General features: G+C 44.8%; 49 protein-coding genes (2 of these 49 running past the window's edge). 25 read left to right on the top strand and 24 right to left on the bottom strand.

The genetic code is table 11. The features are described from left to right. Together uvrA and WKT13_RS08015 are read right to left on the bottom strand one after the other, a co-directional pair. Nucleotides 1-2,172: the 5' portion of an excinuclease ABC subunit UvrA gene (gene uvrA / locus WKT13_RS08020; RefSeq protein WP_340323497.1), read on the bottom strand. The gene continues 651 nt to the left of window position 1, outside the view; only the first 2,172 of its 2,823 coding nucleotides appear in the window; its start codon is at nucleotides 2,170-2,172; its stop codon lies beyond the left edge, outside the window. A gap of 42 nt (nucleotides 2,173-2,214) precedes the next feature. Beyond that, nucleotides 2,215-2,931, bottom strand: a complete 717-nt coding sequence (locus WKT13_RS08015) for a gliding motility-associated C-terminal domain-containing protein (protein WP_340323496.1) — start codon at nucleotides 2,929-2,931, stop codon at nucleotides 2,215-2,217. A gap of 186 nt (nucleotides 2,932-3,117) precedes the next feature. On the opposite strand from WKT13_RS08015, the gene WKT13_RS08010 reads away from it, so the two are divergent. Genes WKT13_RS08010 through WKT13_RS08000 form a run of 3 tightly spaced genes read left to right on the top strand, consistent with a single transcriptional unit; the run spans nucleotide 3,118 to nucleotide 6,742 of the window. Then, nucleotides 3,118-4,476 (top strand): LysM peptidoglycan-binding domain-containing protein, encoded by a 1,359-nt coding sequence (locus tag WKT13_RS08010; RefSeq protein ID WP_340323495.1) that lies wholly within the window; start codon nucleotides 3,118-3,120, stop codon nucleotides 4,474-4,476. Nucleotides 4,477-4,480: 4 nt separating this feature from the next. Further along, entirely contained in the window at nucleotides 4,481-5,224 is a 744-nt protein-coding gene (locus tag WKT13_RS08005; RefSeq protein ID WP_298621484.1) for a porin family protein, read from the top strand. Between the two features lie 6 nt (nucleotides 5,225-5,230). After that, entirely contained in the window at nucleotides 5,231-6,742 is a 1,512-nt protein-coding gene (locus WKT13_RS08000) for a peptide MFS transporter (protein ID WP_298621482.1), read from the top strand. 606 nt (nucleotides 6,743-7,348) lie between these two features. Here WKT13_RS08000 and WKT13_RS07995 read toward each other — a convergent pair. From WKT13_RS07995 to WKT13_RS07965, 7 genes are all read right to left on the bottom strand, one after another. After that, entirely contained in the window at nucleotides 7,349-9,553 is a 2,205-nt protein-coding gene (locus tag WKT13_RS07995) for a sodium-translocating pyrophosphatase (RefSeq protein ID WP_340323494.1), read from the bottom strand. A 38-nt stretch (nucleotides 9,554-9,591) separates the two neighbouring features. Then, entirely contained in the window at nucleotides 9,592-10,731 is a 1,140-nt protein-coding gene (locus WKT13_RS07990; RefSeq protein WP_340323509.1) for a porin, read from the bottom strand. 142 nt (nucleotides 10,732-10,873) lie between these two features. Beyond that, the gene (gene rlmD / locus WKT13_RS07985) at nucleotides 10,874-12,301 is read right to left on the bottom strand and encodes a 23S rRNA (uracil(1939)-C(5))-methyltransferase RlmD (protein ID WP_340323493.1); all 1,428 of its coding nucleotides are present in this window, start codon (nucleotides 12,299-12,301) and stop codon (nucleotides 10,874-10,876) included. Between the two features lie 646 nt (nucleotides 12,302-12,947). Next, a complete protein-coding gene (ccsA, locus tag WKT13_RS07980; protein ID WP_340323492.1) occupies nucleotides 12,948-15,191 on the bottom strand; it encodes a cytochrome c biogenesis protein CcsA in 2,244 nt (747 codons plus the stop codon). 117 nt (nucleotides 15,192-15,308) lie between these two features. Next, nucleotides 15,309-17,057, bottom strand: coding sequence for a di-heme oxidoredictase family protein (locus WKT13_RS07975; RefSeq protein WP_340323491.1), 1,749 nt, complete (start codon nucleotides 17,055-17,057; stop codon nucleotides 15,309-15,311). A gap of 97 nt (nucleotides 17,058-17,154) precedes the next feature. After that, a complete protein-coding gene (locus WKT13_RS07970) occupies nucleotides 17,155-18,447 on the bottom strand; it encodes an imelysin family protein (protein ID WP_340323490.1) in 1,293 nt (430 codons plus the stop codon). A gap of 35 nt (nucleotides 18,448-18,482) precedes the next feature. Continuing rightward, on the bottom strand, nucleotides 18,483-19,820 hold the full coding sequence (locus WKT13_RS07965) for a hypothetical protein (protein ID WP_340323489.1): 1,338 nt from the start codon (nucleotides 19,818-19,820) through the stop codon (nucleotides 18,483-18,485). Nucleotides 19,821-20,055: 235 nt separating this feature from the next. Between WKT13_RS07965 and WKT13_RS07960 the strand changes: the two genes are divergently transcribed. The 4 genes from WKT13_RS07960 to WKT13_RS07945 all read left to right on the top strand — a co-directional run bounded on the left by WKT13_RS07960 (nucleotide 20,056) and on the right by WKT13_RS07945 (nucleotide 24,429). After that, a complete protein-coding gene (locus tag WKT13_RS07960) occupies nucleotides 20,056-21,012 on the top strand; it encodes a LuxR C-terminal-related transcriptional regulator (RefSeq protein WP_340323488.1) in 957 nt (318 codons plus the stop codon). Between the two features lie 197 nt (nucleotides 21,013-21,209). Next, nucleotides 21,210-23,318 carry an anaerobic ribonucleoside-triphosphate reductase gene (gene nrdD, locus WKT13_RS07955; protein WP_298621463.1) on the top strand — a complete coding sequence of 703 codons (2,109 nt, stop codon included), beginning with the start codon at nucleotides 21,210-21,212 and terminating at the stop codon, nucleotides 23,316-23,318. 28 nt (nucleotides 23,319-23,346) lie between these two features. Further along, on the top strand, nucleotides 23,347-23,820 hold the full coding sequence (gene nrdG, locus WKT13_RS07950) for an anaerobic ribonucleoside-triphosphate reductase activating protein (protein ID WP_340323487.1): 474 nt from the start codon (nucleotides 23,347-23,349) through the stop codon (nucleotides 23,818-23,820). 15 nt (nucleotides 23,821-23,835) lie between these two features. After that, a complete protein-coding gene (locus tag WKT13_RS07945) occupies nucleotides 23,836-24,429 on the top strand; it encodes a helix-turn-helix transcriptional regulator (RefSeq protein ID WP_340323486.1) in 594 nt (197 codons plus the stop codon). 8 nt (nucleotides 24,430-24,437) lie between these two features. On the opposite strand, the gene WKT13_RS07940 is transcribed toward WKT13_RS07945, so the two are convergent. Continuing rightward, nucleotides 24,438-25,706, bottom strand: coding sequence for a phospholipase D-like domain-containing protein (locus WKT13_RS07940; protein ID WP_340323485.1), 1,269 nt, complete (start codon nucleotides 25,704-25,706; stop codon nucleotides 24,438-24,440). Between the two features lie 299 nt (nucleotides 25,707-26,005). Further along, on the bottom strand, nucleotides 26,006-27,043 hold the full coding sequence (pheS, locus tag WKT13_RS07935) for a phenylalanine--tRNA ligase subunit alpha (protein ID WP_340323484.1): 1,038 nt from the start codon (nucleotides 27,041-27,043) through the stop codon (nucleotides 26,006-26,008). 198 nt (nucleotides 27,044-27,241) lie between these two features. Between pheS and WKT13_RS07930 the strand changes: the two genes are divergently transcribed. Genes WKT13_RS07930 through WKT13_RS07920 form a run of 3 tightly spaced genes read left to right on the top strand, consistent with a single transcriptional unit; the run spans nucleotide 27,242 to nucleotide 29,925 of the window. Continuing rightward, nucleotides 27,242-28,096 carry a DUF4348 domain-containing protein gene (locus WKT13_RS07930; protein ID WP_340323483.1) on the top strand — a complete coding sequence of 285 codons (855 nt, stop codon included), beginning with the start codon at nucleotides 27,242-27,244 and terminating at the stop codon, nucleotides 28,094-28,096. Beyond that, nucleotides 28,096-29,112 carry a UDP-N-acetylmuramate dehydrogenase gene (murB, locus tag WKT13_RS07925; protein ID WP_340323482.1) on the top strand — a complete coding sequence of 339 codons (1,017 nt, stop codon included), beginning with the start codon at nucleotides 28,096-28,098 and terminating at the stop codon, nucleotides 29,110-29,112. Before WKT13_RS07930 ends, murB begins: the two co-directional genes overlap by 1 nt. A 42-nt stretch (nucleotides 29,113-29,154) precedes the next feature. Continuing rightward, complete coding sequence (locus WKT13_RS07920; protein ID WP_340323481.1) at nucleotides 29,155-29,925, top strand: MBL fold metallo-hydrolase; 771 nt, start codon at nucleotides 29,155-29,157, stop codon at nucleotides 29,923-29,925. On the opposite strand, the gene WKT13_RS07915 is transcribed toward WKT13_RS07920, so the two are convergent. From WKT13_RS07915 to WKT13_RS07905, 3 genes are read right to left on the bottom strand one after another with little or no spacing between them, the layout of a single operon-like run. Then, nucleotides 29,906-30,190: a hypothetical protein gene (locus WKT13_RS07915; protein ID WP_340323480.1), complete on the bottom strand. Its 285-nt coding sequence runs from the start codon at nucleotides 30,188-30,190 to the stop codon at nucleotides 29,906-29,908. The genes WKT13_RS07920 and WKT13_RS07915 overlap by 20 nt on opposite strands. A gap of 7 nt (nucleotides 30,191-30,197) precedes the next feature. Further along, on the bottom strand, nucleotides 30,198-30,548 hold the full coding sequence (locus tag WKT13_RS07910) for a phage holin family protein (RefSeq protein WP_298621444.1): 351 nt from the start codon (nucleotides 30,546-30,548) through the stop codon (nucleotides 30,198-30,200). Nucleotides 30,549-30,557: 9 nt separating this feature from the next. Next, nucleotides 30,558-30,776 carry a YtxH domain-containing protein gene (locus WKT13_RS07905; RefSeq protein WP_068855126.1) on the bottom strand — a complete coding sequence of 73 codons (219 nt, stop codon included), beginning with the start codon at nucleotides 30,774-30,776 and terminating at the stop codon, nucleotides 30,558-30,560. A 222-nt stretch (nucleotides 30,777-30,998) separates the two neighbouring features. On the opposite strand from WKT13_RS07905, the gene WKT13_RS07900 reads away from it, so the two are divergent. From WKT13_RS07900 to WKT13_RS07855, 10 genes are all read left to right on the top strand, one after another. Further along, entirely contained in the window at nucleotides 30,999-31,487 is a 489-nt protein-coding gene (locus tag WKT13_RS07900) for an SPOR domain-containing protein (RefSeq protein WP_298621503.1), read from the top strand. 8 nt (nucleotides 31,488-31,495) lie between these two features. Beyond that, on the top strand, nucleotides 31,496-31,921 hold the full coding sequence (ruvX, locus tag WKT13_RS07895; protein WP_298621441.1) for a Holliday junction resolvase RuvX: 426 nt from the start codon (nucleotides 31,496-31,498) through the stop codon (nucleotides 31,919-31,921). Nucleotides 31,922-31,969: 48 nt separating this feature from the next. Next, nucleotides 31,970-32,533, top strand: a complete 564-nt coding sequence (gene def, locus WKT13_RS07890; RefSeq protein WP_340323479.1) for a peptide deformylase — start codon at nucleotides 31,970-31,972, stop codon at nucleotides 32,531-32,533. Next, nucleotides 32,530-34,509 carry a tetratricopeptide repeat protein gene (locus tag WKT13_RS07885; RefSeq protein WP_340323478.1) on the top strand — a complete coding sequence of 660 codons (1,980 nt, stop codon included), beginning with the start codon at nucleotides 32,530-32,532 and terminating at the stop codon, nucleotides 34,507-34,509. Before def ends, WKT13_RS07885 begins: the two co-directional genes overlap by 4 nt. Nucleotides 34,510-34,589: 80 nt before the next feature. Then, nucleotides 34,590-36,557 (top strand): threonine--tRNA ligase, encoded by a 1,968-nt coding sequence (gene thrS, locus WKT13_RS07880; RefSeq protein WP_340323477.1) that lies wholly within the window; start codon nucleotides 34,590-34,592, stop codon nucleotides 36,555-36,557. A gap of 306 nt (nucleotides 36,558-36,863) precedes the next feature. Next, nucleotides 36,864-37,556, top strand: coding sequence for a translation initiation factor IF-3 (gene infC / locus WKT13_RS07875; RefSeq protein ID WP_298621434.1), 693 nt, complete (start codon nucleotides 36,864-36,866; stop codon nucleotides 37,554-37,556). A gap of 70 nt (nucleotides 37,557-37,626) precedes the next feature. Next, nucleotides 37,627-37,824 carry a 50S ribosomal protein L35 gene (gene rpmI, locus WKT13_RS07870; protein ID WP_298621432.1) on the top strand — a complete coding sequence of 66 codons (198 nt, stop codon included), beginning with the start codon at nucleotides 37,627-37,629 and terminating at the stop codon, nucleotides 37,822-37,824. A gap of 38 nt (nucleotides 37,825-37,862) precedes the next feature. Continuing rightward, a complete protein-coding gene (gene rplT, locus WKT13_RS07865) occupies nucleotides 37,863-38,207 on the top strand; it encodes a 50S ribosomal protein L20 (RefSeq protein ID WP_298621430.1) in 345 nt (114 codons plus the stop codon). Between the two features lie 533 nt (nucleotides 38,208-38,740). Next, nucleotides 38,741-39,490, top strand: a complete 750-nt coding sequence (locus WKT13_RS07860) for a LemA family protein (protein WP_340323476.1) — start codon at nucleotides 38,741-38,743, stop codon at nucleotides 39,488-39,490. Nucleotides 39,491-39,499: 9 nt separating this feature from the next. Further along, nucleotides 39,500-41,230, top strand: coding sequence for an MAG1210 family protein (locus WKT13_RS07855; RefSeq protein WP_340323475.1), 1,731 nt, complete (start codon nucleotides 39,500-39,502; stop codon nucleotides 41,228-41,230). A gap of 168 nt (nucleotides 41,231-41,398) precedes the next feature. Here WKT13_RS07855 and WKT13_RS07850 read toward each other — a convergent pair whose 3' ends face one another. Next, complete coding sequence (locus WKT13_RS07850) at nucleotides 41,399-41,596, bottom strand: transposase (protein WP_445323592.1); 198 nt, start codon at nucleotides 41,594-41,596, stop codon at nucleotides 41,399-41,401. A gap of 562 nt (nucleotides 41,597-42,158) precedes the next feature. After that, complete coding sequence (locus WKT13_RS07845) at nucleotides 42,159-43,337, bottom strand: transglycosylase SLT domain-containing protein (RefSeq protein WP_340323474.1); 1,179 nt, start codon at nucleotides 43,335-43,337, stop codon at nucleotides 42,159-42,161. 88 nt (nucleotides 43,338-43,425) lie between these two features. Here WKT13_RS07845 and hisG point away from each other — a divergent pair, with 88 nt between their 5' ends. Genes hisG through hisC form a run of 3 tightly spaced genes read left to right on the top strand, consistent with a single transcriptional unit; the run spans nucleotide 43,426 to nucleotide 46,597 of the window. Continuing rightward, on the top strand, nucleotides 43,426-44,280 hold the full coding sequence (gene hisG / locus WKT13_RS07840; RefSeq protein WP_298621423.1) for an ATP phosphoribosyltransferase: 855 nt from the start codon (nucleotides 43,426-43,428) through the stop codon (nucleotides 44,278-44,280). Next, nucleotides 44,277-45,566 (top strand): histidinol dehydrogenase, encoded by a 1,290-nt coding sequence (gene hisD, locus WKT13_RS07835; RefSeq protein ID WP_340323473.1) that lies wholly within the window; start codon nucleotides 44,277-44,279, stop codon nucleotides 45,564-45,566. The genes hisG and hisD overlap by 4 nt, the downstream gene beginning before the upstream one ends. Beyond that, nucleotides 45,563-46,597, top strand: coding sequence for a histidinol-phosphate transaminase (gene hisC, locus WKT13_RS07830; protein WP_340323472.1), 1,035 nt, complete (start codon nucleotides 45,563-45,565; stop codon nucleotides 46,595-46,597). The genes hisD and hisC overlap by 4 nt, the downstream gene beginning before the upstream one ends. 74 nt (nucleotides 46,598-46,671) lie before the next feature. Here hisC and rplI read toward each other — a convergent pair whose 3' ends face one another. From rplI to radA, 6 genes are all read right to left on the bottom strand, one after another. Continuing rightward, complete coding sequence (rplI, locus tag WKT13_RS07825; RefSeq protein WP_298621418.1) at nucleotides 46,672-47,199, bottom strand: 50S ribosomal protein L9; 528 nt, start codon at nucleotides 47,197-47,199, stop codon at nucleotides 46,672-46,674. Between the two features lie 18 nt (nucleotides 47,200-47,217). Next, nucleotides 47,218-47,487: a 30S ribosomal protein S18 gene (gene rpsR / locus WKT13_RS07820; RefSeq protein ID WP_021993604.1), complete on the bottom strand. Its 270-nt coding sequence runs from the start codon at nucleotides 47,485-47,487 to the stop codon at nucleotides 47,218-47,220. Between the two features lie 3 nt (nucleotides 47,488-47,490). Continuing rightward, nucleotides 47,491-47,835: a 30S ribosomal protein S6 gene (rpsF, locus tag WKT13_RS07815; protein ID WP_298621416.1), complete on the bottom strand. Its 345-nt coding sequence runs from the start codon at nucleotides 47,833-47,835 to the stop codon at nucleotides 47,491-47,493. 1,522 nt (nucleotides 47,836-49,357) lie between these two features. Then, nucleotides 49,358-50,611, bottom strand: coding sequence for a phosphoglycerate kinase (locus WKT13_RS07810; RefSeq protein ID WP_298618329.1), 1,254 nt, complete (start codon nucleotides 50,609-50,611; stop codon nucleotides 49,358-49,360). Nucleotides 50,612-50,747: 136 nt separating this feature from the next. Continuing rightward, entirely contained in the window at nucleotides 50,748-51,404 is a 657-nt protein-coding gene (queC, locus tag WKT13_RS07805) for a 7-cyano-7-deazaguanine synthase QueC (protein WP_298618330.1), read from the bottom strand. Nucleotides 51,405-51,408: 4 nt separating this feature from the next. Next, nucleotides 51,409-52,818 carry a DNA repair protein RadA gene (gene radA, locus WKT13_RS07800; protein ID WP_340323471.1) on the bottom strand — a complete coding sequence of 470 codons (1,410 nt, stop codon included), beginning with the start codon at nucleotides 52,816-52,818 and terminating at the stop codon, nucleotides 51,409-51,411. A 68-nt stretch (nucleotides 52,819-52,886) separates the two neighbouring features. On the opposite strand from radA, the gene WKT13_RS07795 reads away from it, so the two are divergent. Beyond that, complete coding sequence (locus WKT13_RS07795) at nucleotides 52,887-53,798, top strand: ABC transporter substrate-binding protein (protein WP_340323470.1); 912 nt, start codon at nucleotides 52,887-52,889, stop codon at nucleotides 53,796-53,798. 66 nt (nucleotides 53,799-53,864) lie between these two features. Then, complete coding sequence (locus WKT13_RS07790) at nucleotides 53,865-56,024, top strand: tetratricopeptide repeat protein (RefSeq protein ID WP_340323469.1); 2,160 nt, start codon at nucleotides 53,865-53,867, stop codon at nucleotides 56,022-56,024. Between the two features lie 897 nt (nucleotides 56,025-56,921). On the opposite strand, the gene WKT13_RS07785 is transcribed toward WKT13_RS07790, so the two are convergent. Together WKT13_RS07785 and WKT13_RS07780 are read right to left on the bottom strand one after the other, a co-directional pair. Next, entirely contained in the window at nucleotides 56,922-57,404 is a 483-nt protein-coding gene (locus WKT13_RS07785) for a hypothetical protein (protein WP_340323468.1), read from the bottom strand. Nucleotides 57,405-57,607: 203 nt separating this feature from the next. Beyond that, nucleotides 57,608-57,671 carry the 3' end of a DUF4932 domain-containing protein gene (locus WKT13_RS07780; protein ID WP_340323467.1) on the bottom strand. It continues 1,091 nt past the right edge of the window, so the window shows 64 of its 1,155 coding nt (coding positions 1,092-1,155); its start codon lies off the right edge, out of view; it ends in the stop codon at nucleotides 57,608-57,610.

Here is a 57,671-nt window from a genome sequence, read left to right as displayed (position 1 = left end):
GTATCCGCGTATCTTTGCTTCGGGCAGATTGACGAACAGCGAGCGTATGTCGCTGAACACTCCTGTGTATGTGGCGGGGTTTGAGCGCGGCGTACGTCCGAGTGGCGACTGATCGACGTTCACTACCTTGTCGATGAACTCAATGCCTTCTACAGAGTCGTAGGGCATCGGTTTCTTCAGTGAACGGTAGAAGTGCTGGCTCAGGATGGGTTGCAGTGTCTCGTTGATGAGTGTCGACTTGCCCGAGCCGCTGACTCCAGTGACTACAATCAGCTTGCCGAGCGGAAACTCCACGTCCACGTTTTTCAGGTTGTTGCCGCGTGCGCCTCTTATCCACAGGCTGTGGCCGTTGCCTTCGCGGCGGTGTTCGGGTATTTCTATTTTCAGTGTGTTGTTGAGATAGCCGGCGGTGATGGTGTCGTGCTTGAGCATCTCCTCCGGTGTGCCCTGGAACACCACTTCGCCGCCTTTGCGTCCGGCTTTCGGACCGATGTCCACGATGTAGTCGGCACTTAGCATCATGTCCTTGTCGTGTTCCACCACAATAACGGTGTTACCCAGATCGCGCAGGCTCTTGAGCGAGTTTATCAGACGTTCGTTGTCGCGCTGGTGCAGACCGATGCTCGGCTCGTCGAGGATGTAGAGCACATTGACGAGCTGTGAGCCTATTTGTGTGGCAAGTCTTATGCGCTGGCTCTCTCCTCCGGAGAGCGAGGCCGACTGGCGGTTGAGCGACAGATAGTCGAGGCCTACATCAAGAAGAAAGTTTATTCGTGTGCGTATTTCCTTCACAATCTCTGCCGCTATCTTCTGCTGCTTGCTCTCCATGTGTGTTTCTGCCTCACTTAGCCATTCGCTCAGCTGACTCATGTCCATGGCAGCCAGTTCGGATATGTTCTTGTCCCAGATGCGGTATGACAGCGACTCCTTGTTGAGCCTCTGTCCGTTGCATTCCGGGCATGTGCATGTGGCGAGAAACTGGTCGGCCCACTTCTGTCCGTTGGCCGAGTCGTCGCTTTCCATCACGCTGCGCAGATATTTTATTATTCCGTCGAAGGCCACGAAGTAGTCGCTCGATGTGTGGATGAGCTCTTTGTTTATGCGCACATTCTCAAGTGAGCCGTACAACACCTCGTTCAACGCATCTTCCGGAATGTCCTTTATCGGAGTCTTCAGGTCGCAGTCGTACTTCTGCAGCAGTGCCTCTATCTGCCAGAAAATCATCTGGTTCTTGTATTTTCCGAGTGGAACGATGCTGCCGTTGCGTATCGACAGCGAGTCGTCTGGTATCACCTTTTTTATGTCAATCTCGTTCACATAGCCCAGACCCTTGCATCGAGGGCATGCACCTTCGGGCGAGTTGAACGAGAATATGTTTGGCGCCGGGTCCTTATATGATATGCCCGTAGTGGGGCACATGAGTCTTTTTGAGAAATATTTGGCTTCGTCGGCGTCCTTGTTGTATATCATTATAAGTCCGTCACCCTCCTTCATGGCCGTTGACACGCTCTTCTTGAGCCGCTCCACATAGCCTTCTTCCATCTTCAGTTTGTCTATCACAACCTCGATGTTGTGGTTTTTGTAACGGTCGGTCTTCATGCCTCGCGTTATCTCGCTTATCTCGCCGTCGACGCGCGCATACAGATAGCCTTTGCGGCGCAGGCTCTCGAAAAGCTCTCGATAGTGCCCCTTGCGTTGTCTTACGACCGGTGCGAGGATGTATATGCGCTTGCCGTTGTAGTGGGTTCGGATCATTTCCAGAATCTTCTCTTCGGTGTATTTCACCATTTTTTCGCCAGTCACATAGCTGTAGGCCGTGCCGGCTCGTGCGAAGAGAAGTCGCAGATAGTCGTATATCTCGGTTGTCGTGCCCACAGTGGAGCGCGGATTCTTGTTTGTGGTCTTCTGTTCTATGCTGATGACAGGGCTCAGTCCGGTGATCTTGTCCACATCGGGCCGCTCCATGTTGCCCAGAAAGTTGCGTGCGTATGCAGAGAAAGTCTCGATGTATCGGCGTTGTCCTTCGGCATAAATGGTGTCGAAGGCCAGCGACGACTTGCCCGAACCGCTCAGTCCGGTAATCACCGTGAGACTGTTTCTCGGTATCTCTACATCAATGTTTTTCAGATTATGGACGCGTGCGCCCCATACATTGATTTTTTCGTTTTCCATAAAATAAACCTACCTATTGAATATAGTGTTTTTCTGTTTGTTTCAGTTGCCTGACACCGAACCTCCATCCTCTGTGAATCCTCTCAGAAGGTTGACGTCTTTCTTTATGCTGAATTTTCTGCCGTCGGCACCCTTTGCCTCCACGAGTACGAAGTATACGCCGTCTTTCACGTCGTTGCCCTTGTACTTGCCGTCCCATCCTCCGGCCGGGTCGCTCCATTCGTATAGCTTCTGTCCCCAGCGGTTGAATATGTAGGCGTGAAACTCTATGAGGCTCTGATAGCCGTCCTTGGCTTTGTATATGTCGTTTATGCCGTCGCCGTTTGGCGAGAATGCGTTGGGCATCTCCAGCTTGCTTTCGGATATGGAAACGGTCATTGGACCGGTTTCGTCCCAATATTCCTTTGTATATTCCACCAGTTCGTCACCTTTTGTGAAAGTGGCGTAAACCACGATTTTGTGCAGTCCAGCCTTGGTGAATGTGTATTCAGTGTCCTGTTCGTAGCGGATGAGGTAAGGTTCTTCGGCTTCTTCCAGGGAGAAGCGCCATTCGTAGTGGGCTGTCCATCCGTCGGTGTTCTCTGGGTTGGCCTGAAATTTTACGGTCAGAGGCGCTGCGCCGGAATAGCTTGTGCCTGTCTCCTCGCCGTCGGGAGTCATGAATATGGCTGAAGGATTGATCGTGGGATACTCGTCTGCATATACTTTGGCAAATCCGACCAATAAGGATATGATGAGAAAAAATATTTTGTGGTTCATACAAAAGATCTTGTCTTGTGTGATTATAAATGCAAAAATACACAATAAATTTGTTATCGCCGTTTTTTTTAATTATTTTTGAACAGTTGTTTACACAATGTTGTCGTACGGACAATTTTATGTGATATAATTTCAGCGTACGACATATTTTGCGTATTTTTGCATATAAAAACAAAGGACGATTGTATGAGACGTTTTTTCAGATACTGCCTCTTTTCGTGTTTTTTTCTGTTGCCCGCGCTGTCGTTCGGGCAGACCACAAAGTGGCAGGATATATATAAGGTGAAGAAAAAAGACACCGTTTATGGCATAGCAAAAAAATATAACATCACTCCGGAAGAGCTTATGAAGGCCAATCCGGCGATTCCCCAGGCTGATTATAAACTGAAGAAGGGTGAGGAACTGTTCATACCTTATCCGGTGAAGACAGCAAGTGCTACTGCTGCAAGTACAGCAAAAGACACAAAGAAGGTTGAGGCCAAGAAGTCGTCGGCGCTAAGAGTGGGAATAATGTTGCCTTTGCACGACGAAGATGGCGACGGACGCAGGATGGTGGAGTATTACAGAGGTTTTCTGATGGCATGCGACAGTCTGCGGGCAAAAGGAATTTCTACAGATGTTTATGCATGGAATGTGACTGCCGATGCAGACATAAGAATGACTCTGCTTGACGACAATGCCAAGAAGTGTGACATGATTTTCGGTCCGTTATACACCAGCCAGTTGAAGATGCTGGGTGATTTTTGCAGGGCTAACGATATAAAGCTGATTGTTCCGTTCTCCATAAGTGGAAACGAAGTGGAGGCCAATCCTCACATATATCAGGTATATCAGTCGGCTGAAGTGTTGAACGAACGTGCCATCAAAGCCTTCATGGAGCGTTTCCCGGATTGTCATCCGGTGTTCATCGACTGCAACGACACTACGAGCAACAAGGGATCGTTCACATTCGGATTGCGTAAACAGCTCGAAGCTAAAGGTATTGCTTACAGCATAACCAATCTGAAATCGTCTGAGGCATATTTCGCCAAGGCGTTCAGCACTTCCAAACGCAATGTTGTGATACTCAATACCGGTCGTTCGCCACAGCTTAACGTGGCATTCGCAAAACTCGACGGATTGTGCGCGACTAATCCGGGAATAAGAGTTTCGATGTTCGGATATACCGAATGGCTCATGTACACGAAGGTTTATTTGAACTATTTCTACAAATACGATACTTACATCCCGACGACATTCTATTATAATGCATTGTCTGAACAGACAGAGGCGTTCGAGTCGTCTTACCGTAAATGGTTCAAGTCTGACATGCAGACGGCGCTTCCACGGTTCGCTCTGACGGGATACGATCATGCTTGTTTCTTCATCGGGGGTGAGCATGCGCGTGGCAAGTCATTCCGCGGAACGAAGGGACAAAGCACATATCGTCCGCTTCAGACGCCTTTGAAGTTTGAGTATGCATCACCTAATGGCGGTATGCGCAACAATGCTTTCATGCTTGTTCACTACATGAGCAGCCGCAGAATAGAATCCATAAGTTATTGATGTTATGAGCATTCGCAATACATTTGTTTCTTTGCTGTTACTTTACTCGGCCGGTGCTGCAGCTCAGATAGGTGAGCATCGCAACGATCTTTCCATCGGTTTCAACGGCGGATATGTGTTGAGCAATGTCGGATTCACTCCGAAGGTGACGCAAGGATATCATGGCGGAATGACAGGAGGTCTGTCTGTAAGATACGTATGTGAAAAATATTTCAATACGATATGCTCCATCTATGGCGAGGTGAACTATGCTCAGGCCGGATGGAAAGAGGATATCCGTATGACAGACGGCAGTCCGGTAATTAACAAAGTGACAGGTCTGCCGGAGGAGTACAGCCGTACGCTTAATTATGTCCAGATACCTATCTTTGCCCATCTGGCATGGGGACGTGAGACAAAAGGCTTCCAGTTCTTCTTCCAGGCAGGTCCGCAGTTCGGTTTTCTCATAAGTGAGAAGACCAAGACAAACTTCAATTTCGCAGATCGTAATATGGACGATCGCACCAATAAGGTTTGCGCACAGGATACAATGGCTGTGGAGAATAAGTTTGACTATGGTATTGCTGCCGGTGTGGGTATGGAATATTCAATACCGAAAGTCGGACATTTCTTGCTCGAAGGACGATATTACTACGGCTTAGGCAATATTTACGGCAACTCAAAGCGTGATTATTTTGCCAAATCAAATATAGGAAACATAGTCATAAAACTGACATATCTGTTTGACATAACTAAAACCAAAAAATAAAAAAACATGTTTGAAGGTCAACCAAAAGGACTCTATGCGTTGGCATTGGCCAACACTGGAGAGCGTTTCGGCTATTATACAATGATAGCCGTGTTTGCATTGTTTCTAAAAGCCAACTTCGGACTGGATCCCGGTACGGCAGGTCTGATTTACAGTTCGTTTCTTGGCTTAGTCTATTTCTTGCCGTTCATCGGTGGTATCATGGCTGATAAGTTCGGTTATGGCCGCATGGTGACAATCGGAATTCTCATTATGTTTGCCGGCTATCTGTTCTTGTCGATTCCTTTGGGAGGCGATACGTTAGCTTTGGTTTGTATGCTTGTTGCCCTGATTCTCATCAGTTTCGGAACCGGTTTGTTCAAAGGTAACTTGCAGGTAATGGTGGGTAATCTGTATGATGATCCCAAGTATTCCGACAAGCGCGATTCTGCTTTCTCTATTTTCTACATGGCCATAAACATCGGTGCACTTTTTGCTCCGACTGCAGCTGTAAAGATAAAGGATTGGGCTGAATCTATAGGTTATGCTTCCAACGATGCTTATCATTTCTCGTTTGCGGTAGCCTGCGCTTCACTCATTCTGTCAATAGCTATTTACTATATATTCCGCCCGACGTTCAGACACGTTGAAGGTGGTGTTGCAAAGAGTGGCGAGGCTGTTCAGACCGAGCAACAGCTATCTCAGTCTGAGACAACAGCCCGCATCATCGCTCTTTGCCTCGTATTTGCGGTTGTGATATTCTTCTGGATGGCATTCCATCAGAATGGTCTTACTCTGACTTATTTTGCTGATGAATTCACTGCCAAGAGTTCTTCTGGAGTTGAAAGTATGGCTTTTGATGTGTTCAATCTGGTTGCCATAATATTTATTGTTTATGCACTCTTCTCTCTGTTCCAGAGCAAGAAAGGCCGCACTAAGATGATTTCGGCTCTTGTGATTGTTCTTTCATGTGTTTATCTTTATTACAGATACACCACTCTTGAAGGTGAGGTTGCTGTAAGTGCTCCGATCTTCCAGCATTTCAATCCGTTCTATGTTGTTGCATTGACACCTGTCAGCATGGCTATTTTCGGAAGCCTTGCACGCAAAGGCAAGGAACCTTCTGCACCCCGTAAGATTGCCTACGGTATGCTTGTTGCAGCAATAGGTTTCGGTGTTATGGCTGTCGGTTCACTTTCATTGCCGAGTCCAGATGCTCAGAAAGCTGCTGGTGATGCTGCCGTGTTTGTGTCTCCTAACTGGCTTATAACAACATATCTTGTACTTACATTCGGTGAGTTGTTGCTCAGTCCGATGGGTATATCGTTTGTTTCAAAGGTAGCACCTCCAAAGTATAAGGGAATGATGATGGGTGGATGGTTTGTTGCAACAGCCATCGGTAACATCCTTGTCAGCGTTGGAGGTTATCTCTGGGGCAGTCTTCCGTTGTGGTGTGTATGGAGCGTGTTCATCGTTCTTTGCCTCATCTCGGCTCTGTTCATGTTCTCTATTATGAAGAAACTGGAGAAAGTCTGCTGATAAAAAGAATAATTTTGTAGCGCTGTTATAAATGCGCTTCAATATAAAGAAAAATGCTTTCCGGTGTTATCTATAGCCGGAAAGCATTTTTTATGTTATATGGAGATAGGGAAGAGAAAATATGTAATGTAGTGATATAATTCTATAGGCATTGTATCAGATTCGTTTTGTTATGGCTTGTGCAGTATTAATGGATTGTTTGGAAAACTGTGTTTCTATAATAGATTATAAAGGGATATTTTCGCTTTTGTTTACAAATAAAGGACGCACATTTTATTGAAGTGCGTCCTTTATTTGTACAAGTACTTTTATTGGTATGCCTTATTTAATCTTTTTATCCGGCCATGTAAGCCCATATTGCAAATGCGGTCAAGCATAAAGCTGCAATACACATCACGTAGAATAAAACCGTTGTGATAGTGTGTTGCAGACGTATTTTCTTGAGTCTTTGATTTTTTAACTCTTCGGCGTCACCAATGTGCTTGTGTGAATGATGTAATGTCATAATTTTTTTTGCAGTTGTTTCTTAAAATACGGCATACCGTTTTTATGACGGCATGCCGCGATTCTTTGTTAGTTATTTGCTTCGTTTTCTCTTTCAATTTGTTACATGAAAGCTACTGTCAGTCCGGCCATAACAATACTTACCATAGACATGAGCTTTATAAGTATGTTGAGCGACGGACCGCTTGTGTCCTTGAACGGATCACCGACGGTATCTCCGACGATTGTCGCCTTATGACACGGACTTCCCTTGCCTCCGAAGTTACCTTCTTCAACCATTTTCTTTGCATTATCCCATGCACCGCCGGCGTTGGCCATGAATACGGCTAAGGTAAAACCTGTCGCAAGACTGCCGGCGAGCAGTCCGAGAACTCCTGCTACTCCGAGCACCACACCCACGATGACTGGTATAAGAATGGCAAGAACTGCCGGAAGAACCATCTCGCGCTGTGCTCCGCGTGTACTAATCTCAACACATCGTCCGTAGTCAGGCAGAGCTTCGCCTTGCAATATACCCTTTATCTCGCGGAACTGACGGCGTACTTCCTCGACCATTGAGGCTGCGGCACGGCTTACAGCGCCCATTGTAAGACCGCAGAAAAGGAATGCTGCCATGGCACCGATGAAACAGCCAACAATTACTTCTGGATTGATGAGATTGACACGGAAGAACTCCATGAAGTCGGTTATGCCGGCATTGGCCGGATTGAATACCTCACCAGCTGCGTCGATGAATTGTCGTCCGCCTTCTGCAGCACGTATCATGGCTATCTTTATTTCTTCGACATACGAAGCGAGCAGTGCTAGGGCTGTAAGTGCGGCTGAACCGATGGCAAATCCCTTGCCCGTGGCAGCTGTTGTGTTGCCTAGTGCATCGAGTGCGTCAGTGCGATGTCTGATTTCCTCTCCCAGTCCGCTCATCTCTGCATTACCGCCGGCATTGTCGGCGATAGGGCCGTAGGCATCTGTCGCCAATGTGATGCCGAGTGTGGACAACATGCCGACTGATGCAATGCCGATGCCGTAGAGGCCTTTACTTACAGATGTAGCACTCATAGTCATGTCAAATCCATTTGCACAGAGATAGCTCATTAATATTGCCGCTGAAATGGCAAGCACAGGTATGAGTGTCGATATCATGCCGGTTCCAATACCTTTTATAATTACTGTCGCAGAACCGGTGACCGATGCCTCGGCAATTTTCTGAGTCGGTTTATAGCTGTGCGATGTGTAATATTCAGTGGCCTGTCCTATTACAACTCCGGCTATCAGACCACTCAGGACAGAAAATGACAATCCGAGCCAGTTGTCGATGTTGAGCATGTATAGTATGACGAAAGTGGCTATTGCCGTCAATCCTGCGCTGAGGTTTGTCCCGACACCTAGTGAGTGTAGCAGGTCTTTCATTGTCGCACCTTCCTTTGTTTTAACGGCAAGGATGCCGAGCAGTGAAAGGAATATGCCCACAGTGGCAATAAGCATCGGTGCAATGACAGCCTTAAGCTGCATGTCGCCACTCATGGCGAAAGCCGTTGCGCCGAGTGCAGCGGTAGAAAGAATTGATCCGCAATAGCTTTCATACAGGTCGGCACCCATTCCTGCCACGTCACCTACATTGTCGCCTACGTTGTCGGCAATTGTCGCCGGATTTCGCGGATCGTCTTCCGGTATGTCTGCCTCCACTTTTCCTACAAGGTCGGCACCTACGTCAGCCGCCTTAGTATAGATGCCTCCGCCTACACGTGCGAACAGAGCCTGCGTCGATGCACCCATTCCGAAGGTAAGCATGGTTGTTGTGATAGTGACTAAAGCCATCTGCTCTCCGTCGTACACTGCATTGAGAATAACAAACCAGAGAGCGATGTCGAGCAGTCCCAGACCGACAACCACCAGTCCCATCACGGCGCCGCTGCGGAACGCTATTTTCAAACCACTGTCAAGGCCACGGCGTGCGGCGTTTGCCGTACGTGCCGAAGCATATGTCGCAGTTTTCATTCCGAGAAATCCTGCAAGGCCGGAGAAGAAACCTCCGGTGAGGAATGCAAAGGGCACCCACGGATTCTGTACCTTCATGACATAGGCCATGAACGCGAATACCGCGGCAAGAATGACAAAGACGATGGTCACTATCTTGTATTGTTGTTTCAGATAGGCCATGGCGCCTTTCCTTACATAACCGGCTATTTCACGCATCCTTACAGTTCCTTCGTCTTCCTTCATCATGCTTCTGAAGAAGAACCACGCTGCAGCCAGAGCCGTCAAGCTGGCTACGGGAACGAGCCAAAATACAGATGGAATGTTACTCATATAGTTTCAGTTAAAGGTTTAGGCAAATTAAAACAGGATCAGAAGCGGAAGTCCACCTCTACGTCCACCATGTTGTAGTTGGGCTTTTTCAGTGAACGGTCGTTCACGAAAGCATATTCGGCGCTCACTCTGAAGTTTTTATGGAAATCATAGTGTGCGCCCACTTCGTATTGTGTCTTGGCCGTACTCCATTCCGCTTTCGGACGGTACATGTCGTAGCGTGCCTTCAGATAAAACTTCTTCTTCACTACCGGAGCAATCACGAGTGCATACAGACCGTCGGCCTTATCGCCTGCAGCTGTGTTCACGGTGCAGTCTTTTGCGTCGTCAACGTCCTGATATGTGGTTTTGAAACCGTAGCCCTGGCTGTGTATATATTCCGAACGCAGTGTCCAGTCGTTGGCTGCATATTCCACACTAACGGCATAACGGTTGCGGTCGAGTGTTCTCACACCCTTCTTCTCCACGATGGTTCCTTCCGGAGTTGTTGCCTGCCATGTACCTTTGCGTGAATACGTACCGGTCCATCCGAACGCACCGATCCTGAGTCCGCTCACCGGCATCACCCAAATACCTCCGATGACGTCCTTCTGCTGATCTGCGTCTTTCACGTTTATTCCCTGTCCATTGAATACACCTATCTGATAGTGTAACAGATTTCGGCCGGCTGCATTCTTCAGGAAATCACCTTGAATCTGCAGACCTATGTCGCGTCCGTTGCTGGAATGTTCACCCACACGGTCGGAGAATCCCGCCAGCTTGCTCACGTTCTGCGAGTAGCTCATGAATCCCTGATCTATAGGATTCATCGGGCTCTCAAAGGTGAAAGGTCTTTTGTATTGTCCTATCTTCACTTTGAAGAACGGGAATTTCTGCCATTCGGCAAAGGCGTCCACCACTCGTGGTGAGCTGCCCAGTGTAGATGTGTTGCCGTTGAACTGTATCTGTGTTTTCCAGTAAAAGTCTTTCAGTATGCGTCCTTCGAGCGACAGACGCGCCATTCTTACGTCGAATGAGTTGCTTTCGGCGTCTTCCTGACTGCTGTACTGATACTGTGTCATAATGTATCCGCTGAACTTTATGTCGCTGAAGACGGTCATTTTCTTTTCTTCTTTCTGAGCGTTGATGTTCATTGCTGTGAGTATGAGCATAGCGCTTATCACTGCCTTTTTGTTCATCATTTGAAAATTATGAAGTTGTTAGTAATTGATTTATATTTTTGTTAGGTTGTTGCTCATCACAAATATAAATAAAATAAGTGATGGCAACATACCCCTAACGTTCTTTTTTTATCTTTTTTATAGCTTTTTGGTTCGCGTTTCAATTTCTCTTTCTGAGCAGCACCACGTTCTCCACGTGCGGCGTGTGAGGGAACATGTCTACCGGCTGTACCGCCTCCACGGCATACGCAGTGTCAAGCAGTGACAGGTCGCGTGCCTGTGTGGCAGGGTTGCAGCTCACGTATACTATGCGTTGAGGCTGTGCGCGGAGTATTGTGTCTATAACGTCGCCATGCATGCCGGCGCGTGGCGGGTCGGTGATTATCACGTCCGGACGTCCGTGGCTTGCTATGAATTCGTCGGTAAGGATGTCCTTCATGTCGCCGGCGTAGAACAGAGTATTCTCAATTCCGTTTATGGCTGAGTTTACCTTGGCGTCCTCTATTGCCTCCGGCACATATTCGATGCCTATCACCTTGCGTGCGCTGCGTGCCACGAAGTTGGCTATAGTGCCTGTTCCGGTGTATAGGTCGTACACCAGTTCGTTGCCGGTAAGGCCTGCAAACTCGCGTGCCACTGAATAAAGATGGTATGCCTGTTCGGTGTTGGTCTGGTAGAAACTCTTGGGGCCAACCTTGAACTTCAGACCTTCCATTGTCTCGAAAATATGGTCGTTGCCCTTGAACACGCTCACTTCCAGGTCGCCGAATGTGTCGTTGCACTTTTGGTTGTTCACGTATAGCAGCGATGTTATCTGCGGGAACTTTTCGGCTATGTGTTCAAGCAGACCTTTTGCGCGCAGCTCGTCGCCCTCTTCATCGTAGTGGAACTGTATGATGACCATCCATTCGCCCTTGTTGGAGTTGCGTATAACGATGTCGCGCAATAGTCCGTGCTGTTCGCGCAGGTCGAAGAAAGTCATGCCCGTTGTCAGTGCGTAGTCGCGTATCTCGTTGCGTATGCTGTTGTGCAGATCGTCCATAAGCATACACTTCTCTATGGGCAATATCTTGTCGAAGGCGCCCGTGATGTGGAATCCGATGGCATTCATCTCGGTGTTCTCAAAACCTTCTCCCGACGCTATCTGCTCATTTGTGAGCCACTTCTTGTTGGAACATCCGAACTCGAGCTTGTTTCTGTACTCGCTAGTCTTCACCGATCCCATTATCGGTCTGAACTCCGGCAGTTCAACCTTTCCTATTCTCGTGAGCTGGTCGTGCACCTGTTTCTGCTTGGCCTTCAGTTGTTCTTCGTAGGGAAGCATCTGCCATTTGCATCCGCCGCACACTCCGAAGTGACGGCACATGGGTTCTGTGCGCAGTTCACTGTATTTTATGAATCTTATCACTTCTGCCTCACAGTAGTGGTGTTTCTTGCGTCTCACCTGCAGATCGACAATGTCGCCGGGCACGGCAAAGGGCACAAACACCACCATGTCGTTGATTCTTGCCAACGATTTGCCTTCTGCTGCAACGTCGGTGATCGTGATGTTCTCGAGCACCGGCAGCGGTTTCTTTTTTCTTGTCATTTCTTTATGTTTTGCTTGTTTTGTCCGTTCAGGCTGATACGGATAATGTGCAAAGGTAACACTTTCTGCTGATATGGCGTCATAATGCGCCATATAAACGAATTATTTGCAGAAACATGGATTGTTTTTCGTACGGTTTGGGCTGATGTGTGTCGTATTGCCGGCTGATGTTATGATTTGTTGCAGAATCCCGAATTTTTCTTATGGTTTTTATTAAAATATGTTTATTATGGTTAATTGTCAACTTTTCTGGTGTCTTGAAATTCGTGCAGTTTTCTGTTTGTGCACATTTTCCTGAAAAACAGAGAAAATATGCAATTTTTTATAATTGTCTGACAGTCAATGTATTTCTTAATATTGACTGAAGATGATGGCTTCTGTACACAACTCTTATGCATAGAAAAGTCTGCCAAATGGGCTTTTTCATGCTCCGGAAATGACCGTATTACACCCTGATATGGACTTTCTGGCTGTATGGTATGGGCCATTTCGTGGTGTAATATGGGCTTTGTTGTATGGAGGAAAGTTTGGAGCGACTTTTCCGAAGGCTTTTTTCCGCGGATTCCTTCTCTATTTTATGTCCTCACGAAGTGTTAATTCTGACTCGAGTTTTCTGTAAGTGCCGGTTGTCTGCCGGCTGCCGTTTTCATGCGTAACTGTGCATGCCGCCCAGGACATAGTTCACTCCGAAGTAGGTCATTATGATGCACAGGAACGCGACTGTCATGAACGTATGGTAGTGCATTGGTTTCCGCAGCCACGGCAGACTGTCGCAGTGTACAGCTATTGCATACACCATGAATGTTATGAGGGCCCATACCTCCTTCGGATCCCAGCTCCAGTAGCGTCCCCAGGATATGCCGGCCCACACAGCTCCGGTGAATATGCCGATGGCAAGCGCAGCCAGTGCGGGATAGAGAAGCAGTTGGGAGAGGAGTTGCAGCATGCGTGTCTGCCGTTGTGCATGGCGTCGTGTCATGTGCATGATGATGGCCGTGACGCCGCATACGAATGTCAGTGCAAGCATGGCAAAACCAGTCATGATTACTGAAACGTGTATGCAGAGCAGCGGTGAGTTGAGTACAGGCATGATGTGCGTTATCTGCGGGTCCATGCTGTTGATGTGGCTCACGAGCAGAAAGAAGCCGGACGTGAGCAGTCCGCAGGGCATAAGGAAGTGAACCCGGCGGCAGAACATCAGACTGAGAAGCATCACCAGCCATGCGGCAAGGAGCATTGTCTCGTAGCCATCGGACATGGGAGCTGTGCCGCTTATTATCCAGCGCAGCGTAAGACATGTAGAGAGTGCAAGAAATGACAAAATCATTGCTACGATGGTAAGCTTGTTCAGCATTTTGTCCTTGTGGCTCAGACCGGCATCGTTTGTGTTGCCGCGGCATAGACGGCGTATGGCGAGAACCATTGTTGTGAATCCAACGCTGAGGTTGAAGATGAAAAGTATCGTGGCAAACGGCACTCTGTTGTATATCATCTCTGCCTTTATCCGGACAGGTGAGGGCAGTGAGGCACCGCCGTTCTTCTGTTGAAAACGCGCCATCTTCGTGATGATTTCGTTCATCTGTGTGTGTTCGCTCGCCAAGGCATGAGTGTAGAGCAACGAAAAGACATTCTGTATGTAGAGCTGTTGATTGTGGGGTGTTGTCTCGGGCAGGTCTGATACAGGTGAGTGCCACACCACGGACTTTCCGTCGCGTAATGGAAATATCTTCAGAAGCGTACCGCAACGCAGATCCATTATCAGTTGCAGCTTCTCGTCTATGTCGGCTGCCTGACGGTGGAACTTGTCGTTCTGTCCTCTGTAATACTCCTGCACATAAGGTCCGATGATGTATCCGCCCATATCGCGGTTGAAAAAACGATTAAGCGACATGTGTCCGGGTAGTGCGAGTGCGTCCTTCAACGGTCCGCCCTTTATGTTTATGAACGGTTCGTCACTCCATTCAGTGCCCCAGAATATCCATCCCGTCACTACCTGTTCGGGCGTCAGTCCTTTGTATGATGCCTTGCCGTAAATTTTCTTGGTGAAGTCGGTGGCGAAAGTGTTGAACGGACAGATGCGGTTGTTGTGTAGAATGAGTAATCGCCCGAAGCCTTCTGCCACATCCTTGGGCAATGCGTGTGGTGAGGCGGATGATGGGAGGGCATTACAGAATAAGAGCATTGCTGCTATAAGAGATTTTCTTACAGGCAACATTCTTAAAATCCGTCGATATGGACCTTTCGGGTCTGCTAGCATCCAGAGAAATGAAAGAAACAGCAGTGCATAGCCTGTGTAGCTCACTGCTATGCCGTAAGGATCACGGCTTAAGGACAGGCGGCTACCGCGCATGTCATTGTCGTAGCCCGACTGGCAAAATCTTGTGTGACCATAGTTGAATATTTTGTTCATCGACACTGTGGCTTCGGTTTTGTGCCCCCCGCTCTTGTCGGTGATGGTAAGGTGGGTGAGATAGTCGGCCACGGCCGTTGTGCCTTCATGATATTTTATCTGGAACGAATCGAGTCTCACACTGAATGGCAGTGTGGTTTCCACAGTCTTACCTGGTTGTATCAATCTACTGTAACTGTCGGTTGTAACGCCCTGTCGCAGATGCAACGTACCTTCATCGGCTGAAAGATGTGTGAGCAATGCTCCGACAAGTATCACGACAAACGAGAAGTGCAACATAAGCAGGGCAGGCCGGCGTAACTTACTGCGCACAATCCATGCAATGGCCAGTATCGTCAGCGCGATCCACGAGAGCGAGAACCACCACGAGCCGTAGATATGTCGTGACACGAAGGTGCTGCCATAATAGTGCTCGACGATGGTGGCTGCGGCCATTGTCATTATTATAAATATGTATATTGTTACAGTTGATTTTTTCATTTCATTCGTATTTAGGTGTCACAGGTGCCATTGTTTTCGTTTTTTCTATAGCGGCACTCTTCTTTGCCGGAATGTAAGAAGAGTGCCGCTGAATATGTTAGTGTGTATCTGTTGACGTTAGATAGAACGCAGGAATTTCACCACGGCATCGCGGTCGGCTTTGCTGAGGTTGTAGAACTTCTCAGCCGATGTATATGCGTGGCTCTTCTTGCTGTAGGCGTGCCACATTATGGCCTCTATCTCGTTGCGTGCACGGCAGTCGTGCAGGCGGTCTTCGGCTCCGGTATTGAGCAGAGAGAGCCCTCGGCCCCAAAGCGGAGTTGTGCGGCACCATGAGTTGTGTATGTCGTTCTTCATATAGAGCTTGTGCTGCACGAAGTCGGAGTAAGGATAAATCTTCTGGTTTGGATATTTCGGGAGCGGCCGGTCTTTTATTATGTCGGGAGTCCAATAGTTGTCGTCACCGGTTGTCCATGACGGTCTGTGGCACGACGCACAGCCTATTTCCATGAACACTTCCTTACCACGCTGCACATCCTTGTCGTTCAGATTGCGGGCACGTGGTATGGCAAGTCCGCGATGCCATACCATGAAAGCATAGAAATTGTCGGTGCTCATTTCCGGAGTGAAGTTGTGCCAACGGTTATCAAACTGATCGGTGGTAGGTGACAGCAGGTTTTTCACGGCGTCGGCTATGCCGCTGTCGGTGCCGTCGGCATAATAGGGCGATGTCGGATCTGCCTTGATGGCGTTTATCACATCAGTGTTCATCGACATTGCGTCAGCCCATGCCTGTGTGGTATAGAGCTTCGGACGGTCAGGGCGCGATACGTTCGGAATGTTCCACATGGCGTTAGCGCCGGCGCCGTCCTGAAGGCTCGCACGTGTCAGGGCATAGGTGTAACGCTTTATCATGCCGCTTATGGGTGTGCCGTCGGCCAGTGCCCCGGGGCTTGTCCAGTTGGTGTAGTAGGCAGACGGTGCCCAGTCGTCGGCCGAAAGATCCCACATGGCGCTGTTGATGTATTCATCGGCGTTCATTCCGGTCTGTGCAGACATCATGCGTGCGTACTCGGCCTGCGCGCGGTATTGCTCTTTCAGGGCCGATTCTGGTATGGCGTCGATGAGGCCGGTACCTATTATCCCGATAGTGGATTCCACGCGCACTGCGATGTTCTCCGGTTGTGGATAAGTGTTGAAGGCACTTTGCGGGATTTTTATCTCGGGATAGATAAGCTCGTATTGCTCGCCGTCAGGGAACTGCATCGGCAGTCCGCTTTCCATGGCTGTCACCTGATGCCATTTCATGTCGATCTGGTTCTCGTCTACCGGCGGCAGGAATGGCGATACGGCCTGCGTCTGTGGCATACCTGTCACTTCGCTTATGTAAGGCCCGTCGTTGCTGTTGTCGCTGTCAACGGGATTATATATCACGAGTAGATAGCCGTTGCCATAGTTAGCGGCTTTGTATGTGTCCTGTCGTTTACCGTGGCCGTAGCCGGGGTGGCAGTCGATGCAGGATGTGCGCACGGACGCCGGTCCGAGACCATTGAATGGTGGTGTTGTCAGTGTGACATTACGTTCGAAGAACATCTCGCCGAGGTTGAAGTCGTCTATGAGTCCCTGATTGTTTACGGCTGGAGTCTCATCCTCGTAGCACCCGGCCTGTATGTTCTCCGTGGTGCCAAGTCTTCCACCGGGATACCATTCGTCTTCTGTGAAATTGCCGACGGCTTTTCCTATATAGCTGTAGTCGTCGCTCTGCCACACGTCGCCGAAATCTTTGGTGTCGTCGGTGCAGGATACAGTCGAAAGACATGCACATGCGGCCAAAAGGAAGATGCGTGTTTTCGTAGAATTCTTCATAGTCAGTGTGATTTGAATTTGTATGTTTGCATATTGTCAGAAACCATGCCAGACAGTGTGTACTTGTCGGCATGGATAAACGTAGTGTGTTATTGTATCAGTTTGCTATGATCCAGTCTTTCGCCTCGTTGAGAACGGTGTTCAGACCATTGATTGCATTCATGGCATTTTCAACGTTGTCGAGTTCTTGCTGTGTGCCACTGCTGGCTATGAGTACGAACGGACGGCCCTGCAGACAAACGTCGAGTGCGGCAAATGAGGCTTCAAGGCCGGATTTGATTTCTGTTGCCAGTTCGGGCTTGTATTTGGCAAGATAGGCCATGATGGAATTCTCGTTGTATGTGGAGCCGTCGATGTTGCCGTAAAGAGCATTCTTTATGCTGACAATGTTGTCGTAGAAGTCGGTGAATGACTTGTAGCTGTAGGGTGATTCTATGTAGTTGGGATCATCTGCTTCGGCTCCGGTGTTGGCCTGGCCGGTGGCACAGCGCCATACCTGACCCATCTTCTGGTCGGACACTTCCTGTGCGATGTTCATGCAGCCAGAGTCTATTATGGTGGCTATGACGTTGCGCCATGAAGTATATGGACTGCCACTGCCCGGATTGAGTAGTGCGTGCCCGGTGTATGTCCCTTGTGTGGTGAGAGTGAAACCGCGCTCCTGGCAGCGTGATATACGGTCTGTAGGTGCGCTTTCGCCTTTCCAACCTACTTCGAGCCAGTAGCAGTGGTCGCGCAGGTCGCCTGCCACGGCAAGTGCGAAGTCGAGCTCCAGTTTGCCGTCAACGCCTGAACCGGCAAACTCTGAGGCGGTTTCTTCATTGCTGAAGTCGCTTACCGTACGTGGATTACCGTTGCGGAAGAGAATGAACTCCAAACCGTGGAAACCGAGCCATGAGTCTTCGTTGTTATTGCGGCTCACCTGTTCGATAGCATTGTTGATGTCATATCCAGGAGCAAAGATGGTGTTTCTGTTATTTTTCAAAAATGTGGCGAGACCGTCGCGGCTGAGTGGCCATGTGTCGATGTGTGGATCGATGCCGTGTACGTCGGCCGGACCGTAGAGCCACGCCTCACTTTTCTCCCACCACGCGCGTGCCTCAAGAAATGTGTTGCAGACATCATCTATCTGGCTTTGTGTGAGATTGCCGGCAGACAAGTTTGATTTCATATTCTCGATTTTTCCATATAGCGACTCTGTGGCGTCTGCAAGTTTTCCGTAGGTGTAGTACACCACGTTATTGACATAAGTGGTTGTGAGAGCTTTCATTTCTTCCTGTTTCTTTAGCTCTGCCTCGGCATAGCGTTCGTCGTCATCGCTGTCACTGCACGATGAGAAACCTGTTGTGGTGGCCAGGCATATGGCCACGTAGTAGAAAAGTTTTTTCATTCTGTTGATTGTTTTATTAATATGAGTTTGTTTAATTAAAGAAAAAATCCTTGATATGCTATTCCTATAGATAAGGATGGTTCGTCGTTGTAATGCAGGCCGGCTGTTGTGGTCTTGTTGAAATATCGTTTTGAATATTCGGCCTTAACGGCAATTTCTGGTACTGGATAGTAGTTTAAGCCGACGGCAAAGCGGTTTTTCGCAGTATAGTTGAATGCGTGTGACTGTGATGTGGCCGGAATGTATGAGTCGTAGTATTCGTAGCGTGAAAAGAGATATAGCTTCTGGTCGTCGTTTCTCAGTCGTGGTATTTGTGAGAAAACGTCGTAACCTGCTTCGATTCCGACTGCCAGAGCGTTCTTTCCTACTTCCGATTTGTTGACGGGTGAGCTGCCTCCGCCGCTGTTGGCCTTGATACTGCTAATTTTGGCGGCATCGCGCAGATATCCGTAGTCGGCGCTACCGCGGACAATCCAATTGTATCTGTTGAATGTGAAGTCTATCGCACCGATGAATACTTCGCCTTTCACTTTTTGGTTGACCTGTCCTTCATTTTCCATGTCGTGTGGAAACGTGTTGTGCATGGAACGTCCGTAGTAACCGCTAAAGCCGATACGCAGACCGGGAACGGTGTAGTTGTCAAGGCGAGTGGCGAATCCATATTTGTTGGCAACCTTGAATTCAAATGGTGAACCTGCGCCGCCCTGTATCCAGTTGTCGCGGCTGAACAGCATGGCATCTAGGCCGGCGATGAATTGGATTTCATAACGGAAGTCACCGGCACGTCCCCAAAAACTGATACCGGTATCATGCCATGTGCATGGAAGGATGGTTGACTCGCCTTCGGGACGATAGACCGTGAAGAAGTTTAGTGGTTCGTGGTAGGCATTTGTGAGACCTACCGGTACAACAAAATGTCCTAGACGGATGTTTGCCCATGGGGCAAATGATTTCTGAATCCAGAACTGCTCAAGTTCTACCTCGCCTCCTTTTTCAGTTTCCTGTTCCCATTCACCGCCTTCTTCCCATTCTTTTTCGGATGCACCGCCAGTGCCTCCGTGTTCAAACTCAATTTCACTTGACATTGTCCACCCTTTGCCGAAATCATAGCTTATGTATATGACTGCATGAGGAATGTCGAAACGACCATGACTCGGATCGTTTTTATAGTCTTGTGGACTACGGTAACGATAAATGTTATCGCTGAAAAAATTGCGGGTGAGTGCCACTTCTCCATATCCACCTATACTCAGACGATTGCCGGATACATGTTGTTGGATACTGTCGGATGTGACTGTCTGTGCGTTTGCAAAGAACGGACACCCGGAAACGGCCAGTGCAACGACCTGTGAGAGAATGATTTTTGTTCTCATATTTTATAGATTTATTTGTGTTTTTTTATGATTGCAAAGTTATTTCTGTCAGATATTTTCCGCAATACTTAAATTTTAGTAAAATGACGGTAGCAAGAAGTTGGTATGCGATTGACGAGGAAAGAAGTTTGACAGCGTTCAGATGTGTGTAAAATACCTAAAAATAATTATTGTGTGTGTCGTAAGTTTTTTGTTATTTTGCGGTTGTAATTATATATTATTATAATAATGTGTGATGAGAAGTTTTAAGATGTATGAGGCAAGCGACAAGATGATATCGCTTATAAAGGATAATTATAATCTGTTGCAGTGTCTTGGCAGTTTTGGAATAAGTCTGGGGTTTGGTGACAAGACCGTGAGTGCTGTGTGTGAAGAACAGAATGTGGATACATTCACATTCATGGCTGTGGTGAACTTTACCATCAATGGTTATCTGAATGCCGATGACATAAGCAAACTTTCCGTGCCGACGTTGTTGCAATATCTGAAGGCAAGTCACGAATATTTTCTCGGATTCCAATTGCCGTTTATAAGGCGGGGACTTGTTGGAGCCTTGGATGAAAGTGATAATCTTGCCGGACTGATAATAAAACTTTATGATGAATATGCACATTCCATAACATCGCACATGAGATATGAGGAAAAAAATGTCTTTCCTTATGTGGAAGCATTGCTTGATGGGAAACCGACGGGAAACTATGACATTGATACATATTCTAAACATCATGGACAGGAGAGTGACAGGCTCAGAGAATTGAAAAGCATCATAATAAAGTACTTGCCTGGTGACGGACTACACAACAATCAGCTTTCGGCAACTTTATATGATATATATAATAATGAAGAATGGTTGTCGCTGCATGCAGAGGTCGAGGATAAAATATTCATACCGGCAATAAGGCTTCTTGAGCATAAATCGCGTCAGAGTGGAGTTAGTCAGAATATTTCGAACATGATAGGCAAAAAAAACGATAATGGTGAAATGCTTGGTGAACGTGAGAAGGAGGTTATCGTAAGTCTTGTGCAAGGAATGACAAACAAGGAAATTGCGGATCATCTTTGCATATCGATAAACACAGTGATAACTCATAGGCGGAACATTGCACGAAAGCTTCAGATACACAGTGTAGCCGGGCTTACTATCTATGCTATTGTGAACAATCTGGTGGATATCTCGACTGTAAAACTATAAATGGCAGGATATTTTTATTACAAAAATATTGGGTGGATAATGTAGTTATTCTATATTTTTGGTTATCTTTGCACCGAATTTGAAAACGTAACAAAAGGTGTAACTATCATTACGGATAATTTTTAAAAGTTTTCTGTTTTGGATAACTTTTTGAAAAATGAAAATGAAAAAGTTATCCGTAATGGCAAAGAATTGGAATGGAAATGAAAGACTTTACTATCTTGAAAAGGGACGGTTCGCGTGACCGTTTTTCTCTTGACAAAATTATGAATGCCGTAATAAAAGCGTTCAATTCTGTAAACGAGGAGACTGATTTGTGCTCATTGTCGAAGATTCTCAGCCATTTGGATATGCATGAGGACATAAAGGTGGAGGACATTCAGAATCAGGTGGAGATGGCCTTGATGCAGGAAGGGTATTATAAGGTAGCAAAGTCGTTCATGCTTTACAGACAGAAGCATACAGAAGACCGTGAAACGATGGACAAATTGCGTTTCCTTACTGAATACTGCAATGCATCAAATGCGGCAACTGGTTCAAAGTATGATGCTAATGCAAATGTGGAGCACAAGAATATTGCAACACTTATAGGTGAATTGCCAAAATCTGGATTTATTCGTCTGAACAGAAGACTGCTGACAGACAGAATTAAGAAAATGTATGGCAAGGAGGTTGCTGATGACTATATAGACAAACTGTCACATCATTTCATATATAAGAATGATGAGACAAGTCTTGCAAACTACTGTGCTTCTATAACAATGTATCCTTGGTTGACAGGTGGTACTATGTCTATAGGAGGTAACTCTACGGCGCCGACAAATCTAAAATCGTTCTGTGGTGGTTTTGTAAATATGGTGTTCATGGTGTCAAGTATGCTTAGTGGTGCATGCGCGACTCCGGAATTCCTGATGTATTTGAACTATTTCCTCGGACTGGAATATGGGAAGGATTATTGGAAAGAGCCGGATAAGGTTGTTGACTTGTCGTTGAAGCAGCGCACAATAGACAAGATGATAACCGATTGCTTTGAGCAGATTGTCTATTCAATCAATCAGCCTACCGGTGCCCGTAACTATCAGGCGGTGTTCTGGAATGTAGCTTATTATGACAAACCTTACTTTGAGAGTCTGTTCGGCAATTTCTATTTTCCAGATGGTTCGCAGCCGGATTGGAACGGATTGTCATGGTTGCAGAAGAGATTCATGAAGTGGTTTAACAAAGAGCGTACGAAAACAATTCTTACATTCCCAGTCGAGACAATGGCATTACTGACAAAGGATGGTGATGCAGTTGATAAGGAATGGGCTGATTTCACTGCTGAAATGTATTCGGAGGGACATTCGTTCTTTACATATATGAGTGATAATGCCGATTCTCTCAGTTCTTGTTGTCGTCTGCGCAACGAAATTCAGGACAATGGTTTCAGTTATACACTTGGAGCCGGAGGCGTTTCAACTGGTTCGAAAAGTGTGCTCACGATTAATCTGAACCGTTGTATACAGTATGCCGTAAACAATAAGATAGATTATAAGGAATTTCTTGCAGAGGTTGTTGATTTGTGTCATAAGGTACAGCTTGCATATAATGAAAATCTGAAAGATCTGCAGGAACATAAGATGTTGCCTCTGTTTGATGCGGGATATATCAATATGAGTCGTCAGTATCTTACTATCGGAGTTAACGGACTTGTGGAGGCTGCTGAGTTTATGGGATTGCAGATAAATGATAACCCGGACTATTTGAATTTTGTACAGACTGTATTGGGAATTGTAGAAACCTATAATAAGAAATATCGTACCAAGGACGTGATGTTCAATTGTGAGATGATCCCTGCAGAGAATGTTGGCGTGAAACACGCGAAATGGGATAGGGAGGACGGCTATTTCGTACCACGTGACTGCTATAACAGTTATTTCTATGTGGTTGAGGATGATAGCCTGAATATAATGGATAAGTTCAAACTGCATGGTGCTCCGTATATACAACATCTTACAGGCGGGTCGGCATTGCACATGAACTTGGAAGAACATCTGTCAAAAGCTCAATACAGACATTTGTTGAAGGTTGCTGCAGTTGAGGGATGTAATTATTTCACTTTCAACATACCGAATACCGTATGCAATGATTGTGGGCATATAGACAAGCGTTATCTCAAGGAATGTCCTCATTGTCATAGCAAAAACATCGATTATGTGACACGTATAATTGGTTATCTGAAACGCGTGAGCAACTTCTCGCAGGCACGTCAGCAGGAGGCAGGTCGCAGATATTACGCGGATAAGGAAAAGATGGTTGAAGCATGATTTTTTAGATAAGGAATATTTGAAGAGAATGCTGAAATATACAAATTACGGAATAGTGTTTCAGGAGATCCCGGACGAGGTAACGCTTTCGATAAATATATCGAATTGCCCTTGCCGTTGTCCGGGGTGTCACAGCACTTATTTGTGGCAGGATATAGGTGTGCCGTTGACACCTGTCGTATTGGAAAAGTTCATGCATGAATATGGTAAGGATATCACATGTATCTGTTTTATGGGCGGTGATGCTGAACCTGAATATGTGAATGTTCTGGCTCGTTTCCTACGTCGTGAATATCCACAGTATAAGATTGCATGGTACAGCGGAAGACAACGGATACCGTCTAAAGTAAAGAAATCGGATTTTGATTATATAAAAGTGGGTCCATATATAGAACATCTTGGATGTTTGAAAGATCATACAACAAATCAGCGTCTGTACAAGCGCGTATCGGGAGATGATTTTACTGACATTACTTATCGTTTCTGGAAGAATGGAAATTAATTATAATTGCGGTTTATGGAAAAGCCTTGCGTGGTAATTGTTGATTCGAATACGTTTGTTGGCATTGGTCTGAAAAATATGTTGCAAAATGTGATGCCGATAATGAATGTAGATAACTTCAGATCATTTGCCGAGCTGGAGGCTAACAGACCGGAGCATTATTTTCATTACTTCGTTAATGTGAATATTGTATTGGAACACAAAGATTTTTTTGTTTTGCATAAGAAAAAGACAATAGTATTGTCACATTTTAGTGAGCCTTTCGTATTGACGGAAGGCTTTCATAATATATGTGTGAGTCTCCCGGAACATCATTTGTTGAAGTCGCTTCTGATGCTTGAACATTATGCTCATGCGGAGGGACGTAATTTGCCGTCTGCAGAGAACGGGGAGTTCAAGCAGTGTATATTGTCTGCGCGAGAAATAGAAGTAATGTCGTTGGTTGTGAGGGGATTAATCAATAAAGAAATTGCAGATAAATTGGGAATAGGTGTTTCAACTGTAATAACACATCGTAAGAATGTGATGGCTAAGCTTAATCTGAAAAGTGTTGCTTCTTTAACGGCATATGCTGTTATGCACGGATATGTCGATATAAACAGTATATGATGTGATGATCAAAGGAACGGAGTGAGCAAATGAGCGAACCAGGCAACAAATTTCTGCCAGTCTGTTCTGAATTCATCCCATGTTTCTGGTGTAAGTTTAAAACTATCAGATTTGTCTTTGTCAAACATGTCAGACAACTCTTTGGTTGTGCATCTGTCGATAATGACAGCGTTCTCCTCATAGTCGAAGTTAAGGCTTCGTGCATTAAGGTTGGCACTGCCAACAGTGCAAAATCGTCCGTCAACCATTATTACTTTCGTATGGTGGAATCCTGGCTTGTAGATGTAGATATCAGCACCATGTTTCATTAGATTATGTACATTGTAGAATACACAGTCTGGAGTTAACGGAATATCACTGTGTGCAGATACCATGATTTCAACTTTCACACCGCGTTTTATTGCATTCCGTAGTGATTTTTTCAACTTATGATTGAGTGTCAGATATGGATTGATAATTTTTATACTGTCCTTGGCGTTGTTTATCGCACTTTCGTAGAATGCACGTATTATCTTGTTGCTTATACGGGGTTCGCGGTTTATTATGCCGACCATTTTTTTTCCGGCCGTTTCACAGGTGTCGGGTTTTAAGTCTTTAAAATAAGTTGCAGGGAAACAACCTCTGAAATATTGTGCTCCGTGAACATTTTGTCCTGTTACTTTATTCCAAATCTTTAAGAAGATGGCTTGGAGAGTGTTTACTTCGTCACCATCGATTCTACAGTGCATGTCACGCCAGTCTCCAACCTGTTCTGTGCCGTTTATGTAATAATCAGCAACATTCATTCCTCCTGTGTATGCAATCTTTCCATCGATGACAACAATCTTGCGGTGATCTCTGTGAAAGACGTGGTTGACCCACGGAAAACGAATTGGGTCAAACTCGTAAATTTCAATGCCTTTATTTCGTATCTCTTTCAGATGACGTTTACGAAGAGGTCTATTGTTGGAATCATTTCCGAAACCATCAAACAAAGCCCTTACCTCAACGCCCTCTTGGGCTTTTTGGGCAAGCAGTTTGAAAAGAAGACCTGCGATAGAATCATTGCGGAAGTTGAAGTATTCAAGATGAACGCTGCTCCGTGCCTGACGGATGGCTTTAAACATATCATCGAATTTTTCCTGACCGTTCATTAATAATGTAACGCTGTTGTTTTTGGAGAATTTGATACCGGAAGCACGTAATTCATTGACAACTAAAGAATCGCTTGTCTGTGCATGAACGGAGATGCATATACAATAAGTGAAAAATAGAATTATGATATATTTCAATTTCATCTTAAATCTAGATCATGCAGTTATGATAACTTAATGGTATCATACTGACTTAGTCTTGGTCTGATATTACTTAGTATTATATGATGGCAAATCAGCTAGATATATCAGACTTTTGTATAATTCTAAAATCTATCGTAATATAATGTTTGCATGGAAAAGAACTTGATATGTCCTCTATGTATGAGTATTATGCTGCATATTTTGTCCATGTTCGCATGCAACATTATATTGGATAGTATGGGGTGATATAAATTTTATAAACGTTATAATTTTTATATCAGTTTCAGATCTTTTATCTGTTAGTTTGCGGATTCGAATTCGTTGAGGAATCGTACATCATTTTCTGAGAACATTCTCAAATCCGCAACCTGATATTTCAGATTTGTTATGCGCTCAACTCCCAATCCGAAAGCATATCCACTGTAAACCTTACTGTCAATATTACATGCTTCAAGTACATTTGGATCAACCATTCCACATCCAAGAATTTCAACCCATCCTGTATGTTTGCAGAAACCACAACCTTTGCCTCCACATATATGACATGATATGTCCATTTCTGCACTTGGTTCTGTGAATGGGAAATAGCTTGGACGCAAACGGATACGTGTGTCATTGCCAAACAGTTCTTTCGCAAATGCAAGAAGAACTTGTTTTAAGTCTGTAAATGAAACGTTCTTGTCTATATAAAGGCCCTCAATTTGATGGAAGAAACAATGGGCACGTGCAGAAATTGCTTCATTACGATATACACGGCCTGGACATATCACACGAATAGGTGGTTGCTGATGTTCCATCACGCGGCTTTGGTCGTTGGATGTATGAGAGCGAAGGATGATGTTTTTTGTAACGTCTTCCTGGTTGGTCTCAATAAAGAACGTGTCTTGCATATCGCGTGCTGGATGGTCTGCAGCAAAGTTCAGTTTCGTGAAAACATGCAGGTCGTCGTCAATTTCCGGTCCTTCAGCAATGCTGAATCCCATACGCTGGAATATATCGATAATTTTATTTCTTGTAATTGTCAGAGGATGACGTGCTCCGAGTTGTATCGGGTAAGCAGAACGTGTCAGGTCGATATCATTGAAAATATCATTACCTGTATCTGCATTCTCTTTCAATTCATTGATTTTCTGTATAGCTAGTTGCTTAAGTTCATTTATTTTAATTCCGACAGTCTTTTTTTCTTCTGGTGCAACATTTCTGAAATCAGCCATGAGAGCGGTGATTTCGCCTTTCTTTCCAAGATATTTCAAGCGCAGTGATTCTATTTCTTCGGCACTTTTTGCAGAAAGATTGTTTACCTCGATAATCAGTTGGTCTATTTTGTCCAATATCATAATTATTATATTGATTGTGTTGTTGGTTGTTGCTAACAGGCATGACGGTTCATAAAGGGTGTTTTTGCTCATTATAATGCTATGCCTTATATTTAAACGTTGCAAAGGTAATATTTTTAGCTTAGAATAAGAAAAATATAGAAATAAAGTTGTACTTTTGCCAAAAATTTGAGGAATGACAAGTCCTGCAATATGTATATGAAAAGATGTGCTGTTTTTATTATACTGATAATTGTTATCAGTGTAATAAGTTTTTCTTCAATGGGTTGTTCGGACAAAAAGAACTTCATGGCGGGTTCTGTTTCTATTACTGATTCTCTGTCTGCAGATACGACTGCAACGGATACGATGGAAACAATCATATCTGAAACTCCAATGCCACGGGCGGCAGATGAACTGTTTGACGATTTTTTCTTTAATTTTGCTGCCAACGGTAAATTACAGAGAAAACGTATTAAGTTTCCGTTGCCGGTAATTCGAAAAGATACAACTTTTATAAAAGCTAGTGCTTGGAAAACCGAACATTTCTTTATGCATCAGGATTATTATACACTGATATTTGATAATCTTAGACAGATGAATGTTGTGAAAGATACGACAATTCACCATGTGATTGTTGAAAAGATATATCTTAAGCGTAATACTGTTAAGCAATATCTTTTTGATAGGGTGCAAGGGCTTTGGAAAATGACAGCAATAAAGTATGAAGGAATGCGCAAAAACCGTAATGCTTCATTTTTGAGCTTTTACAGTAAATTTGCAACAGATTCAGCTTTTCAGATAAGTAGTATTAATGATCCTTTGGATTTTTCTGGTCCCAGCTCGGATGATGAGTTTGATACTACGAGTGGTTTTCTTGCACCGGAACAATGGTTGTCTTTCGCACCAGAACTGCCTTCTGGGATGATTTATAATATTCAATATGACAGTGAGAGAAAATCTGGTGGTAATCAGAGGATTTTCGTTATAAGAGGAATATCCAATGGTCTTGAAACAGAACTTACATTCCGTAAAAAAGAAGGAAAGTGGATGCTAATAAAACTGATAGTATAATGAAAGATTTTTGCAACTATAGTTTGTTAAAGCATAATACATTTGGCATGGATGTCAGATGTGCAAGATTTATTGAGTTCAGTACAGTTGAGGAACTTCGTGGAATAGTATTACAAACAGAACGTTTTCAGAAACCTCTGCTATTTTTAGGTGGAGGCAGTAATATGTTGTTTGTCGGAGATTTCTCCGGAACAATACTTCATTCAGGAATAAAAGGAATTGAAACGATTTCGGAGGGAGATGACATCCGTTTGAGATGCGGTTCAGGAGAAGTTTGGGATGATGTTGTTGAATATGCTGTGTCAAACGGTATGTATGGAGCCGAAAATCTTTCAGCAATTCCAGGGGATGTGGGCGCTTCTGCTGTTCAGAATATAGGTGCTTACGGCTCTGAGGTTAAGGATCTGATAGTGAATGTTGAGGCTGTGGATATTCAGACTGGGGATATCTGTAAATTCACGTCGAATGATTGTCATTATGGCTATAGAGACAGCCGGTTTAAGCACGAGTGGAAGAACCGTTATGTGATTACTTATGTGACTTACAGATTTTCCAAAACTTTCGAGCCAAAACTGGACTATGGTAATATAAGATCCTTTCTTCTGGCAAAAGGAATAGATGAACCTACGGCAAGAGATCTACGAGATTCTATTATCTCTATAAGAAATGCTAAATTGCCTGATCCCGCAATAATGGGAAATGCTGGCAGCTTCTTTGTGAATCCGGTGGTAGATGAAAAGAAATATTCTGCTCTTCATGAAGAATACCATGATATGCCACATTATCTTTTATGTGACGGTCGTGTGAAGATACCGGCAGGATGGCTTATTGAACAGTGTGGATGGAAAGGGCGTTCGCTTGGAAATGCTGGTGTTTACGAGAAGCAGTCTCTTGTTCTTGTGAACCATGGTGGTGCTACCGGTGCAGAAGTAGTTGCGCTTTGTGAAAGAATATGTGAGGATGTTTGGAAAAAGTTTGGTATAGAAATTTACCCGGAAGTAAATATTATACGATAATCTTTAGGGTTAGAACAAATATATTTAGTCGATCTATAAATTATGAAAGTCACACTGCTTGGAACAGGTACATCTGGCGGAGTGCCCTCATTGGGGTGTGGTTGTAATGTTTGTCGCAGTAATGATCCTCGTGACAGGCATATGCGCAGTGCCGCCCTGCTTGAAACTATTTCTACTCGAGTGTTGATAGACTGTGGCCCTGATATACGTGAACAGTTGATGCCATTCCCCTTTAGGCCTATTGATGCCGTACTTCTTACACATTGTCATTATGACCATGTGGCAGGCATAGACGATTTGCGTCCCTTTTGTGTGTTTGGCGCAGTTAATATATATGCAGACAATACAACTGCCGGATGTGTTAAACGTGTGATGCCGTATTGTTTCGGTAATGATCTTTATCCAGGTGTACCGTTAATAAAACTGAATGTTATAAAGCCTCATGATGTTTTCAGAATAGGTGACATAGATGTATTCCCCGTAAAGGTTATGCATGGTAAAATGCCGATATTGGGGTATCGGTTTGGTGAGTTTGCATATATTACGGATATGAAAACGATAGAAGATTCAGAATTATCAAAACTATACGGTGTGAAGAAACTTGTTGTCAATGCTTTACGTTTCACTAAAGAACACCACTCACATCAGTTGGTTGATGATGCAATAAACTTTGCTCACAAAATAAAGTCAGAAGAAGTTTATCTTACTCATGTATGCCATCATATAGGGCTTTATTCCGAAGCTTCCGCCAAGCTGCCAGACGGTGTCCATCTGGCATACGACGGTATGACAATCAACGTCTCCTCTTTTTGAATATAGAGCGGCTACCTTTGAATTTTCTGTAGATTTTCCAACCGAGAATGACACCGTCTATTACACCAGCACCCATATTTATCATGTTGGACATACGTTGTACAGGAGTGGCTGGCTCTTGTGTCTCTTTTTTATAAAAGAGTTCACTCCATAGTGAAGCTATTTTTTCCTCGTCGGCATAAATCTCATTTTGCAGTTGCTCCTTGCGGGCACGTATATCAGCCAACGAACAGAACGTCTGTGTATTTTTATCAGTTGTTGTCATAGAAGTATTATTCTTGCATTAAAACGCTGGCCAGAAATTTAACCAACGGACGCTCTATCCACTTCTTTCTGAAAATAATGCATAATATAAGTGCTGTGAGGTATGCGCCGGCCACCACGCAGAATGCAGCAGCTACGCCGATGAGTGGTTGTAAGGCAAATGCTGCGGCAAAGGAAGCGTAAATAAGCATAAGCATCAGTAATACGGTTAGTATGATCATCATCACAAAAGCCGTAAGCAGACGCACAATCTTGTCAATTACATCGAGCTTCGCGTATTTTGTCTGAAGCCCGATGTAATGTCTTATCGCCTCGATAAGCTGTCCTATGGTTTCTATGTTTTTATCACTTGAAAACATATCGGCAGTTTATCCGTTGGCTCTTTCTGTTGCATCCTTAATGTCGTCAACGAGATCTTCAACCTCATTGCGGCTTAATTTGATGTTGTGTTTCTTGCAGAAATCGTCTATTGCATCTCCTATTTTAGTACGAGTTTCGCTACCTTTTTCTGGCGCCATGAGAATTCCTAAAGCAGCTCCGGCAATAGCACCTCCTAAAAATGCGCCGATATAACCCAGTGTTTTCATTTTCGTAAAGTTTTTAATTCAACAATGTTAGTTTAATTATGAGCAAATATAGAAAAAAGATGCGTAAGAAGTGTTGTTTTAAAAGCCATTTTTTGTTAAAAATGCCCGCGTTTTGGTATTTAACAAACTTTATGTGCCTAATTTTCTTATACTTATAATATATTTTGTAATTTCGCACATTATTAAATTTTGACGAATTTATAATTAATAACTAATATGAAAATGAAAAAAAGTGTGGTTTTGTGTGCAGGCGTGTGTGCCGCATTAGCACTTACAGGTTGTAAGTCGAGTGAGAGTGCTTATAAAAAGGCGTATTTGAAAGCACAGGCACAGCAGGAAAGCCAGCAGACAGAAGCTGCTGAAAGCGAGACACCTGTTGTCGCTCCGATTGTGGAAAAACCAGTTACACAGACAACCGTTGTTGACAATACAGACAACGCTCCTGTTCGTTCAGAAAACGTTACTCTTGTAAGCGGTGCCGGATTGAAGGCTTACAGTGTTGTTGTTGGTTCATTCTCCCTGAAGGCAAATGCGGAAGGACTGCAGAGTACTCTGAAAGGTGCAGGATATGATGCTCAGATAGTATATAATCCTTCAAATAACTTCTATCGTGTGGTTTCTGCCACATTCGATCAGAAGTCTGACGCAGTGAGCTCACGCGACCAGTTCCGTGCTAAATATCCGGATGCATGGTTGCTCTTTAAGAAATAATAAACATTGTGGCTCGCATATTATCCATAGATTATGGAAAAAAACGGACGGGGTTAGCAGTTACCGATCCATTGCAGATAATACCAAATGGATTGGCAACTGTTGACACCGTTGAGTTATTTTCGTTTTTGTCGTCTTATGTTGGCCGTGAGGATGTTGAGCGAATTGTAATCGGTGAGCCGAGACAACTGAACGGTGAACCGAGTGAGAACCATTCGCGTGTCCTTCAGTTCGTTGCCAGATGGCGTAAGGCTTTCCCGGCTATCCCGATAGAGCTTTACGATGAGCGTTTTACATCAGTGCTTGCTCATAGGGCTATTATTGACAGTGGCATAGGCAAGAAAGCACGGCGCAATAAAGCATTGGTCGATGAGATTAGTGCCACAATCATTTTACAGAGTTATTTAGACTACAGACAGGATAAAAAGTGGTAAACACATTTTGTTTATAACTGTTATATTAAATTCTATTTCTAAAGTTTGATGATTCTACCTATTTATATTTATGGTAATCCTGTGTTGCGCAAACAGGCACAGGACATTACACCCGATTATCCGGATTTGCAGGCTCTTATTGAAAACATGTTCGAAACCCTTACCGAAAGCGATGGCATAGGACTTGCTGCGCCTCAGATAGGACTTGATATACGCCTGGTTGTTATAGATCTTGATGTTCTTAGTGAGGACTTCCCAGAATACAAGGATTTTAAAAAGGTTTACATAAATCCTCATATTGTGGAGTATGATACTGACGGTCCCAAGGAAACAATGGAAGAAGGCTGTTTGTCACTTCCTGGAATACATGAGAATGTGACCCGTCCCAAACGCATACATGTGACATATCAGGACGCAGACTTCAACATGCACGACGAATGGGTGGATGGTTATCTGGCTCGTGTGATGCAGCATGAGTTCGATCATCTTGATGGAACAATGTTTGTTGACCGCCTCTCTCCGATGCGTAAACAGCTCATCCGCAACAAATTGAAATCTCTGTTGCAGGGCCGTTATCGTTGCGGATATCGTACAAAACCTGCGAAAAGATGAGAAAAGTACTGTCTTTCATAATGCTGATTCTGCCGCTGGGAATATTTGCGCAGTTCAATACCGATCGTCTTATGGTGACCGGCCGCAGTGCTCTCTTTTATGAAGACTATGTACTTTCAATACAGTATTTCAATCAGGTTCTTAACGTTAAGCCTTATCTTTATGATGCCTGGTTTTTCAGAGGTGTCGCGAAATTCTATCTTGACGACTATGTAGGAGCAGAAAGTGATGTGACGGAAGCTATAAAGTTGAATCCGTACATATCCGATATATATGAGCTCAGAGGTCTGTGTCGCATCCATCAGAAAAATTTTGACGGTGCAATAGGTGATTATGACAAGTCGCTTGAGTTCAATCCGTGGAATTACAATGTCTGGTATAACCGCACGTTGTGCCGCATTGAAGATAAGGATTATGAGCGTGCACAGGCAGATCTTGACACTATGATAACAAGATGGAAAACCAATGCCAAGGCTTATTCGCTGAAGGCTGAGGTTTTTCTCATGCAGAAAGACACCACCAAGGCGGATGAGTGGCTTGGCAAAAGCTTGGAGATCGATCCATACAATGCTGACGCATGGTCGGCAAAAGCCATGATAAGTTTGTCACGTTCCAAGTGGAAGGATGCGGCTGCCAGTCTTGACAAGGCTATACATCTGAAGCCTCAGAATGTGGCAAATTATGTCAATCGTGGTCTTGCGCGTTACAATTTGAACAACCTGCGTGGTGCCATGGCTGATTACGACAAGGCTATAGATCTCGATCCCAACAATTTCATGGCACGCTATAACCGTGGATTGCTTGGCATGCAGTTGGGTGACGACAATAGAGCGATAACCGACTTCGACTATGTTATTAAGATGGAGCCGGGCAACGTAATGGCTATTTTCAACAGAGCGTTGCTGCATGATCGTACTGGTGACCTGCAGGCTGCCATAAAAGACTATACGACGGTTATCAATCAATTCCCGAACTTCTGGACAGGCCTTGCGCGGAGAGCCAATTGCTATCGCCGCCTGGGAATGACGGCCAAGGCAGAACTTGATGAGTTCAAGATACTGAAGGCTCAGATGGACAAGCATCAGGGTGTGCAGCCACGCTGGAGCGCATCGAAAACCAAACAGATGCGAAAGAGAAGCGACATTGATCCGGAGAAATACAATCAGATTGTCGTTGCTGATGAGAACAAGGTGGAGCACGAGTATGAGAGCGATTATCGAGGACGCGTGCAGAACCGTTCTGTGGAACAGTCGTTCAGGCCGATGTACTTTCTAGCCATGTCGCCCTACGATAATGGTGTGAAAAGTTATCAGGCATTCTCGACTGTTGTGGAAAGGTTCAACAACACGGGTCGTGTGTTCCGTCATGTTTATGTCAACTGTATGTCGCGCCAGCTCGACAAGACCACTTCGCAGAACTATTTTGCATGTGTGGACAGTCTGTCTGCCAGAATAGATGCATCGCGAAATGTAGCCGATGTTAAGTCTGATGTACTTGTACGTTCGGTTGTATATTCATCTTTACAGAACTATGATGCTGCGATTTCCGACTTGACTACCTATTTGTCCATAGATTCCCTGTCGTCGCTTGGTTATTGGCAGCGTGCCGTATGTCTGTCGAAGATGAATGAGTTCAATGCTTCGGGCGGAACTGATGTGCGTATTGCGGCTGAGAGAGCCAGGGCGGATATGAACCAGGCTATAAAGCTCGATGCCGATAATCAGTATCTGTATTATAATCGTGGCAATATGTATGCGGCCGGAAAACTTTATGATAAGGCCATAGCCGACTATAACGAGGCTATACGACTTGATGCGAAACTCGCAGAGGCTTATTACAACCGAGGACTGGCACGCATAAACAACAAGGACGTCAATGGTGGTATCGCGGATCTGAGCAAAGCAGGAGAACTTGGACTGTATGACGCGTACAGTCTCATAAAAAAATACCAGCAGTCTGACAAGAAATCACGCTGATAAAATTATCAGCAGTAATTGTTTTTTATTGAAAGAATATATTAATTTTGCAACATAAAAAGATTAAATACTAATTTGTTATGGTAAAGATCACTTTTCCGGACGGCGTTGTTCATGAGTACGAGCAGGGCGTGACCGGTTTACAGATTGCAGAGAGCATTTCGCCTGCTCTTGCCCGCGACGTTGTATCTTGCGGCGTAAACGGCGAAACAGTAGAACTGAACCGTCCTATTCTTGAGGATGCGGATTTTGTTCTGTACAAATTTGAAGACGAAGAAGGCAAACACACTTTCTGGCACACATCGGCCCACCTGCTGGCTGAAGCCCTGCAGGAACTCTATCCGGGCATACAGTTCGGCTTTGGTCCGGCTGTTGAGAACGGATTTTTCTACGATGTAATGCCTCCTAAGGGTGTCACTATAAGCGAGAATGATTTTCCTGCCATTGAGGCAAAGATGAAGGAACTGGCCAAGAAAAACGAGCCGGTGGTACGCAAGGACGTGGCAAAAGCTGACGCTCTGGCAGAATTCAATGCTGACGGGCAGACTTATAAGTGCGAGCATATAGACCAGGATCTTGAGGATGGCACCATCTCAACTTACACACAGGGATCGTTTACCGATCTGTGTCGTGGTCCGCACCTCGTGAGCACCGGTTCCATTAAGGCTATTAAGTTGACAAGCGTGGCTGGTGCATTCTGGCGTGGCGATGCAAAGCGCGAGCAGATGACACGTATATACGGTATTACTTTCCCGAAGAAGAAAATGCTCGACGAGTATCTTCTCATGCTTGAGGAGGCTAAGAAGCGCGACCATCGCAAGATAGGACGTGAGATGGAACTCTTCATGTTCTCTGAGCGTGTGGGTAAGGGACTGCCTATATGGCTGCCGAAAGGTACTGAGTTGCGTCTGCGTCTTCAGGACATGCTGCGCAAGATACAGAAGAACTACGGTTACATGGAGGTGATCACTCCGCATATCGGAAGCAAGAACCTCTACGTTACGTCTGGTCATTATGCACACTACGGTAAGGATTCATTCCAACCGATACACACTCCGGAAGAGGATGAGGAGTATATGCTCAAACCGATGAACTGTCCTCACCACTGTGAGGTGTTCGCTTGGAAGCCGCGTTCTTACAAGGACCTGCCTCTGCGTATCGCAGAATTCGGTACAGTATACCGTTATGAGATGAGCGGTGAGCTCCATGGTCTCACTCGTGTACGTTCGTTTACACAGGACGATGCTCATATCTTCTGTCGTCCTGATCAGGTGAAGAACGAGTTCTTGAGAGTGATCGATATTATCCAGACAGTGTTCTCTACCTTCAATTTCACTGATGACAACGTAGAAGCACAGATATCTCTGCGTGATCCTAACGACCATGAGAAGTATATCGGTTCAGATGAAGTGTGGGCTTCTGCCGAGCAGGCCATCATCGAGGCTTGCCATGAAAGAGGTCTTAAGGCTAAGATTGAATACGGTGAGGCTGCATTCTATGGTCCGAAACTCGACTTCATGGTTAAGGATGCCATAGGTCGTCGTTGGCAGCTCGGTACCATACAGGTTGACTATAACCTGCCGCAGCGTTTCAAACTCGAGTACACCGACGAGGACAATACCAAGAAGACTCCTGTCATGATACACCGTGCACCATTCGGTTCTATGGAACGCTTCTGTGCTGTTCTTATCGAACACACTGCCGGTCACTTCCCATTGTGGCTCACACCGGATCAGGTTGCCATCCTTCCTATCTCAGAGAAGTATAATGATTATGCGAAGAAGGTTTGCAGATATCTTGACAATCAGGGCGTTCGTGCTTCTGTTGATAGCCGTAACGAGAAGATTGGACGCAAGATCCGCGATAATGAGATGAAGCGCATTCCTTACATGCTCGTTGTAGGTGAGAAGGAGCAGGCTGACGGAACTGTAGCCGTGCGCAAGCAGGGTGGTGGTGAACAGAGCGTTATGTCAATGGAAGACTTTGCTGCTAAGATCAATGCTGATGTAGCCGAAATGCTCAAGGCCACCGACATCCGTCCGGAATAAGAAGACTACGTTTTAGTTTTGAACATAGCAAAGGCGTTGCAGGATGATGCGCAGATGCGTTTCCTGCAGCGCTTTTTTCTTTTTACAGTTTTTGTAGCCTTTTCATATCACGTAGAAACCAGATTGTTGTGAAACACCGTTTGGAGGCATATATGTGCGGTGTATTCCATTTCGGTCTTTTCTTATTCGTGCCGTCTTGTGGAAAGGCATCCAAAACAAGCATTATGTTAAAAGAAAAACAATGAAATATTTTGCCGATTGGTTGAAATGTGGTAACTTTGCAGTCGCTTATCATAAAATAGTTGAATGAAGAATGACAAAATGAAGAATCAGTACCGCGTGAATGAGCAAATTCGCGTCAGGGAAGTACGAGTTGTAGGAGAAGACGGTTCGACTGTAATGCCGATACGTCAGGCGCTTGACATGGCCCACGATCAAGGTGTTGACCTTGTGGAGATATCTCCAAATGCACAACCTCCGGTTTGTCGTCTCATCGACTATAGCAAATTCCTGTATCAGCAGAAGAAGCATGCCAAGGAGATGAAGGCAAAGCAGGCTAAGGTTGATATAAAGGAGATACGTTTCGGACCTCAGACCGATGAGCACGACTATAACTTCAAACTCAAGCATGCAAAGGAATTCTTGAGTGAGGGAAATAAAGTGCGTGCCTATGTTTTCTTCAGAGGCCGTTCTATTCTTTTTAAGGAACAGGGTGAGGTGCTTCTCCTTCGTTTTGCCAATGATCTGGAGGAGATTGCCAAAGTGGAACAGCTCCCGAAGCTCGATGGAAAGAAGATGTTCCTCTATCTTTCGCCCAAGAAGGCTGGTGTGGCCAAGAAGAGCCAGCAAAAGCTCGACCGTGAGCGCCGTGAGGCTGAACTCAAGATCCAGAATGCTGCAAAGGCTGCTGAGGCCGAGGATGAAGTTCCGGCAAACGGAGGACTTTTCGCAAACGCAAAAATCAGCGAAGAGGCTCTGAAGAAACTCAATATGGAATAAGACGAGAAGTGCGTAACGCCGGGTATATGCGTTGCCACTCATATTAAATAATAATTTAAAACATAAAAAAATGCCAAAACAGAAGACAAAGTCCAGTGCAAAGAAGAGATTCAGCTTCACTGGTACTGGTAAGATCAAAAGACATCATGCTTACCACAGTCACATCTTGACTAAGAAAACAAAGAAGCAGAAGAGAAACCTCGTTCATCAGACAATGGTGGATGGTAGCAACCTGAAAGCGGTGCGTGATATGCTCTGCCTCCGTTAATTTTAATTAGTCAAAACATTTAAAAGGAAAACAAAACTATGCCAAGATCAGTAAATCACGTTGCTTCGAAAGCAAGAAGAACAAGAATTCTTAAACTCACCAAGGGTTACTATGGTGCAAGAAAGAATGTCTGGACGGTTGCTAAAAACACATGGGAGAAGGGTCTCACATACGCATACCGTGACCGTCGTAACAAGAAACGCAACTTCCGCTCATTGTGGATTCAGCGTATCAACGCAGCAGCACGTCTTGAGAACATGAGTTATTCTACACTTATGGGTGCGCTTCACAAAGCAGGTATCGAAATCAACCGTAAGGTTCTTGCCGATCTCGCTGTAAACAATCCTGAAGCATTCAAGGCTATTGTAGAAAAGGTGAAATAAATTAGGACATAACAAGTCTTAATATAACATAGAAAGAGAGCCGCAGTTATCAGTTTACTGCAGCTCTCTTTGTTTATATAGCTACGTGTGGCAATGGATGGCATATTCTTCATTTCTAAAATGCCAGAACAGACAAACAGAGTGTAATTCTATAGTCTGGTGAAATGCATTTACTTTATGGTAATGCTTTTGTTGTCTCTCATATCGACTGAAAACTTTTTCCTGTTTCTTCTGGTATAGTGTATGTGTTGTAATCCATATATCATATATCTGTTGTTTTGGGGATGTTTTCGAAAGAATGTGTAGCGAGTGTTCTATGGGTAATATTCTTCCATATATGAATTAAATATTCTATATTTGCATAAGTAATTATAGATATTATGAAAAAACATAATTTATATTCAAAAGCAGCATTGTTATACAATGAATATCATTGTGTCAAGTAATTTAATATACTGGTGCTTTGGGATGATATCCGATACATTTCTATTTTTCCATGCAATAAGACTTAAAATAATAAACTAAATTTATATATGGCAAATCTATTAGATGAAGTTACAGGGCCTGTTAATGATAATGGCCGTGATGTACATGTTATTGATCGTCAGTTACCTGTTGAAGTAGGGTTCGGATCCACACTTTTCGAAATTGCGTTGTGGGTGACAATACCTTGTCTTGTGTTATTGTACGTTTACTTTATGGGCAGTACATTGGAGAATCCTCTGTTGGTTGCATTTGTCGGATGTCTTGTCGGCATATTGCCGGGCGTGATATTTATCTTTATGAAAATATCTGCCCATAATTATTTCCAGCAGTTGGAGCAGCGCATTCAGGCTGAGGCTTCCAACATAGACAATTATCTCGAACAGCGTGTGCAGATTTTGCAGAATGTGGTTGGTATCGTAGAAAAAGCCATCGATCTTGACAAGGATGTCATGAAAACAGTGGCTGCCATGCGCAGCGGAACTGTAAACGAGAAGAACAGGGAGAGTGTAAGCCAACAGGTAAATATGGCTTTCGGACGCTTGTTTCCGCAGGTAGAGGCTTATCCAGAGCTTAAGGCGCATAATGCAATAGCCGATGCCATGCAGCAGAACAGCTATCTGCAGCGTGAGATAACAGCGGCGCGTACAGTATATAACAGTCGTGTTGCACAGTGGAATACTGATATTTTCAGCTGGCCTACCAAGATGATTGTGGCAGCCCGCCAAGGCTACACAACACGTATCCCGTTCACAGCTTCAGCTGAAACCCGTGAGATGGCTAGGGGAAAATTCTTCTAAAACATTTGTATGGATAACGACATATATGATCCTCTGACAGAATATCAGAAAGTGTTCCGCGACCGTTTCAAACGTGTCGCGGAACAGACTTTTGATGAACTGGCGAAAGAGGCTAATGTGGATGTCAAGGCCAACCGTATCACTTGTAGCAAGATTAGCAGCAATAATACAGAGCTGTCATTGTTGAAATCACAGATATTCCGGTGGAAAGCCTGGGGCGTTTTGCTGATTATTGCTGCTGTCGCAGGAGTCGTGGCTATAATAGCTTTTTGGAATGATCTTACCGACTTGGGTAAATGCCTCTTTTCTCTGATTGTATTTGCTGATGTGGTTTTTCTATTTAAAAAGGTGAGGCCGCAGTTGAGCGAATTGAAGTCGGAGCGTGACGATCTGTGTAATGTGATAGACAAGCTTACAAAAGAGGCGTGGAGCCAGATGGCTCCGCTTAATCGCTTGTATGATTGGGATATATTGGCACGCATGATAAGCAAGACTGTTCCGCGTCTGGAGTTTGATCCGTATTTCACGGCCCAGCGTCTTGCCGACCTGAAGAATGTTTACAAGTGGGATGACTCTTTCAATTCTGACCGCTCTGTGATATATGCCAATTCCGGGCTTATCAATGGAAATCCATTTGTTCTTTGCAGGACAAGGAAGATGATAATGGGTACTAAAATATACACGGGCAGTAAAACTATATATTGGACGACACGTGAGCGCGACTCAGACGGTAAATATCACACCGTCAGACATTCTCAGGTGCTTACGGCAAGTGTCGAGGCCGATTATCCTGAATATTACGAGAAGACACGTCTTATATATGGTAATACGGCTGCTCCGGATCTGATATTCCACAGAAAACATAGTGGATTGGCGGGGAAAGAACATTCTCTTTCGTATAAATGGAAAAAATTTAGGCTTCATAATAAGGCACGCAATCTGAGCAAATCAGACTATGCGATGATGACAAATGAAGAATTTGAAGTTGCATTCGATACCAGTAACCGTAACGACAATCAGCAATTCGCTCTGCTGTTCACTCCTCTTGCTCAGGGAAATATGCTTAAGCTGCTCAAGGATGGTTATATAGGATATGGTGATAATTTTGACTTCGACAAGCATAGAATGATAAATACTATCACACCCGAGCATCTGCAGAATCTTGACTTGGACATGAATCCGCAACAATATCGCAGCTTCGATTTTGACAAGGCAAAGAAAAATTTTAATTATATAAATTCAGTGTACTTCCGGGCTATATATTTCAGCCTGGCTCCTCTGCTTTGTGTTCCTATGTATCAGCAGATACGTCCTCAACATGAAATCTACGGGCGCGATATGAAACGTCACAGTTCGTTCTGGGAACACGAGGCATTGGCCAATTATTGGGGACAGAATCATTTTGCACATTCCAGTTGTGTCACTGATTGTATTCTTAAAACGAAGCAAAGCAATGCAATCAACGACAGCTCTACAATAACAGTTTATGCTTATGGTTATAAGTCTACAACCCGATTGACATACGTCAGCAAATATGGTGGGGATGGAAAATTTCATAATGTTCCAGTGTATTGGGATGAATATACTCCTGTTACGGGCGAAGGACAAATATACATAAAGGAAGATAATGATATGGAGAAAAGCGGTATCACCCAACAGGAACGTGTAGCACATATAGACAGAGTTCTGGATAAATCAGACATGACGCTGTACAGAAGACACATTGCTTCGAGAGTATAAGACCGTATTTTTCATGCCGCATAAAATAGCTATGGGGGAAGTGATGCATGGCTTTTATGTTTCAATAAGAATAAATGTACGGATGTTTAGCATCCGTACATTTATTGTAAGACTCTTATCATGTTGTATGATGACTGCTATAGTATAAGTCTACACAGTCTGCGTGTGTCATATTTTGAGTTCATCGTGGACGGCCTCGATAACGGATCGTTTTCTGAGAAGTAATTTACCTGAAACCGACGTCAATGCTCCATACATATTGTTTTTCAAATAGATTATAAGTTGTCTGCTGTATGTGAAGGCTCCCAAAGACAGATTCTTGCCGATTTTAAAAAGAAAAATATATGTATTCTTTAGAAAACTCAAGTGTCGAACTTACAGTTTTTCTTGACTTTATTTTGACAAAATAAAATCGCAAAAGAGATGTGAAGAATTGTTAAGCCATATATAAGAAAGGCAGGTTCAGGCTGTACTGTCTTATCATATACCCTGTAGTGGCATGCTGGATAATTCATCCTGCGTTCCGATTATGCCCGTTTTATCCTCTGTTTACGTCCGTTTTAGGGTGTGATATTGTGGGTTTCAGGCCCTGAAATGGGCAATATCATGTGCTCAAATGGTGCATTTTGTATGACAGAAAGAATCGTATTGCATACAAGTCGTTGGTATTCAGTATATTGCGCAAAGTTCTTATTTCTCGCGTATTTGCGTCCGACGGAGAGTCAGCTCGCAAATACTCGCTTATTTTTGGGGGTAGAATAGAAAACTCAAGCTAAAATATTATAAACTGCTTAGAATTTGAAATAGTCTCGCTCGTCTTTATCTCAGAAAAAAGAGAAAGGACTGAGTAGGGGGAAACCTCTGTCTTTTGTAGAAACCAGTCAGCATTGAAGTCCTGCTAGACCGCTTTATGCCATCGTTTTTATTATTACAGTTTGAATCTGTGTTTCTTGCGTGCTTTCTGTGGTGTCACGTTGTCGGGGAATCCGAATACGCCAGATCCTCCGCGTGCCTTGTTGCGGTATTGTGCCCAACGGTTTCTGATGCTTTCTACATAGCCTGCGGTTTCCTGACCGCGCATGTATCCGTATTTCACAACAGGGTCGTTGTAATATTCCGGACGGCTCAGTTTCAGAACGAATTCCGACACGTCGCTCCATGAGTGAGGGTTGCGTCCGTGTTTCTTTGCCAAAGCCATGGCGTCGCGTATATGGAAGAATCCACCGTTGTAGCTGGCCAGAATGAAGGAACAACGTTCGTTGCGGTCTCTTATATCAAGAAATTTTCCGTTGAGTGTCTTTATGTAACGGGCCGCAGCGGCGATGTTCTCTTCCGGATCAAATATGTTGGCGCGTGACAGTCCTATCATGTCCGCAGTCGCTGGCATTATCTGCATCAGACCACAGGCTCCGGCCCATGAACGTGCCTTGGGGTCGAATGTTGATTCCTGATAACATTGTGCGGCGAGCAGACGCCAGTCCCATCGGGTGAGTGGAGCGTATTTCTGGAACAGATGGTCGTATTCTGAGATTATGCCGGCAGAAGCATTGAGCATTGGAGAGTAAGTGTGGCGCCGTATGCTTCTTGGCGAATACATGAAGTCTTCCTCTTTCTTTATCTGTGCAAGCAGCTGCGGTTTGTACCAGCGGCTGAGTGTGTCCGACAATTCCTCGTTGCCTGCACTTACAGCCCATGAAGTGCTGTCTGTACCGTATCCGCAATATTTCAGACCTTTCAATTTTCGTGGCATCTGATATACTATGATGTCGCCTTCTCCGTCTTCAAGTCTTTTTATCATCTCGGCAGTGTCTCGGCAGAGCTCCACCCGCAGGGATACGCCGATATTGTGTGCGAATTTTTCACACAGCAGATATTGCGTTCCCATTCCTCGTCCGCGATAATCAAAATATGTGTCTGGGCCGCTCATTGTGAGCATTATCATTTCGCCGTTATTCTGAAGGTCTGTAAGGCTGAAATGATTCTCAACGGTCATGGTATCCTCATCTGCAACGCTGCCCCATGGAGTCATTTCCTGGGCCTTTTTCTTATTATTGCAGCTGAAAACCAATAATACTGAAAATAATATGTATAAAAATTTCAATTGCATGTAAATGGTGCACAAATGTACTACATTTCTTGCATAATTCCTTGGAAAACGGTATTTTTGTCATTATTTTTTTAATATATTTGATATTATGTTACGAATTGCCGTGCAATCTAAAGGTCGTTTGTTCGACGACACAATGAATCTGCTTGCCGAAGCCGACATCAAAGTCTGCACTAGCAAGCGCACATTATTAGTACAGTCTGTGAACTTCCCTATAGAGGTGCTGTATCTGCGCGACGACGACATTCCACAGAGCGTGGCAAGCGGTGTTGCCGATGTCGGCATTGTGGGGGAGAACGAGTTTCTGGAAAAAGAAGAGAACGCCCAGATTATATCAAGACTTGGATTCAGCAAGTGCAGACTGTCTCTTGCCATACCGAAAGAGTACAAATACAACGGCCTTGAATGGTTCAACGGTCGGCGTATAGCAACGTCTTATCCTAATATTCTGGATAAGTTTCTGAAGAAGAACGGCATCACGGCAGAGATTCATGTCATAACCGGCAGTGTAGAGATTTGCCCGGGAATAGGTCTTGCCGATGGTATTTTCGATATTGTCAGCTCAGGAAGCACGCTTATAAGCAATAATCTCAGAGAAGTTGAGGTTGTAATGGAGAGTGAGGCTCTCCTGATTGGCAACTGGAATATGGATGATGACAAGCATGCCATACTCAATGAGATGTTGTTCCGTATCGAGGCTGTGCGTTCGGCAACGGATAAGAAATATGTCATGATGAACGCCCCGAAAGACAGAATAAAGGATATAACGGCAGTGCTGCCTGGAATAAAGAGTCCGACAATCATTCCGCTGGCCGATGAAAACTGGTGTTCAATACATACAGTACTTGACGAAAAGCGATTCTGGGAGATTATCGGACGGCTTAAGGAACTTGGTGCGCAGGGAATACTTGTTACACCAATAGAAAAGATGATTCTGTTATGAAAATAGTGAGATATCCAGAACGGAAGGATTGGAAAAGCCTTCTGGAACGCCCGCATATAGACGTTTCCGAACTGAACGGAGTTGTGAAAAGCATTCTGGAGGATGTGCGCGAGAATGGAGATGATGCGGTCTGGCGATATGAAATGAAGTTTGACGGAGTGTCATTGGATGCTCTTTCTGTGACAGAACAGGAGATTGACAACGCTGTAAAAGTGGTTGACGCAGGCTTAAAAGAGGCAATTGAACTTGCACATTCCAATATAGAGAAATTTCATATGGCACAGCAGATGTCGGAGAATAGGGTGGAGACCTCTCCGGGTGTGTGCTGTTGGCAAAAAGGTGTGGCCATACAGAAAGTCGGCTTATATATTCCCGGCGGTACGGCACCGCTGTTTTCTACGGTTCTGATGCTTGCCACACCGGCAAAGATTGCTGGATGTGAGGAGATTGTATTGTGTACTCCGCCAGACAAAAACGGCAATGTCAATCCCGCCATTCTTGTTGCGGCGAAGACTGCCGGTGTCAATAAGATATACAAGATTGGTGGTGTCCAGGCCATAGGAGCTATGGCTTATGGAACAGAAACGGTGCCGAAGGTATATAAGATCTTCGGTCCGGGAAACCGTTTTGTAATGGCTGCAAAGCAGCATGTGAGCCTTTCTGATGTGGCGATTGATATGCCGGCAGGTCCTTCGGAAGTTTGTGTTATTGCAGACGAAAGCAGCAATGCGGAGTTTGTTGCGGCTGATCTTTTATCACAAGCGGAGCATGGTGCAGACTCACAGGTGCTCCTCATAAGTACGTCGGAGGCCATGGCAGAGCAAGTGAGCATGGAGATAGAACGCCAGCTTGAGCTTCTGCCACGTCGAGATATAGCCGTGCAATCACTTGAGAACAGTCTTTGTATAGTTGCTCACGACAGCAGCGAGGCGATGGATATAAGTAATACTTATGCTCCGGAGCACCTTGTCATAGCTACGGAAGACTATGAACAGCTTGCTGAAAAGGTGATCAATGCAGGGAGTGTTTTCCTTGGGAAGTATGCATGTGAGAGTGCCGGAGATTATGCAAGTGGGACAAACCATACGTTGCCAACCCACGGATATGCCATGGCTTACAACGGAGTGAATCTTGACAGTTATATCCGCAAGATAACATTCCAGCACATCACGCCGGAGGGAGTTATGTCCATTGGGCGTGCAGTGGAGCTTATGGCAGAGAACGAACATCTTGATGCGCATAAGAATGCGATGACCGTACGTATGAGAAATATTGAGAACAAATGAAAAAACTGGAAGAACTACTACGCGATAATATCCTGAAGCTGTCACCATACAGTTGTGCAAGAAACGAATACAGCGGACATACAGCCACCGTATTGCTTGATGCAAACGAGAATCCGTATAATAATCCTTACAACCGTTACCCGGATCCGCTGCAGGTGGAGCTGAAAAAGATGATGGCCAAGCTCAAAGGTGTATTGCCGGAACAGATATGTTTCGGCAACGGAAGTGACGAGATAATCGATCTGTTGTACCGTTGTTTCTGCCGTCCGGCGGTTGACAATGTTGTGGCAATAGAGCCGACATATGGCATGTATAAGGTTTGCGCCGACATAAACGATGTGCAATACCGTCCTGTGATGCTTGATGATAAATTCCAGATTGATTCAGAGGCGCTGTTGAAAGCATGCGATGATAACACAAAACTCATATGGATATGCTCGCCGAACAATCCTACCGGAAATCTGATAGACAGCGGTGAGATAGAGAAAGTGGTGAATGCATTTGATGGTATCGTGGTTATTGATGAGGCGTATACTGATTTTTCGCGTGCAGTTCCTTTCAGACTAAAACTTGCAAAATATGAAAATATAGTTGTGCTCAACACTATGAGTAAGGCCTGGGGGTGTGCTGGAATAAGACTCGGAATGGCTTTTGCACGCAAGGAAATCATAGATGTGTTCAATAAGGTGAAATATCCTTATAACATAAATGTGCTTACCCAGAAGTGTGCCATTGATGCGTTGAAGGATTCGTTCAGAGTGGAGAAGTGGATAAATACTATTGTAGTGGAACGCAACAGGATGATGAATGCTTTCCAGATGTTGCCGATATGCAGTAAGGTATATCCCACGGATGCCAATTTCTTCCTTGCAAAGATGGATGATGCACAGGCGATATATGATTATCTTGTGAAGAATGGAATAATTGTGCGCAACCGTACCAATGTATGTATGTGTAACAATTGTCTGCGTGTGACTATAGGTACGAGAAACGAGAACAATGCGCTTCTTGCTGCTTTAAGACAATATTGATAAGACAATAAAAATCCCGGCATATCATAAAGGTATGCCGGGATTAACATATAGATTTGCTTTACAGTACTTAATTATTTTGCTTCCTCAGTATTGTTTTCTGTATTTTCGGTAGCTTCAGCTACAGGAGCAGCTTCTTCTTCCTTCTTTTCAACAGGAGCGTTTTCTGCAACAACCTTTACAGGGAGCTTAACCTCAACTTCTTTGTGGAAGTGGATAACAGCCTCATAGTCGCCTACGCTCTTGATGTCGCGCATTGTAATGATCTTGCGGTCAATGTCGAAGCCGAGTTTCTTCAGTTCGTCAGCAACGATGTTTGTGTTTACAGAACCGTAAGTAACACCGGTAGCACTTACCTTAGCAGCGATTACAAGTGAAACATTGTTGAGTGCTTCAGCCTTCTTCTCTGCTTCAGCCTTGATAACAGCAAGTTTGTGAGCCTGCTGTTTCAGGTTCTCTGCAAGTACTTTCTTTGCAGACTCAGATGCGATAACACCTTTTCCTGTCGGGATGAGGTAGTTACGTCCGTATCCGCTCTTTACGTTTACAATATCGTTCTTGTAGCCTAAGCCGATGATATCTTCTTTCAGTATTATTTCCATATTGTCGTTCCTCCTTTTTTATTTCATCAAATCGGTTACATATGGAAGCAAAGCTATCTGGCGTGCGCGCTTGATGGCCTGTGCCACACGACGCTGATATTTCAGAGAAGTACCGGTAATGCGACGCGGAAGGATCTTACCCTGCTCGTTCAAGAACTTCTTGAGGAACTCAGGATCCTTGTAGTCGATATACTTAATACCGCTTTTCTTGAAACGGCAATACTTTTTCTTTCTTGTATCCACTGAAGGTGGAGTCAAATAACGAATTTCTGATTCTACTGCTGCCATAAATTAAGCCTCCTCTTTTTTAGCAAATTTGTTACGTCTCTTCTCAGCGTACTGCGCAGCGTACTTGTCGAGTTTGACTGTTATGAAACGGATTACTTTCTCGTCGCGGCGGAAGCCAGTTTCGAGAGTCTTAACGATTGTAGGCTCAGCCTTGTACTCAAGCAGGCAGTAAAAACCTGTTGATTTCTTCTGAATAGCATAAGCCATTTTTTTCAATCCCCAGGTTTCCTCATTCAGGATCTCTGCACCGTTGTCGGTCAGGAGTTTCTTGAATTTAGCAACCGCTTCCTTCATCTGATCATCAGACAAAACGGGAGTCAAAATGAAAACGGTTTCGTATTGATTCATATTAAAAATAAATTGTTAAATGATTTAATTTTGCAAAATGCGGTGCAAAGGTACTTATTTTAATCGATAGAAACGAAGTCTGACTTGGCTTATTTGTGTATTTAACAATTTTTAGAATTATAAGATGGCTGTGATATACCGAACTTTAATATTTTTGCAGCGGAAAATATAAGTGCGATGAAACGGTTTTTAAAGAATTACCTGTGGATACTTCTTGTATGTATTGGTGTGATGATTATATTTGTCCTGTATCTTCTCGGTTGGACAAACTCGAATATAGTCAACATCCTTGCATCCCTTATGATTCTGACTGGGATTGTTTTGTATGTTTACAAAATGAAAAAGAACAGCATATATTAGCTTTTCTGGCAGCGGCCGCTGCGTGCCGGGCGATGGAACTATGGTATGTGAACGGTCTTCGGTCATACCATGAAATAGTGTTGCATCATTTCTTGTCCTGGGCTCATTCCCCGCAAGACATAGTAAGAGTTGTGCGCTGCACCGTGTCGGGCAACGTCTGTTTTCTGAAAGATACTTCTTTTTACAGTCTTTGGGGAGATAAGTAGAAATTCAACGGAGATTGGTTATGATAAAAGACTGCGACTTCGTCTCCGGATCAGCGTTGTCGCCTTATGCTGAAAGAAATTGATCCGTGGCACTTTCAGATTTTCAGTATGCTGCGATATTTTCGTCCGAGTTTTCTGTTCTACCCCTAAAAATAAGCGAGTATTTGCGTGCTGACTCTCCGTCGGACGCAAATTCGCGAAAAATAAGAACTTTGCACAAAGGACTGAACATCAATAGCTTACGTTTAAAGTTAATTTTTCCGTCTTACAATAAGCATCGTTCTGGCATGTGATACAGTCCATTTCATGACCTGAAACCATACAATATCACACCCTAAAACAGACGTAAACAGAGGATAAAACGGGCATAATTGGAATGCAAGATGAATTATCCGGCATTCCACTATAGGGTATATGATAAGACTGTACAGTCTGAACCGGCCTTTCTTATATGTGGTTTAACATTCCTTTACATCTCTTTTGTGAAAAATTTTTGTCAAGAAAAAGTCAAGAAAAATTGTAAGTTTGTAGTCTGAGTTTTCTTTAAAAACACAGACATGGGGCGTGAAAATAAACACGAAAAACATAAGAAGATCTTGAGAGGATGAATTATCGGTTGGGGCAACGTGAGTTTGTTATTATGTGAGAAAGCGTATTGCACGGTTTATGTCATTACGCTCTGTCGGATATTTTCCGGCATTATATGGCACTTCATAAATAAAAACAATCCCCACATAATTCCTGTTGAGCTCTTTTTGTGTCACAGGTGAGATAAAAGTGCTGTTCTTTGTCCTATTAGTAAGTTATAGGTGTAATGCAGAGAACATTATTTCTCCAGTTTGTTTTTATGTATTCTTGTTGCCGTGTATGCACGTCATGTCAATTATGGTATATAAAAAATCAGGCTCCCTCGATAGAAGGAACCTGATTGTTGTGTATGTTTTAAAGGCTCGTTATTATTCGCCCTTTATAGCAGCAACACCCGGAAGAACTTTTCCTTCGATTGCCTCGAGCATAGCACCACCACCTGTTGAAACGTAGCTTACCTGATCAGCCAGACCGAACTTGTTGACAGCAGCAACAGAGTCACCACCACCTACGAGTGAGTAAGCACCGTTTTCCTTTGTAGCCTGTGCTACATATTTTGCTATTTCGCCTGTTCCGTGTGCGAAGTTCTCGAACTCGAATACACCTACAGGGCCGTTCCACAGAATTGTCTTTGATCCGAGGATGATCTTCTTCCAGATTTCAAGGCTCTCTTCAGAAGCGTCCATACCTTCCCATCCGTCAGGAATGTTGTAGATGTCAACAACCTTGCGCTCTGCGTCGTTAGAGAATTCGTTTGCTGCAACAGTTGCAACAGAGAGGCTGAGGTTAACGCCCTTCTTCTTAGCTTCTTCGATAACATTCAGTGCCTCCGGCATGAGGTCGTCCTCATGGAGAGACTCACCGATCTTACCACCCTGTGCTTTGATGAATGTGTAACCCATACCACCACCGATGATGAGGTTGTCCACCTTGTCCAGGAGGTTCTTGATAACGCCGAGTTTTGAGCTTACCTTAGAACCGCCGATAATGGCTGTGAACGGATGCTGTGCGTTCTTCAGCACGTTGTCGATAGCGGTTACTTCCTTCTCCATCAGATAACCCAACATCTTTGAGTCTGCGTCGAAGTAGTCAGCGATAACTGCTGTAGAAGCATGCTTGCGGTGAGCTGTTCCGAAAGCGTCGTTAACGTAAACGTCTGCATAAGAAGCCAGCTTCTTTGCGAAGTCTTTCTGACGCTTCTTCATTTCGTCCTTTGCTGCTGCGTAAGCAGGATCAGCTTTGTCGATACCAACCGGTTTGCCTTCCTCTTCAGGATAGAAGCGGAGGTTTTCGAGCAGAAGAGCCTCGCCCGGCTTCAGAGCCTGTGCTGCCTCGTCGGCATTAGCGCAGTCAGGAGCGAATGCAACTTCTACACCAAGTGCCTTTGCAACGTCCTCTTTGATCTGTCCGAGAGACATCTTTGGGTTCACTTTGCCTTTGGGTTTGCCCATATGGCTCATCATTATGAGGGCACCACCGTCAGCAAGCACTTTCTTAAGTGTAGGAAGTGCACCGCGGATACGAGTGTCGTCTGTTACTTTTCCATTCTCATCCAATGGAACATTGAAGTCCACGCGAACGATTGCCTTCTTGCCGGCAAAATTGAATTGATCGATTTTCATTTATCTTAAATATTTAAGTTGGATATTATTTTCTCTGCACGCAAAATTAATAATAAAAGTTGACATTGCCAATGTTGAAATCCGAAAATTATATGTATTTAACCGCTTTGTGCGTGTCTTGCTGTGCGGTGTGCCGCTATTGATTTTCGTATTCGGTTCTGTCGTCTATTCCGGCAAGCGCCAGAGCCTCTTTTCTTTCGATGCAGGTGCCGCATTTTCCGCAGTGTTTCTCACCGCCCTTGTAACAGCTCCATGTTTCGGAATAATCTATTCCGAGACGCTTTCCTATGGCAGCGATGTCGGCTTTGGTTATGTTTGTGTATGGCGCATCGATGCTCACATCCTCGTATGTGCCGTTTATTATCGCCTCGTTCATTGCCTTTATGAATTCCGGACGGCAGTCCGGATATATCGTATGGTCACCTCCATGGTTTGCAATGAGAATCTTTTTCAGTCCGTTGCTTTCGGCGATTCCGGCTGCTATTGACAGCATTATGCCGTTGCGGAACGGTACCACTGTCGATTTCATGTTCTCGTCAGCGTAGTGTCCTTCGGGTATGGCGTCGCCGCCTTCGAGCAGGCTGCTTGTGAAATACCTGTGCATGAAGTCGAGTTTTATCACTATGTGTTTTATGTTGAGGCGTTCACAGTGCACCTTCGCCCATGCTATCTCTTTTGCATTGTGGTTGCTGCCGTAATCGAACGTAACGGCAAGTGCAATTTCATCCTTCTTGTCGTAGAGCAGCGTGATGCTGTCCATTCCGCCGCTGACAACTATTACAGAATCTTTCATGATGTTATCCAAATAATATTCTTAATGCTTCTTCAACCTTTCTGACTGGATGAAGATTGATGTTATATTTTGTCTTGTCTATCCTTTGCATGTTGTAGCGTGGGATGACGATGTCGGTGAATCCCAACTTCTCGGCCTCGGCCAGCCGCTGTTCCATGCGGTTCACGGGGCGCACCTCACCGCTCAGGCCCACCTCGCCGGCCATACACCATCCTTGTTCGATGGGAGTGTCCACGTTGCTCGACAATACTGCGGCTATGATGCTCAGGTCCATTGCAAGGTCGGTGACTCTTATTCCGCCTGCAATATTGATGAAAACGTCCTTCTGCATGAGTTTGAATCCGACGCGTTTCTCCAGAACCGCAAGCAGCATGTTGAGTCTTCGCTGGTCGAATCCGGTGGCGGCGCGTTGCGGAGTGCCGTATGCTGCTGACGAGACAAGGGCCTGCGTTTCTACCAGAAATGGCCGTGCACCCTCGATGGCCGAACTGATTGCCACACCCGAAAGTCCTGAAAGGTCCTGCGCCAAAAGCATTTCCGACGGATTGTTCACCTGTCTCAGTCCGTCCTGTCGCATTTCGTATATGCCCAGTTCCGATGTGCTTCCGAATCGGTTTTTTATCGAACGCAGTATGCGGTACATGTAATGCTGGTCGCCTTCAAACTGTATGACGGTGTCAACTATGTGTTCCAGTATTTTCGGTCCGGCCAGAGTGCCTTCCTTATTTATGTGTCCGATAAGAATTATTGGTATGCCGCTGCTTTTGGATATGCGTAGAAGTGTTGCGGCACATTCCCTTACCTGCGACACGCTTCCCGGACCGCTGTCGACGCTGTCGGTGTGTATTGTCTGAATGGAGTCTATGATTATTATCTCCGGTCTGACGTTCTGAATGTGATCTATTATCTTGTCGAGCGACGTTTCACAGAGTATTATAACATTCTCGTCTTTCTTTTCGCTCTGTTCCTTCCGGCTTTCCAGACGGCGTGCACGCATCTTCAGCTGATGAGCGCTTTCCTCACCGCTTACATATAAGATTTTGTATTCCGGCAGATTGAGTATTGTCTGCAGTGTCAGTGTGCTTTTTCCTATTCCCGGTTCTCCGCCAAGCAATATCAGGCTTCCCGGCACCAGTCCTCCGCCAAGAACTCTGTTGAGCTCTTTGTCGTTGAGATCTATTCTTGGATAATCCTCGTATGGGATGTCCTTCAGCCTTATAGGCTTCATCTCGGCAGCCTGTTTGGCACTGCCGCCAAATCTCTCAGAAGAAAGTATAGAGGATGTTGCAGTGTTGCCTGCGACTTTTATTTCCTTAAATGTATTCCATTCTCCGCAATTCGGACATTTGCCGATCCACTTCGTCGACTCCTGTCCGCAGTTGCTGCATACGTAAGCAATTTTGTCTTTTGCCATAGTATTCAATTTCCTACAAAAGTATAAATTATTTTCATTGTTACAAAATTTATTGTTATTTTTGCCGTATGAACAAGAACATTCTTTTTATCCCGGCAGTGCTGATTGCCGCCGTTTTTTTTTCATGTGGACGTTCTGCTGAAGAAGTACGGCGCATATCGTATGAAGAGCGGATGAAACAAGCAAAAGAGGAGCGCATGGCGTTGAAGATTGCAGTGATGCCGACACTCGATTGTCTGCCGGCTTTTATAGCCAGAGAATGCAATCTGTACGACACCACGGCGGTTGACATAAGATTTAAGAAATTCACCGCGCAGATGGACTGCGACACAGCTCTCATAGGCAAGAGCGTCGAAGGAGCGTTCTCCGACTTTGTGCGCACGGAGCGCATAAAGCGTCACGACGGTCTGCAGCTTGATTACATATCAACCACAAACGCTTATTGGAATCTGATAACAAGCCGTAAGGCGCGAATAAAGAAAATAAACCAGCTTGACGACAAGATGGTCGCCATGACGCGATATTCGGCAACCGACCTGCTCACATCGAAGTTTACGGAAGGAGTGAAGCTGAAATCACAGGTGTTCCGCATCCAGATAAACGATGTGAACGTGCGTCTTGCCATGCTTCTTAACAACGAGATTGATGCCGTATGGCTGCCAGAACCGCAGGCTACGGCAGCAAGAATAAGAGGCAACAATGTGATAGCCGACAGCCGTGACAAGAAAAAAGTGCTGGGAGTGATAGCATTCCGTGCCGAGGTTACTAAGGATGCCCGTCGCAGAAAACAGCTGTCCGCCTTTATGACGGCATACGACATGGCCTGCGATTCCATCAACAAGAACGGGCTGCAACATTATTCGGAGATACTGAAAAAGCACTACGGGATAGACAGTAAGGTGATAAAGGCATTGCCTAAGATAAAATACAATCATATACAAAAGCCTCGCAAGGCGGAAATAGACAAGATCGTCTTATAACATTATCCGGCATAAGCCGGTCATAAGTCATAACGAAGTATGCGCAATTCCATAAAGCATTCGATATTGAGCAGGCAGGATCTGGGAAAAGCCCTGCGCGATATACGTAACGAAATCAACAGCGACACAACATATTCTTCTCTTGAAAACCAATATGAAGTCATTGAAAAAGACTATCATCTTATGCGCGACTTTATGCTGCGCGGTTTTAAGGATCCGCAGATAGACGCCGTTTACAGAAATCTTCTGAAGCGTGTCTATCGCTTGTATGGTGCCATGCAGCTTGCTGATATGACAAAGAAGCGCTCGTCCTACATAACTGCCAGAATAAATGCTGGCGCTCTTTCACTGGAGTCGGACGAGGTGCGTGGTGAGCTTGAGCGTTTTGTGCAGGACGTGGCAATGGCGTCTCTCGGCATGGCAGGCATACAGGAGACCTCTCTAAGTAGTGTTTATGCGCGTCATCAGCAGTACATGTCGCGTCTGTTCGACGCCGTACTGGTGTCAGAACAATGGAATGACAACTGCGCGGAAGCAATAAAGGGACTCCTTACATCGCCGACGGTGGATTCCAACGACGTTATGCTTCTTCTGTCTGCAGTTATGCTGTCTGCCATGAATGTGTTCGATCTGAACAAATGGCTTGTGATGGTTGATGTATATGAAAACGCTTCCGACGAGAAGATAAGACAGCGTGCGCTGGCCGGATGGGTGTTTGCTCTGCCGGCAGACGATATGTCGCTCTTCCCGGAGGTGAATCAGACGCTCATTCGTCTGACCGGAAACAAGGATGTGTGCCGTGAGATTCTGGAGATGCAGATGCAGGTGCTCTACTGCAACAACGCCGATGCCGACAACAGAAAGATACAGAACGACATCATCCCAAGTCTGATGAAGAACAACAGGTTTGAGATGACCGATGCTGGCATAATAGAGAAAGACGACGACAAACTGCAGGATATTCTCGATCCGGGAGCGGCCGACCGCAACATGGAAGAGCTGGAACAGTCGGTCAATAAGATGATTGACATGCAGAAATCCGGCTCCGACATATACTTCGGAGGATTCTCACAGATGAAACGTTTCCCGTTCTTCAATACGCAGAGCAACTGGTTCTGTCCGTTCTACATGGAACATCCTCAGATAGGAAGTCTGGGAGAGAAGATGGGGAGCAGCAAGTTCATACAGAAGATTTTCAAGGACGGTCCGTTCTGCGATTCGGACAAATATTCTTTTGTTCTGGCCATGTCGTCGGTCATCGAGCGTATGCCTGACAACATAAAGGAGCTGCTCAACAACGGCGAATCTCTCGGAATGCCTGCCGGAATGGAAATCAATACGTCTGATCCGGCTTATATACGCAGAATGTATCTGCAGGATCTTTACCGTTTCTTCCGTCTCAACCAGTACAGAAACGACTATGTGAATCCGTTTGCCGGCAGAGGCCGTCAGTCAGGTGGCCTGTTCTTTGCCAATCATCTGCTGGCCGGCGTGCTTACGTCAGACAGTGTGGTAGAGCTTGAGAAGTTTCTCTACAAGCACAAGCGGTATGACATGATACTGTCGCTTGCGGCAGAATATGTCCTAAATGATGTGGAGGAACATCTTGTTATGGTCGCCATGTCGCATCTCCGGCTTGGTCACAGCGATGAGGCCGAGAGTTTGTTCAGCCGTATTCTCCGCATGAACGCAGACAGCGAGCAGGCCATAAAAGGTATGGCGCAGATTTCTTTCGCCTCGCGCAAATATCCGGAGGCAGAGACATACTACGGAAAACTTGTTGTGCTTCATCCCGACAATAGAAACTACATGCTGAATAAAGCTGTGTCGCAGCTGTGTTGTGGCAAACTGGAGGAGGGTATGGCTGTCATATTCAGGCTTGATTATGAACATCCGGAGGACAACAACGTCAGAAGGGCACTGGCCTGGGGACAACTTCTGAAAGGCGATGCGAAGAAAGCCGGCGAGATATATGATGCTCTCATAGATGGCGGACGCTGCATCAGGGCCGACTACCTCAATTCGGCATACGCAGGATGGTTCTGCGGCGACATAAGCTCGGCGGCGGACCGTCTGCGCAGATACGTTTACTATAATAATGAGAACATGGGGTACGAAGAGTTTGAGTCGGCTCTTGCCGAAGACAGTACACTGCTGGACTCATATGGCATCACTGCGACGGAAAGGAAGATAATGACAGACGTAGTGTTCAATGCCGGCGAATGAACGGCCACAGGACTGCGTCTGTAGTCTGATTTCCGGTTGTGATTTATCGGGGGACATACGTTTCATGCGGTTTCTTGCAGGCAAGTCATGAATGATGGTTTGTATATTTGTATGCGTGTTTCCGGGCTCGACTGAAAATCAGTGGGGAAACAGGTTTTTACCCAAAAATCATCATAGAATGTCGGAAAAGTCCAGGCAACGCCGGATTGTATAAACAGTGACGGGCCTTTTCACACGTAATGACAGATTCACGTTGCCACACCCTATAAACCATTTTCTCAAGACAAATACATATTTCCTGCGTTTCTTTTCCCGTCTCATGTCGGCATTTTTAAAGAAAACTCGGATGGCTGACTTACAGTTTTTCTTGACTTTATTTTGACAAAATAAAATCTCAAAAGAGAAGTAAGGAAATGTAAATCCGACATTGGAAAAGCCCGTTTGGGCCTTACGGCATTGTCGTATATCCTGTAGTGGAATGTCGGATGATGCGCTTGGCGTTCCAATAATGCCCGTTTCAGCCTCTGTTTATGCCTGTATCAGGGGGTAATATAGTGTGTTTCAGGCCCTGAAATGGACTGTATCACATGCCAAAATGGTGCTTATTGTAAGTCGAAAAAATGGCCTTTAAATGTAAGCTGTTGATGTACAGCGCTTTGCGCAAAGTTCTTATTTTTCGCGAATTTGCGTCTGCCGGAGAGTCCGCCCGCAAATACTCGCTTATTTTTAGGGGTAGAACTGAAAACTCAGACGAAAAAATTGCAGTACACTGGAAATATGTAAGTAGCCTCTGTTATTTTCATTTCAACAGAAGAGAGCAATGCAGCTTCGGGATAGAAGCTATAGTTTTTGTTTCAACTATTCAACGCAGGGTTTCTATTGCGTGTGTTTCCGTGTTCAATTCTTTTTCTTTACTTCCTGCGGCATGCAGCAAAGATGCGCTTTCCATTGTCCGTCTCTCTTTCTCATGACAATGGAGTAGAGGGCTGAGTCTCTCATTTTTGACGGGACACCGATGCTGTCCATCATGAGAAAATTCTTCACCTTTATTGTCACTTCAGCTGTAGAGTCGTTCTCCATCGTCAGGTCTGTGCTCTCGCATGTGGCGTCGTCCTTCTGCGAGTTCAGTATGTCGATGTCCTCCTGCGATATGTTTGATGCAGCATAGCTCAGCCATTTTGCAGACTCAGGCGTGCACATCTCCATTGCATCCTTGTATAAGCAGTTGAAATAATATTCGGCAAAGCGGCATGCATTGTTTTCTATCTCCTCCTCGTCGTTGTTTCCCGAACATGATGTTACGCTTATTGTAGTGAGAAATATGAGTGTGCCGGCCGATGCGGCAAGAATTCTGTTAAGAACGGATAATGCCTTTTTCATGAAGTGAGGTATATATTTTTTTATGGTTATTTGTGATGATTCTTTCGTGTTGATTATTTTTATGACCAACACCCATTTTTGTTATATGTTTTTGATTTAATATTCAGATTTCTTAAAGGAAATTCTGTAGTCATAACAGAGAGTTATATTGATAGTAGAAAACAAAATATGCTATTTATTATATAGATGAAGGGTATTTTCTTTTATTTTATATCAAATCTTTCGTTTTCCTTTTGGCTATATTCTTTGAAGAACTTTATTATATTC

It is taken from the genome of Prevotella sp. HCN-7019 (genome assembly GCF_037890215.1).
In the GTDB taxonomy this organism is placed as follows: Bacteria; Bacteroidota; Bacteroidia; order Bacteroidales; family Bacteroidaceae; genus Prevotella.
This window is presented reverse-complemented; position numbering and strand designations above follow the sequence as displayed.

What these genes read in the sequence shown, in the direction of transcription:
- WKT13_RS08010 (WP_340323495.1), top strand. Translation starts at nt 3,118, where the DNA reads ATGAGACGTTTTTTCAGATACTGCCTCTTTTCGTGTTTTTTTCTGTTG.
- WKT13_RS07970 (WP_340323490.1), bottom strand. Translation starts at nt 18,447, where the DNA reads ATGAAAAAACTTTTCTACTACGTGGCCATATGCCTGGCCACCACAACA.
- WKT13_RS07910 (WP_298621444.1), bottom strand. Translation starts at nt 30,548, where the DNA reads ATGTTTTCAAGTGATAAAAACATAGAAACCATAGGACAGCTTATCGAG.
- WKT13_RS07795 (WP_340323470.1), top strand. Translation starts at nt 52,887, where the DNA reads ATGAACAAGAACATTCTTTTTATCCCGGCAGTGCTGATTGCCGCCGTT.
- rlmD (WP_340323493.1), bottom strand. Translation starts at nt 12,301, where the DNA reads ATGACAAGAAAAAAGAAACCGCTGCCGGTGCTCGAGAACATCACGATC.
- infC (WP_298621434.1), top strand. Translation starts at nt 36,864, where the DNA reads ATGAAGAATGACAAAATGAAGAATCAGTACCGCGTGAATGAGCAAATT.
- WKT13_RS07940 (WP_340323485.1), bottom strand. Translation starts at nt 25,706, where the DNA reads ATGAAATTGAAATATATCATAATTCTATTTTTCACTTATTGTATATGC.
- WKT13_RS07915 (WP_340323480.1), bottom strand. Translation starts at nt 30,190, where the DNA reads ATGACAACAACTGATAAAAATACACAGACGTTCTGTTCGTTGGCTGAT.
- WKT13_RS08015 (WP_340323496.1), bottom strand. Translation starts at nt 2,931, where the DNA reads ATGAACCACAAAATATTTTTTCTCATCATATCCTTATTGGTCGGATTT.
- rpsR (WP_021993604.1), bottom strand. Translation starts at nt 47,487, where the DNA reads ATGGCAGCAGTAGAATCAGAAATTCGTTATTTGACTCCACCTTCAGTG.
- WKT13_RS07845 (WP_340323474.1), bottom strand. Translation starts at nt 43,337, where the DNA reads ATGCAATTGAAATTTTTATACATATTATTTTCAGTATTATTGGTTTTC.
- ccsA (WP_340323492.1), bottom strand. Translation starts at nt 15,191, where the DNA reads ATGAAAAAATCAACTGTAACAATATACATATTTATAATAATGACAATG.
- def (WP_340323479.1), top strand. Translation starts at nt 31,970, where the DNA reads ATGATTCTACCTATTTATATTTATGGTAATCCTGTGTTGCGCAAACAG.
- hisC (WP_340323472.1), top strand. Translation starts at nt 45,563, where the DNA reads ATGAAAAAACTGGAAGAACTACTACGCGATAATATCCTGAAGCTGTCA.
- thrS (WP_340323477.1), top strand. Translation starts at nt 34,590, where the DNA reads ATGGTAAAGATCACTTTTCCGGACGGCGTTGTTCATGAGTACGAGCAG.
- rpsF (WP_298621416.1), bottom strand. Translation starts at nt 47,835, where the DNA reads ATGAATCAATACGAAACCGTTTTCATTTTGACTCCCGTTTTGTCTGAT.
- WKT13_RS07860 (WP_340323476.1), top strand. Translation starts at nt 38,741, where the DNA reads ATGGCAAATCTATTAGATGAAGTTACAGGGCCTGTTAATGATAATGGC.
- WKT13_RS07855 (WP_340323475.1), top strand. Translation starts at nt 39,500, where the DNA reads ATGGATAACGACATATATGATCCTCTGACAGAATATCAGAAAGTGTTC.
- WKT13_RS07905 (WP_068855126.1), bottom strand. Translation starts at nt 30,776, where the DNA reads ATGAAAACACTGGGTTATATCGGCGCATTTTTAGGAGGTGCTATTGCC.
- rplT (WP_298621430.1), top strand. Translation starts at nt 37,863, where the DNA reads ATGCCAAGATCAGTAAATCACGTTGCTTCGAAAGCAAGAAGAACAAGA.
- murB (WP_340323482.1), top strand. Translation starts at nt 28,096, where the DNA reads ATGAAAGATTTTTGCAACTATAGTTTGTTAAAGCATAATACATTTGGC.
- WKT13_RS07960 (WP_340323488.1), top strand. Translation starts at nt 20,056, where the DNA reads ATGAGAAGTTTTAAGATGTATGAGGCAAGCGACAAGATGATATCGCTT.
- WKT13_RS08000 (WP_298621482.1), top strand. Translation starts at nt 5,231, where the DNA reads ATGTTTGAAGGTCAACCAAAAGGACTCTATGCGTTGGCATTGGCCAAC.
- WKT13_RS07975 (WP_340323491.1), bottom strand. Translation starts at nt 17,057, where the DNA reads ATGAAGAATTCTACGAAAACACGCATCTTCCTTTTGGCCGCATGTGCA.
- WKT13_RS07990 (WP_340323509.1), bottom strand. Translation starts at nt 10,731, where the DNA reads ATGAACAAAAAGGCAGTGATAAGCGCTATGCTCATACTCACAGCAATG.
- hisD (WP_340323473.1), top strand. Translation starts at nt 44,277, where the DNA reads ATGAAAATAGTGAGATATCCAGAACGGAAGGATTGGAAAAGCCTTCTG.
- queC (WP_298618330.1), bottom strand. Translation starts at nt 51,404, where the DNA reads ATGAAAGATTCTGTAATAGTTGTCAGCGGCGGAATGGACAGCATCACG.
- WKT13_RS08005 (WP_298621484.1), top strand. Translation starts at nt 4,481, where the DNA reads ATGAGCATTCGCAATACATTTGTTTCTTTGCTGTTACTTTACTCGGCC.
- pheS (WP_340323484.1), bottom strand. Translation starts at nt 27,043, where the DNA reads ATGATATTGGACAAAATAGACCAACTGATTATCGAGGTAAACAATCTT.
- WKT13_RS07885 (WP_340323478.1), top strand. Translation starts at nt 32,530, where the DNA reads ATGAGAAAAGTACTGTCTTTCATAATGCTGATTCTGCCGCTGGGAATA.
- WKT13_RS07810 (WP_298618329.1), bottom strand. Translation starts at nt 50,611, where the DNA reads ATGAAAATCGATCAATTCAATTTTGCCGGCAAGAAGGCAATCGTTCGC.
- rpmI (WP_298621432.1), top strand. Translation starts at nt 37,627, where the DNA reads ATGCCAAAACAGAAGACAAAGTCCAGTGCAAAGAAGAGATTCAGCTTC.
- WKT13_RS07995 (WP_340323494.1), bottom strand. Translation starts at nt 9,553, where the DNA reads ATGAGTAACATTCCATCTGTATTTTGGCTCGTTCCCGTAGCCAGCTTG.
- WKT13_RS07920 (WP_340323481.1), top strand. Translation starts at nt 29,155, where the DNA reads ATGAAAGTCACACTGCTTGGAACAGGTACATCTGGCGGAGTGCCCTCA.
- radA (WP_340323471.1), bottom strand. Translation starts at nt 52,818, where the DNA reads ATGGCAAAAGACAAAATTGCTTACGTATGCAGCAACTGCGGACAGGAG.
- rplI (WP_298621418.1), bottom strand. Translation starts at nt 47,199, where the DNA reads ATGGAAATAATACTGAAAGAAGATATCATCGGCTTAGGCTACAAGAAC.
- hisG (WP_298621423.1), top strand. Translation starts at nt 43,426, where the DNA reads ATGTTACGAATTGCCGTGCAATCTAAAGGTCGTTTGTTCGACGACACA.
- WKT13_RS07965 (WP_340323489.1), bottom strand. Translation starts at nt 19,820, where the DNA reads ATGAGAACAAAAATCATTCTCTCACAGGTCGTTGCACTGGCCGTTTCC.
- WKT13_RS07785 (WP_340323468.1), bottom strand. Translation starts at nt 57,404, where the DNA reads ATGAAAAAGGCATTATCCGTTCTTAACAGAATTCTTGCCGCATCGGCC.
- WKT13_RS07930 (WP_340323483.1), top strand. Translation starts at nt 27,242, where the DNA reads ATGAAAAGATGTGCTGTTTTTATTATACTGATAATTGTTATCAGTGTA.
- nrdD (WP_298621463.1), top strand. Translation starts at nt 21,210, where the DNA reads ATGGAAATGAAAGACTTTACTATCTTGAAAAGGGACGGTTCGCGTGAC.
- WKT13_RS07900 (WP_298621503.1), top strand. Translation starts at nt 30,999, where the DNA reads ATGAAAAAAAGTGTGGTTTTGTGTGCAGGCGTGTGTGCCGCATTAGCA.
- nrdG (WP_340323487.1), top strand. Translation starts at nt 23,347, where the DNA reads ATGCTGAAATATACAAATTACGGAATAGTGTTTCAGGAGATCCCGGAC.
- WKT13_RS07945 (WP_340323486.1), top strand. Translation starts at nt 23,836, where the DNA reads ATGGAAAAGCCTTGCGTGGTAATTGTTGATTCGAATACGTTTGTTGGC.